This is a genomic window from Legionella qingyii (genome assembly GCF_003990155.1).
GTDB classification, from domain to species: Bacteria; Pseudomonadota; Gammaproteobacteria; order Legionellales; family Legionellaceae; genus Legionella; species Legionella qingyii.
This window is the reverse complement of sequence record NZ_RZGX01000002.1, coordinates 57,672-115,342: the sequence shown is the minus strand read 5'-3', so window position 1 is coordinate 115,342 and position 57,671 is coordinate 57,672. Positions and strand designations below refer to the sequence as shown.

Here is a 57,671-nt window from a genome sequence, read left to right as displayed (position 1 = left end):
GTCATTTTTCACCAGAGTCTCAAAAAGCGTTTGATCAACAATTTGGATTAGTAGCTTATTCATCTTAACTCATGTGATATCAAAATGGTCATCGGTGAATTAGTGACGGACACGAGTTTTTTAGATCGGGACTTACGAAAACCCCCAATCTTTTCGTTAAAAAATGTTTTTAATTGGGTCATTTAGTATACCGAAACTCCCTCATTAAAAACATTTTTTGCCTTAACCTTGGGGGCGTAAGTCCTGTAGATTGAGTGAGTTCGGCTTCGTTGTGATGTATTGTAAATGGGGCATCGGTCAAAGTAGTTACTCATTTGCTTTTTTTCTTCTGAGAAATTAAGCAGGCCAAATGAAAAGTGTCATCTTTTCAAAGTGAATAATAAAGTGTATTATACAAAAAACATCCAAATTGGAAAATAATTTCCATTGAAATTTAAAATTTGCAACGTAGCTTTATTAATTATGAGGTAAATGGATATGTTTGGTAAAATTAGCCTAGCAAAAAAAAATACTTTTGAACAAGATATAGCCGCAAAGCAAAGTAAAAAGCTGCAAGAAAATTTAGAAAAGCTTGCTGTTCCAGCTGATGAACAAGAAAAAATCATGAAAATGCGGAATAATTCATCTGATGAATACCGTAAGGAGCGCTGTTTTTGGTTCCTTGAAAATCATACAATTCCTAAGAGTAAAACCAAGTATAATCAGCATCACTTTGAAACATTCGAGAAATGTCAGCGTGAGCTTAGCGAAGCGCTTGGCGAGAAGACGGAAGAACAAAAGCCAGAGAGTGTGAGGTTTGGATTTAGATAGATCACTTGCTGTGGATAGTATTTACGATAGGAGCTGTTATCGAAATTCTGCGGGATCGGGCAACCAAAATACACCGTTTGATGCATTAACCACAACATCCACCGCAGGACTTCCTGCGGCCATAGCGATGAGTTGATCGGTCCATTTTGCATACGTGTCTGCGGATTGGAATTCGAATTTTTGCTCTGAATTCATCAGGGTTAATGCAATCATTATACCAATCATTTCATAGATGATTGGTTTTTGATACTCGTACATGCATTTTTGCGCAATGGTAACTCGGTCATTTTTTCCATCCATCAGTATTGGTTGAGCTATGTGTTTTAATACATTTTCTTCCATAGTTAGCCCTGTAAACGCTGCAACACGTTTAACCAGTTCTTCTTTAGGATAGATTAGTGACATAACCACGTCACGATTCATACCTGGTTCGTGGAACACTGGTTGATGCTTAAGGATATGAGGAAACTCTTCTATATAAGGCACACACTGGGTCACTTCAAAGTAATCGTCGATTGATTTAAGCATTTTCCTGAAATCGAAGCAAACCTCAGTATTTAGCTCTGCTTTCAAATCATTTAAATAACAGATAATTGCCAAACCACCCATGATACGAGCGCGGGCTTCAGGCGAGTTGGTATCAGCCTTGCTGATGGGATATGCAATGCTGAGCCAACGATTGGGTGCTGAAGCCAATTCCTCTATTGGGGCTCGGAGATTACGTCCATAGTTTTTTATAGTGTAATCTATAACGCGATCACATAACTCTTGGCGTGGCCTTAAAGTCATTATTTCCGTTGGCTTAGATGCGCTTCGCTCCTTGATTTCATCTTCGTTCATCTTCGTTACTCATTTCTAATTAAATGTGTACGTGGTTCGGCTAGGCTTTTTTGTATTAAAAGGCCTCCTATTCATCATCTGAACTACTACCAGGACGAGGCGTTGTAATGCATGGTGTATAACATCGATCTAGAGCATTCATGAACGCTTTTTTCCCATCAAAGCCTCTATCAGACTCGACTAACCAGGGTTGATCCCCTTGCGTATTGGTAATTTTTATACGCTGTAACATACCAGGTAGTGCTCTTATCTCGTGTGTTGCAATCGCTAGTCCTTCCCCGTGATTTTTATGAATACAGTGAGGTGATTGATGATGTAAAGAAATAATATCTTCAGGGAAGAGCGGAACTGCACCACCAAATATACGAGCCCTATTCATATTGGCAAAGAGATTTGCTGGTCCCTGAGCATAGGCTATGGTATGAGCTAAAGCCTGTGAATATTCTCCGTCATAATATGAGTGCTTTACCAAGTCTAGTTCGTCGCTTCGCATGGCATCAATATTATTTTTATATTCTTTTTTAATTTGGTGTATTATTTGGGCACGTTCAACGCTTGTCAGACCCTCTTTTTTTAGAGACTCAGCAAGGTCGATAAGACGCATACAATGTGTCCCCAATTTCTCAGCAATATCTACAATCGAATCCAAATGTTGATCTTTTATTATTTGTCCATTTAAGCCTGCTACAGTTTGACCTGTGATTAAACCAAGGCCATACATTGCAGAACCGATGCCGGACTCAAGTATCTTACGACATTCCTTTTCAGGTAAATGAGTGACTTTAGATAGCTCTTTTGGATCGATGCTTACTAGTTTTTCAAGAGCGGCTCTCGCTTCGGGATATCGTTTGGCGAGATGTCTATGTATGTTTAATCGGTGTGTCATATCAATGTAAAACGCTTGACAGGCTTCAACTCCCTCTTGAGCATGTTGATACCGCTCTTGTAACATTGAGGTATATTCTATCACCGTTTTTCCCTGCATCTTGGCTCGTTCTTCGAGCTGTTCTTTAGGCAAGTTTAAAGCGGCTTCGGTTAGCTCCATATCCGAGAAATATTTGCGACCTTTGTCCGTGATACATTCTAAGTGATGTTCTAAAGCAATACCGCACGCATCAACCAATCTTTTGTGTTTTTGGGGATACATGAACAAAGTCAAGAGACCTCCTGTAAATCCCTGTACAACTAACTCTTGCGATCGACTCGGTGTATAAGCCTCTTTTGCTGGATGAGGAATCTGTCCAGTTGGTAATTGTTCGGCATAAGCTAATAACTCTTGCACTGTGCCAAATTGCATCTCAACATCTGTCATTAAGTGTTCTTTGTCTGCTCGATGGAGTTTTTCTGCCTCTTGGAATCGTTGTTGATCTCTAGAATCTAGGGTGTATAGTACGACTCCTGTACCAGCTCCGGTACCAAGGATAACTGCTGCAGTTTTTTTCGGCTTAAATGCATTTTTTAGACCAGAACTCGCTTGTCGGTGTATTTGCCTGACATAAAGTAATTTTGACAACATAACTTTCCCCGCAAAACCTATACTTGTTGGCTATTATAACATCACGTTGATTAATGAATTATTAAGCGAAATGCCTGATTCGTTCGAATTCAAGTTAAAAATTGGGGTACTTAGCACTCATAAAAGTGTTTGTTTTTTATTGAAACCAAACCACGTTAATGGATAGGGCGATGCCCTTATTGTTATAAAAAAATGCTTAGTGAATTAATTTGCTATAATTTGTATTAATAAGTTTCGAATTATGAGGAGTAGACATGTGGAAAAAATCCAATCTGGTAAAAGGGGGAAGTATATTTAAAACGCGTCAAACAACTACGAATATTGAACGGTTTTTTAAACTTGACTCTAATATGTGGAAGACTTCAAGCAGCAAGCAACTCGTTTACTTACCCATTTCTTATGGTGGGAATTTGTTAACAGCAGAAAATGCTTTATGGAAATTAAGAACACTTGAAACAGGTAAATGTTGGGCAAGAACAATGGCTCTTAGTGAGTTTGACCGTGGCTTCCCACTTTTTTTGGGGGTATCAACTAAAATACCTTGCGGATTGAATGGTTCATCTCAATTAGTTAAATTTCTGGACGATGGACGCGTAGATGAGCAAAAAACAGAACGTGCTTTTCTTGGTCATCATAAGCAGAGTAGTGAACATTTTGAAGGCTCCGCATTGTCTTTTTCCCATCAATGGACTATCTACCATTTCTTTTCACTTGCCTCTGGAAAAACAAGTATTGTTTTGGCTGATTCCACAGCGATTCCTGATGATTATGTTTATATTCAGGGAGCTAGTGAAACACCACCAGGGTATGACGGATCAGGCAGCCCGGAGACATATGCTTTTGAGCATGAGGTAACCGTGCAAGATGTGCCATTAATCGCTATGCCAGGAAGATTGCATAGGCAAGGATTGAAATTGGTATTTTCTGCTAATCCTTATTTTATTGATCTGCAAAATAAATCGCTCCCGGAAGAAGTAAGAGCACTGGCACAACAGGCGATTCAAAGTTTCCTAATAGCCAGCGCAATACAACGAACAGGGAAGCCTGTTCCTGGTCAACCCTATATTACAATGGAAGAGGCGGCTCAAATACAGAAAAGAGCTATCGATATTTATATTGAATCGCTGGTTGAAATAATGGACATGACTTCAGAACAAATGGATGCATATCATCTATTTCTTCGTGAAATGAGAGGGCATGGAGAAATAGTGCATTATACTCATATTGAAGTTGAGGAAGAGGAAAAAGAATATGGTATGGAACAAGATAGCACGGTAAAAATAGAAGAGATTACTGATGAGGAAGCAAAGAAAATAGAGGAAAAAGAAGGTAAAGTTGTCGAAGAGGAAGAGAGCAGGCAAAAATTTCAAACCTAACCGTAAATAATGGAATACTCTTAAAATTCATCACCTATTGAATGTGGTGTTGGAAATAAATTTGCTAAAGTGAACTAATTTTATTAAGATGATTTCGCTTTTTAATATTATTTTTTAGCCGTTTTTAATTTCAAAAAGAGTATTTATTTATGATGATGAAATCCATGTTTAGACCATTTGCAGCTAGAAGTTCTTCTTTTTTTCAATCCTCATCTTTATCTAATCGAGCATACAGTACGCCTGCATATCGAGTTAAATTAATGGAAAAAGATGGTGATAGAATAGGTGTAATCACTTCAAAAGAAAATAATCCTGAAAAACTGTCAAAATTAAAAGAAGAGTTAGCAGCGAAAGACTATGAAGTGTACGCGGTGACCCCAGAGGAAATTATGGTGGTACAAAGTAAAGCTAAATTCTTAAAAGACATCAATGATGCTGCAAGAGAAATTGAAGAGAATACCTCTAATTTTAAACCTTAGTTTTTTACACTTGGGATGCGTGAAAACTCACGTATTCCCATATAAGTGACCATTTAAGATGTTGGCGCTTTCATAAAATGAGCCTCTTTGGGCTTCCACAAATATGTATCTGAATGCACACGATGAAACGCTAAGCAGCGGCTAACAGTTCCCAAATAATACAAGTCAAAAATACAAGGGGTGGTTTTAAATGAATCGATATACAGGTGAATGCTTATGTGGTACGTGCCGATATATTATTACGGGGCAACAGCCAACAGTAATGTATTTATGTCATTGTAGTCGATGTCGAAAAGAAACTGGTACGATGCATGGTGCGAATGTTTTCTTTGATAAGGCTCAATTATCGTGGGAAAAGGGAGAGAATAATCTCAGCTATTTCAAGTTACACAACACGCGAAAGGAACGCATATTTTGTAAGACGTGTGGCAGCCCACTTCCTCGACAAGACGAGAGAGGGTACGTGGTTTTACCCGCTGGTTCTTTAGATGATGATTCGCTCTTAGAACCAACAGCTCATATTTTCTATGCAAGTCGTGCGTCATGGGAGGATAAGGTAGCGGATTTGCAACGATTTGATGAGTTACCAAAGTCAGATTGAAGCGGACAACGTTGTGGCCTGGATTGGTCGCCACGAGTCCTACTGAGCGTAGCGATGGACCTCTGGAAGCAGATTGGTGCTCTAACGCGGAGATCTTCGCTACCTTTAGGAACAAACAACTACCTCATTTGTACCAGCTCATAATAATAAGGAGATATAGGTTTTCCGCTTCCTTGACTATAGGACCATAGCTTCTTAGGAGGCTCTAAAACGACTGCTTTAGTATTAATCGTCGCTAATTTAAAATCTTTAGGGTTCGTAGCAATTAAAATTAACGTCTTGCCAGACCACGTTATCGAGTTTGACCAATATCGATACATCAGACTATCCAGGTCAAAAATATGTCTACCTACAATGGGATAAATGTTTTGTATTACTCCATGTTCCAAAAGCTTTGCTTGATAAAATGCAAGCTCGCTTCCTATGTTATAGGCATCTAACGGAACTAGAATTGGTTCAGTATTTCTTGTATAGCTCACATTTTTTGCTAAATCATGGAATTGTTCGGTAAGATTTTCCCATGAAATCATTTTTTGGAAGAATAATTGTGATACTTTTTGAGAGGGACCAAAAGTTATCATGACGATGACACAAACATAGCAAAGTAATAAAAAAACTGCGCCTATATGCCATAATTTGTAAAACTTTTTACTTTTAGAAATGAGTATTGCAAGCCAAGGAATAATCGATATAAGTCCTGGGCCTATCCAATCTAACTTAATGGCATGATTAAGACTATATACTCCAAAAAAGAGCAAGGGAAAGAGCGTAAATATTTGCAGAAACCGTATTGTTTTGAGTTCAATGTTCGTCATGGTTGTCGATTTTTTATCCCATAAACGATAAAAACCCATCACCCCCGCGGGCATTAAAAATAAGAATACCAATCCAATAAAATGATGGAAGGAAAAATGATTCACTGATTTAAACCGACGCACGCTTTGAAATGCAAATGAAGCCCATTCGTGCATAAAATTCCAATAAATTACTGGAGTAAACAGAAGTGCGGCGATTAATACACAAAGATAGGGTTCTTTGCGAGTAAACCAATATCGTGTTGAAGGCACTATGATTAGATAAAGAAGTACAGCCGGGCCAAGTAATACAATGGTGTATTTGGATAGCATCCCCAGACCCAGCCACATACCTGCTTTGTACCAGGATTTAGATTCATCGAAAAAAAACACGCGATAGAAATAATAGAGTGCAGCGGCCCAACAAAGCAGAACGGGTTGATCCGGTGTCGTTAGAGTCGATTGTATAAAATAAAACGGCAGAAGAGATAATAAGAATACAGCATTCAGGCCGGAGCCTCGATGAATTAATTCTGTTAATTTGTAAATGAAAAATGCAGCCCCTCCCCAACACAGCAACGCTGGAATCCGGATGCTGAACTCATTGGTACCAAATATTAGGGTAGAGATTTTAATTAACAATGCGACCATGGGAGGATGGTCCAGATAGCCAAAATCCAGATGTTGCGAATAATTCCAATAATAAGCTTCTTCAACGAAAACATCATGTGAACCAACGCTTAAAATACGTAGTGCTAAAGAAACAAAAATAATTGAAAGAGTGAGCAATATATTAATATTTTGGCTCAATCCATGACGAGAAAGAGCAATATTTTCGGATTTAAGTATAGAAGTCATTATCCATGTACAGAAAACTTAAACAGGCCACATTCTATCCTTTTTAAGGAGGGGAGCAAAGTAATAATTGTTTACTCACTTTATAGATAATTGCATTGAGTGATTTTGCTAGCATTCTGTGAAAATTTTAGACTAACGTTGGTTCTAAATGATCTTTAAAGTGTACTTGTTTTCAATTAACGTGGTAAGCGGTTGGTTTATTTCACTGTTAAATCAGCGGCACCCGCTGTCGAGTGCCTCACTTTACTATTATGGAAATGAGAAACCATTATCAATAGCTGGTTCAACCGATCTCAGGTTTTCGAGCAATTGCGCGAGATCGTCGGTTCTTACTTTATCAAGCTGGTCTATGGCTTCCCAATCCAATAAAACATCCCCTGGCCACGCATTCAGAGCCCCAGCTCCGTTGGCATCCTCCGAATCGCGAGTTATTGCAAAAGTAACTCCAAGACCACTAGAATCAGAAATAACCAATGGAAACCAAGACTCCTTGTTACCTGTTGTATGATTGTGGAATGTTAACTCCCGCGGTAATGTACGTTCATTAAACTCTGGCTTCGGGGCAAATGCACGGTCTTTTCGGCAATATTCATTAGCCACATGAACTGGAATATCGCGCTGGGCGATACCTACTTTCATCCAGGCTGACTCTATGGCTGTCCAATTGTTTGTTTCGAACCAACCATCATACCCATCAAGATAATTTTTTAATGCATTTTTGAGTGGCGTAAAATCAAAATGCTTTGACCCCTTATGCTCGACCCCATTTTTTATGTATGTCAAACCATTCATCTCTATCGCCTCACAGCGTTTGAGCATTTCCGCTTTTGTCTCTGGATCCATATATTGTTCCAGCATCCGGCACATGTGGGTGTCCTTTGCCCAGTAGGCATATTCGTATGCGCTGATGTCTTTGAATGTTCTACCCGAATAGTCCGTTACTGTACCAGTTTTCAACAGCAATTCAGGATGCATATCGAGTATCTTTTTTACTTTATCTTGTTTTCCAGTCGCTACATATAACAACAGTTGAGGTAATAAATCCTTCAACCTATCTGGCTGGAATAAAGCATGCAGTCTTTTGTGGGTTGCTACAAATGCGCTGGTATGCGTATCTTCTTTGGGTTCCTTTTTTTTGAGATAGGAGCCAATTTCTTTAATAATATCAAGGGGAATGGTATCAAAATAAGGAAATTGACTCATCATCTCGAGCATCTCATTGGGTAAACCTGCAATCTTTGATAAGTCGTCCATCAATTCAAGTTGCTCATTAGAATGCAAGGTATAAAAATTTAAAAACTGATTCTTAATTTGATTGGGTATATTCGCGAAAGCAGTATTGTTTTCGATAATCTGTCGTACAGCCTTTTCATAGAGTGATTTAAAATGGTTATGAGGTTCTGCTGATTTTATTTGGGACTCTGCCATGTTCAAATATATCTCAAGTGATTTAGTGAGCGCCGGTTGTAGCATATAATGCGCTATTTGAACAGTAATTGATTTTAAAGAGTAATTGATTAACACGATGGGTCGCAAAAATGCCAGTATGCTTCCACCTCGAGCAAAGATCGATTGAACAGCAAAAAAACTGAAGGTAAAATGCACCAATTAAGCTAAAATAAGGACCTATTATGTTTTTTAAGCAATCAAAAAATCCTAGTGTTACACCTCAAGAATTAAACAGAGTCATTCAAAATTTAAATGCACAACGCGAGTTGGTAGAACGTCAATTGCAAGATGGTTCTATATCACAAAAGATGGGACAGGAAGAGATGCAACGCCTATCAAGTCTTGTTGGAGCTTATAATGATAATCTGATGTCAGCACTAGACGCGCAACAAGCCACGTCAACTCCAGGGGTTTGAGGTTTTTGTAGCGGTTTTTGATTCATAATTTCCAATTTCCGCTCCGTGTCTCCCCGTAGTTCACTCTCCTTAGCGAATTTGAAAAAAGATTTTACTATCAGGAACTCTGATTCGTTATCGTTTGATTTATGCCTTTTATTTAATTAATATGCCCATCTACTGACATAAATTTTAATTTGGTTCATGAAATTTTTTAATCGTTCTTTACCCTTAAGCGTGGTTCAAAAGATAGTTAGTAATTTATCTTCAGGTGAGAAAAAAAGATTAAGTGTGGTCAACAAAAGTTGGAGACACTTATTCTCCAATGAGGTTTATGAATTATGCATTGAAGCAAAGGATTCCACGGATGTTTCTGAGTTACTTCCCCATATCCAAGCGATTTTACCTGTAATACCTAAGTCCCCCATTACCATAAAACGATTAACTGGAGGATTTTCTCCGTGGGCGAATAGTTATCTAGTGCAAGTTGGTGACGAGCGGTTTGTTTTGCGGCATATAAGACATAAGGAAGGGCGAACTCGGGAAGTATTTGCATCCATTTTTTTCGCCCAGAAAAAAGTAGCGCCTGAAGTAGAATATTTTGATTTTTCTGCGGGTGTTGTCATCATGCGTTATGTAGAAAATAATCCATCGATTACAGGGCGGCTGGATGATGAACAACTAAAACTTATTGCGAAGAAATTTGCAGTGATTCATTCTGGACCACATTTACAGAGACGCTCGGAAATTGAAAAATCAACCCTAATCGCTGAACGTCGAGTCACGTTAAATAATTACATTAAAGCCTCGCCTGTTTTTTTCTTGCAGCAATATGCTCTGCTGCAACTTGATTATTTAACGGGTTTAGTGAGACAAACTCATTATTGTCATAACGATATGAATCCTAACAATCTGTTAGCGACCCCCGACGATTTCTTTTTTATTGATTGGGAATGCGCAGGGCTGCTTGATCCCTTTCTGGACTTAGCGATTGTGGTTGCTACTTTACGCTTAAAGCCAGCTGCAGCAAACTCTCTTTTGTCGCATTATTTGGGACGTCAACCATCCCCTGAAGAACACATGCATTATGCATACATGCAACAAATCGCTTTATTGCGATTTGCAATTAGTTTTGCAGCTAATATGAGCGACCCCATGAGCGTCAATCACGTCGATATTGGCTCAATTCCAGCCTTTAATGAATATCAACCCAGTGATGGAGCGATTGATAAGAGCAGTGATGCGGGTAAGTTCTATATTAGTGTGATGCTGATAAAGCAAGCGATGCAAACCGTTAATGATTATCAATTTAAGCAGCAACTCAATACCAAACTATTAGGGAGTGTAAATAAGCCTGCAAAGGATTTTAGTTTGGGAGCGCTCCAAATTCCTTATTTTATTATGGGAGAAATTTTAAAATTTCTTCGTAAGGATGAACTACTGGCTTTACGATTAGTATGCAGTAGTTGGCGATTATTTATAGATGGCCAGGTAGTACAACCTAAAGGATTGATTTCTGAAAGTGCGGTAGGTGAATTGAGTAATTCTAAAGCGATTGCAGCGCGTCTAACGTCGACATTAGAGTCATTTCTACCATGGAGAGCAGGATCTTTAAAACCACTAAACGGTGGTTTATCTCCCTTTTGTCAGAACTTCATAGTGGAAGCCTACAATCAGAACTATGTAATAAAAATATTAGAAGAAGACAGTGCTCAGGGGTGGGTAGAATTATATGCGGCTCAAGCTGCTTCGCGTACCGGTATAGGTCCTAAAATGGTTTATTTTAATGCGGAACAAAAAGTGGCTATTTTTGAATTTGTTGCCAATGATCCGCGATGGCCATTGAATAAATCCCTGGATAGATTAGCCTCACTGGGTTCAGTAGTTAGTGCATTGCATGGAATTAAAGTTCCAAAGTGTGAAAGTAAGGAAAGCGATAAATTTTTGCAATTAAAATCCAAGGTTATAGATCGTGTTGAAAGAGATCCCAGATTTGATGATTTTTCTGTGGTTTTGACTCTATTTAATGACTTGGATCACTTACTTAATCTAAATCCAAAAACCAGTCTGTGTCACTATGACATGAATCCCTGGAACATATTATTTCAAACAGAAGGAAATCAATTTTCATTAATTGATTGGGAGTTTGCACGAATAGGGATGCCTCTTTTTGATTTGGCAACTATCGCGAATTTTTTACGTTTGAATGCCATAGAAGAAACATTTTTGCATATTGCTTATGCGAAAGGACGAGTTACCGCACTGGATGAAGCCAGTTATCAAATAACTAAAGCATACGTTTATTTGCGATATGCTATTTGTTCACTTGGCTTGAATACAAGTTATGAATTAAAACTTGATCCAGATGTATTAAAATCTTTACCCCCCTTTAATCAATTTAATCCCGCTCAATTAAAAATTGATAAAAATACGAATGAAGGGCGCTATTACATCGCCCTAATGTTTGTAAAAGCAGCTATGAATTTGCTTAAGGACAAACAATTCATCACTCATTTAAAAACGTACCAGCAGGGGTTTAAAACGGACTATATTCCCTCCTTTTTTGCACATTCATCAGAAAGGTTAGATGAACCAAATGGAACAGGAATTATTGCCGATACCTCAAAAGAATTCACCTCTTGAGGATATTACCCCCGTACTCATCGGTTTAAGTTTAAGGCTCCCTCAGATAGAAACTGAGGAAGCCTTGTGGCAATTTTTAATTGCGGGCCAAAAAGCAAGGGATTCTATAACCTCATCAAGAATGTGGCGTAGTAAAGGTGAAACGACCTATGCCAATTTGTTTACTGATTGGAGCTTTTTTGAACCAGGCTTATTTAATCTGACTGCCAAAGACCTTGCTCATCTCGATCCACAACAAAAATTAGCATTGCATGGCGTACATACGTGTCTGGAAAATGCAGGTATGACGCGTTATGAGCTGCAGCAGGCAACAACAGGTGTTTATGCCGGAGTAATGACGGTAGATAACCTACATTCTTATGCAATGAGTGCATGCGATAGTGACAGCCGTTTTTTCCTAAATAATTGTGAAGCGAGTGTTGCCAATCGAGTTTCATACTGTTTTAACTTTACTGGCGAAAGTAAAAGTATTAATGCCGCTTGCGCCAGTTCATTGGTTGCCTTAAAAGACGCTTGTGACAGCATTAGACAAGGTCAAAATGATTTTGCTTTTGTGATAGGTGTTAATTATATTGATAGCGCTTTGCGGCATCAGAGTTTCAAAAAAGCGGGTATGCTCTCGCGAAGTGGTGGGTGTCATACTTTTTCTATGCAAGCGGATGGATATTTGCCTTTAGAGGGGATGGTTACTTTGCTTGTTACCTCAAAAGCAAAGGCTGACTCATTAAATCTCCCTGTTTTAGCTGCTGTTGTAGGAATTAGTTGCAATCATAATGGAACTACCAGCACAATGACCGCTCCTAGTGCTACCGCCCAATCTAAACTAATACGTTTGGCCCAAAAACAATGTGCCTATCTAGATGTTGCATATATTGAAGCCCATGGCACAGGAACTAACCTTGGTGATCCGATTGAGCTAGAAGCGTTAAGTCATAACTATCCTGGTTGTTTTATTGGTTCCATTAAAGCGAATCTAGGACATATGGAAGCTGGGGCCGGGTTATTAGGTGTTGCCAAGTGTTTGCTGATTTTAAAGAGTCGGCAAATTCCTCCCCATGTACTCTCAGATCCCGTAAATGTTTTATTGCCTGAAACATTAAATATCAATACAGAATCCATTGATTATAATCACTCACAAATTGCAGTGAGTTCTTTTGGATTTGGTGGAACGAACTCACATGCCATTTTGCAAAGAGTCCCTGAGCGTGTGCCAATTCAAACAAATGAACCCTTTAAATTACCTGTATTGCTAAGCGCAAAAACTAAAGAAGATTTGGAATCCTTAGTAGCACTCACGGAAGATTATGTTCTGCAGGAACAGATGTATCATGTGGCATTAAACTTAATTTATGCTCAGGAGCACCTTGTTCCTTTTCGCCAAGCAGGATGGTTCAATGAGCATGCAAAACACATTGATTGGATATCCATGAAGAATGACCTTTTAGTTCTTCCCGGGGATTGTTTACCAACGAGCTCAGTATCATTAAGGCCTTATGTGCAGCCTAATTTTTCGGCACAGTTAGCGGAATATTGGATTCATCTAATTCATGATTTTCTATCTGAAATACGCTGTATTGAAGCTTATGGCAGTGCAATTTCTTTGGCAATTAAAGCCAACCAAAAAATGCAAACTCATTTAATATTAAACGGCAAACAATATTCGGCACTAACTGATTTAGATGATTATCTGTCGACGCTTCTCCATAGTTTGGTAATCGCACCGTCCCAAGTGAATCAACTCATTGTTGAAAGTGTGGCTCTTTACCAGCATCAATATACGTTTAAAGCATTTTTGCAAACGCTGCTTCCTGCAGAGTTAATCGTTTTATTTGAACAAAATGACCTACAGCAAATAAAGGATAGGTTTGCTCTTCGCGGCGATGAAGAAATAACATCGATGGATGAGGATAAGAATAAGAAGTTATACCAATATCAATTGATGGTGATTCTTTTATGGGCAAGAGTATGTGTTATTAATAAATGGCAATTAAGTACGGTTAAAAAAGAATTGCTTCGCCGTTATTCTCCTTCTTTTGTTGAACTTATTGCATTGCTTGAACAACAACTGCTTCTACCCGATGAGATTAAACTACTGCTCCAGCGTGATTCTGCGTATCTTGAGCTCTTTAAGAACAGATTAAGTGCGCGAATAAGCACAGTTTCTGAAGTGAATGTGTTTACTTTATTAAGTGCTTATTATAAACCGCTGTTAGTATTTACTCAGGATTCACAAAACAGCAGTACCAACCAATGTATCTTTCATTTTAAAGCAGGACAGAGCATTTGTATCGATCTGGATCATGTGAGTGATAAGGATGTTGTGACCTTAAGTGATGAATTTGTCTTGCAATTATGGCTTAAGGGTTTTGCTATTGATTTTGCGCGTTATTTAGGAGCAATGCCTTTTGAACGCAAATCTTATTTTAAAAAATCAAAGAGGGATTCTTTAGAGAATGAGCGGCGATTTTATACGTTGCAAACTACGTTGAAATGCATGAACCCCCAAGAGTTCTCTAATCTTAAAACCATTCATTGGACTGAGTGTTCCATACATGATATTTTGGCGCATGATCTCCGGATTACGATCAATTATCCAGAACAAGATCCTATCCAGTGGGTATTGGAAATCATTCGTCAAATCTCAGTTAAATGCAGTAATCAGCTTAAAAAACAACGTATAATTTACTTGGAATTGGATGAGAGTTATTCCTCGCAACAAGTCCAGTTAATCACTCACTTTGTAAAAGCAGTGAATTTAGAAATCAACCCACTGCACATTAATATAGTTGATTTTAAAGGAAGATTTTATCAATACAAGCAAGTCGCTTTGCAATTTTCCAAGGTGGCACATAAAGGTTTTGAATATCATGGAACCTATGTTTTAGTTGGCGGTGCAGGTGGGGTTGGTTTAAAACTCGGAGCCTATCTCCAAGAAAAATATGCGGCAAAAGTTCATGTAGTGGGTCGCAAGCCCTATAATCAATTGCTTGAACACGTACAGGCAAAACTACAGCTAAGCAATATGATATATCATTGCTGTGATCCTGATGAACATAATGCTCTATTAACCTATTTAAAACAAATCGCTGCTGCAGAGAAAATTTCAGGTATTTTTCATTTGGCTGTTGCCCGTCATGATGAGTGGTGGGTTAAGCAAAGCGAGCATTCATTATCGACTACGTTAAAGCAAGTGAGCCAACGCAACAGTTGGCTAGTCGCTGAGGAATTATCACAATTCGCTAAAAATCTGTATGTTTTTACATCCATTCAGGCCTATTCCCCCAATTTAGGCGCTACGATGTACAGTTTTGAAGCTGCGTTAAAAAAATATTTATTAGCACAACAAAAAAGTCTTCCATGTTTTGTCACCGCATTGGGTGTAATAGACGGCATTGGATTGGCAGCATCTGCTGATTATTCGCAGTATATGGCGAGCAATGATTTGGCTCCTTTATCATTTGCTGAGTTGATGGAACTTTTTGAGCTGCAAATTGACACCCACACTCCATTTGCTTTAATTACTGGCCGTAGGAAACAAAACGAGTTTATAACCACTGCCACGGTTAATAAAAATAAAATTCTGGAAGAGTTTGTGGCACTAAGTCTTTTGTTGCGGATCAATCAATCCTTCCCCATGCATGGTCTTAACGTGGCGATGTTTTTTGCACCGTTCCAAAAACATTTTCAATTATTGGTTCGTGAGTTATTTAATATTTGGCAAAAGCTGCAGTTTGTTCACGTAGAAGAAGATTTTATTTTTATTACCCAAGAGGTAAAACATCTTGAAGCCCTAAAAAGCAGTTATGAAGATGAATTAAAAGAGGGGAATTATTCATCTCGGCTTAAATTATTTACCTCAGTATGCGAACATTACCCTGAATTATTATCCGGTAATCTATTACCACATCAGGTTATTTTTCCTCATGGTAATACTGAGTTAGTACAAGGCTTTTACGAACATCATACGGTTGCTGATCATGCCAATCAGATGTTGGCCAGTAAACTAAGAAATTACTGTTTATCATCTCAAAAAACAATAAAGATTCTTGAGGTGGGGGCTGGAAGTGGTGCCTCAACGCGAGCAATTTTAGGAGCGCTGCACGATCAATCATTTACTTACTATTTCACTGATATTTCTCCAGCATTAGTGAATAAAGCAAGACGTTATTTTTCTGAGTATGAACATTCCATGGAATTTCGAATATTTGATATGGAACACATGGATTCTCAGCATGAATTTTATCAAGCTTTTGATGTGGTGATCGCAACCAATGCCATTCATGCCACGAGAGATATATTAAATTCACTGAATAGCTTGTGCGAATGCTTGGTTGATAGCGGACATTTATTATTGAATGAGTTAGTGGAAAAGACTAATTATACCACTGCTATTTTTGGCTTATTTGATGGATGGTGGAACGCGAGCGACCAACATCTACGCCAAATGAACTCACCTTTATTGAGCCCAGAACAATGGATTGCCGTATTGCAGAAGATGAATTTAACCGATATTGAGTATCAATGTTCTTGTTTAAATTTCTCTTCTGCAGAACAAATTGTTATTGACGCTAAAATAAATCGTCAAGATCAGATAAAAAGACAGCCCGCATTGATGATGCCCTTATCTAAAGTATCCATAGAGCCTGTGGACAAAGAGCGAGATGTTGGAAATGGCGGTGAAAAACAACAAGCGCCATTTCATTCCACAAAAAATCAACAATGGATAGTCGAGCAATTGGCACAAACACTCTATTTGGATAGCGAAACGATTCAATTAGAAGATCGATTGTCGGATCTTGGTTTTGATTCATTAAGCTTGAGTGATTTATATCAAAAATTAAAGCCTGAATACCCTGAATTCGGTATTGCTGAATTGTTTGCAGTAGATACGGTGGCAGCACTGGTGAAACGATTTACCGGCAATGAATGTACTGAAACTCCTGATGAAGTCCATTTAGATTTAAACCATTATAACCGGGAAACAGATATTGCTATTGTGGGGCTGAGTTATCAGCTGCCACACACAGGTTCCGATGATTTTATTTCTATGCTGCAACAGGGTAAAACAGCATTTGGACCTATTCCCAAATCACGATGGGCGCATGACTCATTTTTTGATGCGCAAAAAGGAAAGCAAGGAAAATCTTATGCGGGTAGCGGTAGTTTTTTAAATGATATCGATTGTTTTGATGAAGCCTTTTTTAAACTCTCTCCACGCGAAGCTGCTTTTATCGATCCACAAGAACGTTTGCTGCTGCAAAATGCCTATTTTGCGCTTGAGGATGCGAATGCTTTTCCCATTGCATTGGACAATAAAATCTCGGTATTTGTCGGGATAAGTGGTGCTTATTATTCTTGGCTCAATGAAGATTGGACGACCCAAAAACACGCTAATTCTTCGTGCGCTTATTGGTCTGCAGCAAACCGAATTTCATATAGTTTTAATTTGCATGGTCCAAGCATGGCGGTCGACACTGCCTGTTCGTCTTCGTTATCAGCGCTTCATTTGGCTTGTCAAAGTGTGTTAACTGATGAATCAACTATGGCTATAGTGGGTGGAGTTAATTTAATTGTGCATCCACGCCAAATGGTAGAACTCTCAGATTTGCATATGCTGTCGGCTCAAAACATTAATGCTACGTTTTCGCAAAATGCTGATGGATTTGTGTATGCTGAAGGGGTTGTTGCTTTATGCATTAAAAAATTAGGTGTGGCTGTTGCGGAAGGTAATAAAATTTATGGGATCATCAAAGGAAGTGCGCTCAATTCAGGTGGCAAAATGCACGGGTATACAGTGCCAAATCCTGAAGCCCAAAAACAGGTTATCCTTTCTGCTTTGCAAAAAGCAGGAATTAATTCCTGGCAAATCAATTATATTGAGGCACATGGTACCGGCACAGTGTTAGGTGACCCCATAGAAATTAAAGCATTGAGTGAAGTCTATCAAAATAAGGCGTTTCTGGGTTCGGTTAAAAGTAATATTGGTCATAGTGAAGCATGTGCTGGTTTGGCGGGATTGGTACGAATATTATTGCAATATCAACATGAGGAAGTTTTTGCGGGAGTGAATGCTTGGCCGCTGAATGAGCATTGTCATTTTGAAAAGACCCAGTTTATTATCCCGGAAAAAGATACTGCGTGGGGACAGAGTAGGGGTTCACGTTACAGTGCACTTAGTTCTTTTGGAGCGGGTGGCTCAAATGCACACATCATTTTACAAGATTATCCTCTTATTCCCGAACTGTGTACAAAACACCATTCTTTTAAAAAACACATACATTGGATTGTGCCTCGTAGTTCTTTTCCAGCAATTCAAGAATATCCCTTGGTTCTGAAGGCAAACGCCTATTATTTTGAACAGCATCGATTGCATCAACGTCCAATATTGCCTGGGGTGGCACATATTTACTTTTGTTATCAAGCCTACATACGTAATAGAGAGAAAGCGTCGCTTATCAGCATCCGTGACATAAAATGGCTTAATCCCATTTATGCAGATTATGAGGGGGATGCTCTTTCATTCATGATTCGTTTTAAATCGGAAGATACTTATACCCTTTGTGAATTAGCAGGTGAATTATTACATTCAAGCAGTACTTATCATGCTTTAGATGAAATTACTGTATTCAAGGAATATGCTTCATTTGCTGTTGAGTGCAATCACGATGTGTCGGCGGTGGCAATGTATGCCCAATTTCGTCAAAACAATTGGTATCATGGTGAAGTATTTCAATGCGTGCAAACAATTAAAATTAATCAGGATAAAAATAAAGCGATTGCTACATTAACGCGTGCAGAGTCTCATGAAATACCTACTTTAGATCCGCGCTTATTTGATAGTGTTTTGCAATGTGTTTCAGTGTTACAAGAGGGATTGCCAGAAGAGCAGGTATATATCCCTCAGAAAATTGAGGCGCTCAATCTATTTCAAGAATGGACCACTAAAATTTATGTTGTTGTGGAAGACAAATCCGTTCGCCCATTTTCTCCGCGTTATGACATTTCTATTTTTGATGAACGGTATCATTTGGTAAGCCATATTACTGGTTTTTGCATGATTCCTATTCATAAACAACAAATTATTCCGCAAAAACCAATTCATTATTTTAAGCCATCCTGGCAGCGCATTGATTGTGATAAGGCAACTGGAAGAACTTTTGAATGGTTGCAAGCCACAGATAGCCCAAACACCGATTCGGCATGTTCTATATTGCGTGTGAATCAATTACACAATACACAGCAATTCATGAACTTGTTACAGAATCTACAGCATGCTTTGCAAACAAGAAAAAAATTACAGTTGATTTTATGTTTTGATGATTCGGGAGAAACTGCTGTTTATGCGCAGGCCGTCCATGCTTATTTACGTACAGCACAATGTGAGTTTCCTGAGTTGCATTACAGTGTTGTTCTATTGCCTTGGGAGTTGAGTCCCCAACTCTTACCACGGGTTGCCCACAGCCAATTGCCTACGTGGGTTAAAGTAAACCGGGAAGGTGTTTTTCATACTCAATATTATCATACGGTCATCCCGAAGAAGAATGAGGCTCGTTTTTTATTCAAACAACATGGGGTATATGTTATTGCGGGGGGGCTTGGTGCGATTCCCCAAATTATTGCCCAATACCTGGTGACTCAATATCAAGCCCGCGTTTTACTTCTGGGGCGACGTCATCCATCTAAAGAAAACATTCACTGGTTACAACAAAACAACATCAATTATAAACAAGTTGATCTCAGTGATTATGAAGCACTGCATGCCTGTATGACTCACTTTGTTTTAGAGCATGGCGGAGTATTAAATGGTTGTATTCAGGCCGCGGGTGTGCAGCAAGATAGTTTAATTATCAATCAATCAGCTGAGGCAATTGAAACGGCATTAGCTGCAAAAGTAACAGGTACCTTGAATTTAGATAAAGCGACGAGGGCGTATCGTCTGGATCATTTTCTTTTGTTGTCTTCCTACTCTTCAATACTCGCTAATATTGGACAGTCTATTTATGCAGCTGCTAATGGATTTTTAGATGGTTTTGCCGTCTTACGTGAATCGTTGCGTATCAAAGGAGAATGTTTTGGATTTACGTACAGTATTAATTTGCCTTTTTGGGAGCAAGGAGGCATGCAGGTTAGTGATTCAGTATTAGCACGTATGCAAAAAGAGTGGGGAATGCAAGCGATTAGCAATTCCACCGGGTGCCGTATTTTAGAAACATTACCCGCATTATCCTGGCCGCAAATTATTGCGCATCAAGGACAGCAAGAAATCATTCTACAGCGATTAAATGATTCGAAATCGACGAAAAAATACAGGTCTGAAGTGAGTATGGAATTTAAACTCTTTGTGGTCAACACGATTAAAAAAATATTGGAACTTGAGGGGAATTTTGAGCTAACAGCCTCTTTTGGTGATCTTGGTTTTAACTCAATTTTATTTACTGAGCTAGCCAATGAGTTGAATGATACATATGATTTGGCAATTACACCGGCCACATTTTTTGGTTATAAAACCGTTGCCGAATTCATTAGTAATTATGAGCAAGCCAAGCCTTCTACGGAGGCGATGGTCCAATCTGAAGAGGTAAAGCCATTAATCCAGCATCATTCGGTTGACGAGGATCTGCCGGTCATTATTGGTTACAGCGCATTATTGCCAGGTTGTAAGAGTTTAAATGATTTTTGGCAGTTGTTAGTGAATCAACACCATGTGTTTAGTCAAACCCCTGCGAATCGCTTGCATTATATGCAACAACATCCTGGCGCGTTTATTGATGCTGTTGATGCATTCGATGCCGCTTTTTTTAATCTATCACCGTTTGAAGCCATAGTGATGGATCCCCAGCAACGACTGTTATTGCAGGAAGTATGGCATGCTTTGGAAATGGGAGGAATCAATCCATTAAACTTGAAAGGCTCGGCAACGGGTGTCTATGTGGGGGCGTCAACTTTTGATTATGCGAAGTTATTAACGCGATACCAAGTGAGTAATCCCTATATACCAGTTGCAACAGTACACAGTTTATTGGCGAATCGAATATCTCATTATTTTGATTTAAGTGGGCCTAGTGAAGCAGTGGATACCGCATGTTCCAGCAGTTTATATGCTTTGGATCGCGCTGTGAAAGCCATCAATCAAGGGGAGATTGAACAAGCAATTGTATGTGGGGTTAATTTGTTACTTGATGATGAGTTTTTTAATGCGTTCACTCAATCAGGAATGTTGTCCGCTACGAAAATCTGCAAGCCATTTGACAAACATGCCGATGGATACATTAGAGGGGAAGGTATCATTGTAATTATTCTCCAGAAACAAGCGCAAGCACGGGCACAAAATAATACGATTTATGCGAAGATTCTTGGCAGCGGAGTAAATCATACGGGTAAAGCAAATACGCTCACATCACCCAGTTCAAAAGCACAGCAGAAATTGTATGAACATGTTTATAGCTCCATTGATATCGCGCGCATTAGTTATATTGAAGCCCATGGTACAGGAACTCCTTTAGGCGATCCTATTGAGTTGGAAGGCTTGAAAAATTTTGTTGCCGATAAAAATGTATCGATTGAAGTAGGTTCAGTTAAGGGCAATATCGGTCATCTGGAGCCAGCCTCAGGATTGGCTGGATTGATAAAAATTTTGCTGATGTTTCAGCATCAAATGATACCAGGACAAGCGAATATATCTGAAATCAATCCCTACCTTGCCTTGCAGCAATCAGGACTTTCAATCAGTCAGAAAACTCATGCATGGCAACAAAAGCAAATTAACGCCGCATTAGTTCCTCGTTGTGCAGCTGTAAGCTCTTTTGGTTTTGGCGGAGTTAATGCGCATGTTGTTTTAGAACAAGGTACTATGATTCAACAACATCCTGCAGAATCTTTTGTGCCATTGATTCCTCTTTCTGCTGCAAATGAAGCAAGCTTGCGTATCTTGGTGAAGAGTTACATTGACTGGTTGTGCGAAACATCTCATTTTGATCCACAAAGTTTCTGTTTTACCTTGCAAAAAAGAAGGGTTCATCAACGCTATCGGGTGATTTTCCAATGGCATAATCAGCAACAATTAATCCAGCAGATGCAAAGTTGGATCGACTCATCTGCAATGCCTCGGATTAGCGATGATTATCAATCCATGGTACACGCGTATCTGGCGGGTGATGCTGTATTTAGTACTGCAGCACACCCGAATGAAATGATGCCAGTCCATGAGACTCCGGCGTATCCATTTCTCCGTAAAAAAATCTGGTTTAAAACTCAAGAAAACCAATGGGTGTATGTGAAAAAAGAGTTGCATGCGGAAATGACGCATCAACCATTATATAACCAAAATATTGTAATCATTCATGCGGGATGTTTTACCGAAACACTAAAACTGATTAGCTCACAACTCGAAAAAAATAATAAAGTTTTAAGTTATGACTTGAGTTACTTTAATCCCGATGAGTTTCAGTTATTTTTAGAGGCACATGCGGATATCGATCGCTTTATTATTTATCCTCAGTACCCTGATTTTAATCTAGAGATTAATTTTTTTAACCAAGATCCGCTTAGCCTGCTTAAACCTTTATTTGATTTATTGAAAACTACATTAAGCTCCTGCTTATTTACAAAGAAAATTAATATTGAATGGTATTCTTATGTTGCTAAAGCCAATCATCCTCAGGTGGCAATGGTTTGTGGTTTATTGGGTTCCTTAGCTAAAGAAATGCCCCATTGGCACTTGAAACATTTTATTATTGATACACCTTTGGAGCGATCGATGCTGGAAATGGTTTATCCAGGGCCACATCAAACAATTCAATATCGAAATAAACAGTACTGGTTCGCTTCTCTGGAGTTAGCTCCTGATTGTGAAGAAAACGATTTTCTCATAACCCATGGGACTTATTTGATTCTTGGGGGGATGGGCGGTATTGGTCGTCGTTTGGCGCAGTTTTTAATTGACTCGTATCACGCTAAAGTCATTCTTGTAGGGCGTAGTCCTCTAAGTGAAGAAGGACGGCAATTTTTACATACTTATGGTGAGCAGATTGAGTTTATTCAAACGGATGTGACACGTGAAGCAGAATGTGCTTTGCTGATTAAATACCTTCACGTGAAACATCCTGTCATTCATGCAGTATTTAATTTGGTCATGCAATTACAAGACAGCACCGTTGATTCAATGACTTGGCAACAATTTAGTCATGTGATTCATGCTAAATTATTTAGTGCTTATTTTATTTATCAATTGCATCAACAGATACAAATAAACGCTGCAGTAATTTTTTCTTCCATGCAAAGCAGTGCCTGTCTTGCCGGACAAGCCAATTATGCAGCAGCCAGCAATGCCTTGGATGCATATTGCTTGCGCCTGGAACAGGAAACCGCGTTACCAATTAAAATTATCAATTGGAGTATTTGGCAAGAAGTCGGGGCTGTCACGGATTCCTTTTACCTTGAACGAGCGCGCGATTTAGGATTTATTCCTTTAACGACACAACAAGCATTGGAGGCGATGCTACTTGGTTTAAATAGCCAATATACCCAGTTCGCGATTCAAAATAAGAGTGTGCCGCAAAGTCCGCCGACACCATTTATTCTACCCATTAAAGCAGGATTAGATGGTGTGAACCAATTCGTTTATTGCTTGGCATCTGATTTGCGGAAAAAGCATGCTTTGGTGAACAATGTAGTACCCAAATACACTCAGCTGGCCACTTATTTAAACGAGTTACCTCAAATTTCATCTACCAATGAATCATTGCATCATTTGCTTGAACGCTGTTGCCAACAACATACTGCTTATGAAGCATATTATCGTTTGGCGTATTTGTGTTATTTGGACTATGAGCTCATATTAGGGGGAATCAAGACCCCAACAGAAATTGTTTTTTCAGAAGATGGGCTTAAATTATTGTGCGCTCTTTATGCCCAAAGCCCTGAGTCAAAAATGTGTAATCAATACATCGCGCGATATATCGACGAATATCTCAAGAGCAGCAATAAGCGAGTAAAAATACTGGAGTTGGGTGCTGGGGTAGGGGCAACAACAGAAACGTTGCTCGATGTCTTGAATGGCTATGAGCAGATAGATTATTACTATACGGATGTCTCTTCATTTTTCTTGAATCAAGGTAAAAAATTACAAGAACAAGCGCATTTTAATTTGTACTGCGACCATTTAGATTTGAATCATTTGGAAGAGTTGGCTGATGGATCTTTTGATGTGGTGCTTGCTTCGAACGTAATCCATTTGGCCGATGATTTAGAGTTTACCCTTAAAGAATTGCAACGCCTTCTTAAGCTGCAAGGGATATTCTTACTCAATGAGGCAGTTCAGGAACAAGCGTATTTGAACTTTATTTTTGGTTTATTTGACGGCTGGTGGCAAGCGAGTGGCGTTGAGCGATTAAATGCTTCTCCTTTATTAAGCCAGGATCTCTGGCTGCAAAAGTTAACCGCAGCAGGTTTTGTTGTCTCAGAACAGCATTTGCGTGATCAAGAAAAAGCACAAAAGGTATTTTGTTGTCATAGGAAGTACTCTGGTTCCCTCTCATCCGCCCTGCGGGCATCATCTCTGCATGAGCGGGGAGAGGGGATGATCGCGCAGCAAATTGCTGAATTTATTTGCGCAGCACTTCATTTACCCAAGGGACACATTCTTGAATCGGATCGTCCTTTGGCAGAAATAGGTCTTGATTCGATTACCGGCGTTAGTTTGATAACCAACATTAATAAAGCATTTAATTTGTCATTACGCACAGCTGTTATTTTTGATTATCCCACTTTGCAGCGTTTAGTAGCTTTTGTTCATTCTCAGCTAAAGAGGAAAGAGCCCATTGTTACGGAAAGGCCGCCTGTAGATTTATTTGCGGGAGAGTTAATTGATGATTAGGCAACGGCGTAAATATACTTACACTCCTCAAAGTAATCAGTACTGGCTAGCGCATCAGATTGATGGTCATTATGTGTTCCCGCTCGATAATTTGCTCATGATGATTTACTCAGCCTTGAGGCCTTTAGCTACAGCACAAATCGTGCAATTAACTGGGGTTGAATTAAAAAAATTATTAATTGCTGAAAAAGAACACGCGATCAATTTGTATCTGGAAATCGATCCAATAAATCATTACTGCTTCATTGAGCAATTGCATGATGATGGAACCAAAGAATTGGTATTACAGACTACTTATCAATTCGAGTCGCCCAATAAAATGACCAGAATATGGAAGAATGCTGATAATTTAGTAAAGAATGATTTTTATCAGAACGATTCATTACACTACTTAGGCGATTGTTATCGGGTTATTGAACAATATAATGATGTTCATGAATCATTTTCTGCAGCATTAAGTCCAAAGGCCAGTTATCCTGCGGTTTTAGGCAGTATGCTGCATTCTTTGATTTACCTTAACGATCCTTATTTTGCGCAAAACCCTCGACCCGGACTGCCCAAGACAATAAAACGCGTTTTATTTCATGTGTCGAATCAACCCAGTGCTTTTTTATTTGCTAAAGATCAAGAGGCTACGATTTTTGATGCACAGGGAAATTGGCAAATCATTATGGAAGGAGTTGAACTGACGCGATCCACTACAACAAAAAATAAATCGCTTAAAGAGCCTTTGGATATTGCTGTAATCGGTATGGCGGGTCAATTTCCGCAAGCTGAAACAGTAGAAGAATTATGGAATTCTTTATGTGATGGATTTAATGCAATTACCTCCTTGGAAAAGCGGGGAGAACACTATTTACGTGAACCCAATCATGCTGGATGGTTGGATGATGTTTTTGCTTTTGATCCTGACTATTTTCACATACCAAAAATTGAAGCCCAAGCGATGGACCCGCAACAGCGATTATTTTTGCAAACGGCCGCTGCTGCTTTAATGGATGCGGGTTATTCACCAATGGAACTTCCTGATAAATTCTGCGGAGTTTTTGTGGGGGCAAGCCAAAATAGTTATTTGACACACAGTCAACAGAAACCGATAGCCCAAAGTTTTTGGGGAAATGCTCCCGCAGTCATTGCCGGACGAGTTTCTTATACCTTTAATCTGACCGGACCAGCAATTACGTTAGATACTGCTTGCTCTTCTTCTTTAGTTGCCATACATCAAGCCTGCCAGGCGATTATAAATGGCGAATGCACGAGTGCTCTTGCTGGCGGGGTATTCATTATGAGCAGTGATGATTTTCTCCAGCAAGCACATCATGCCAAAATGCTTTCTCCAGATTATGCATGTCAAACATTTAGTGATAAAGCGAATGGGTTTATCCCTGGTGAAGCAGTAGCTTGTGTTTATTTGAAGCCTTTAAAACAAGCGCTTAAAGACAAGGATCCCATTTATGCAGTAATCAAAGCCAGTGGTGTGAATCAAGACGGACAATCAAATGGAATTACCGCTCCAAATGGTTTAGCTCAAACAGAATTGATGCAACAGATCTATTCTTCATATGGTTTGTCCACTGATGATCTCGCTTATATTGAAACCCATGGAACAGGTACAGAACTTGGGGATCCTATTGAAGTACATGCGTTGCAGCGATTATTTGCAACACATGAAACGAAGTCTGAAAAATCCTGTGGTTTAGGAAGCATCAAGTCCAATATTGGTCATACAGTCCATGCGGCCGGAGTGTGTGGTTTTATCAAAAGTGTTTTATGCAGTTATTTCCAAAAAATTCCAGCAACACTTCATTGTGAACGTGAAAATCCGCAGATTGATTTTGCCAGTACCCCCTTTTATCCGGTTAAAGAATTAAGTCCATGGCCTAAAAATAAATCGCTTGCGGCTGTAAGTTCATTTGGGTTTTCTGGTACCAATGCACATCTGGTCATTCAACAATTTGCAACTCAGAATCGGCCTAAGTTTCCAGTATACCCATTTAAAAAAATTCATTGTTATTGGCAGAAAGCCCAAGAATATATGTTATCTGCTGAGCAGACATATTTCAGTCAGCATCAGGTAAATCATCAGGCCATTTTACCAGGAGTTGCGAGTCTTGCTTTAACTCAGTATTTCCTTAATGAATTACCGTTGTATTGTGTGAATGTGCGATGGCTTAAAGCGTTGCCTGCGCTTAATCCATGGCTGAAGATTAATATGAGTAAGACTCATAACTCCATTGAATTGCTTTATGATGGAGATTCGTTTTTTAGAGCAGAATTTGCAGAGCGGGAAAGGGAATTAGTTTCTTTTAATCTGCATGAATTTAAATGTATTCCTAACGCAATTGACTGTACTGAATTTTATCGCTGTTTTGAACAAGCAGGAATTCAATATGGTCCTGATCTAAAAAACATTACGCAACTTTTTGCCTCTGAGGAGCGAGTTTTTGCACCTATTCGATTTAATGGGGATTTTAGCGAGTTTTTATTTAATCCCTATCTCCTTGATGCGGCGTTACAAACCGTTGGCTATTTCACCTTGTATCAACAACAACCGCTTTCTTTACCGGTGAGTGCTAAAAAAGTGGTGCTTCTCAAGAAACTGGTAAATCATGCTTTAGTGTGTACGCAAAAAGTAGGACCTCTCAGTTTCCATATTCAAATTTTTGATGAAGATGGGGCATTGTGTGTCGTGATTGAAGAATTAACGGCGCATTATCTTGTAACATCGTATCCCCATGCTACGTCGTGCGGCTTGTCCTCGGGATCCAGAACTTTTGAGGCATCATTGGATGGTGCAGATAAATTGCGGGACGTAGGCATAAATGAGCAGATGCAATATACATCCGCAGATCTAGCGCCTGCAGCCAGTGGTCTATCTACTGATGTATATAGTGCGGGAGTCGATATGGAAAAAGAATCGACGCAAGAGTTAGTCTATTCGATTTTTTCCCATCGGTTGAATATGACGCCTGATGAACTAAAGAAAATTGGTCAATTCAGTAAGCTTGGATTAGATTCTTTATTGGCTATGGATATTATTTTTGATCTGGAGGTTCATTTTGGCAGTCAACCTAAAACGCTTTTATTTGAACATACTACGTTTGCTGAGTTAATAGAACATTTCAGCAACCCTATCCCTCAACGAGTCGAAAAAACACAGTCAGAGCGTTTGTTGCACACGATGTCTTCGACAACGGATATGGCAATTATTGGGATGGCCGTTAATTTCCCCCAAGCCTCGGATTTCTCTTCATTCATCGAGGTCCTTGAGAAAGAGAAAAATTGCATTCAGGCAATTGCTGATCGGAGTTATGGTTTTGGTGCATTGCTCGAAAATGCCAATGATTTTGATGCTTTATTTTTTAATATTGCACCCAACGATGCATTGATTATGTGTCCGCAAGAGCGGATTATGTTGCAAAATGCCTGGCATTGTTTCGAAGATGCAGGAATTCGTCTTGGCGATCAATCTCATTCGGTTGCTGTGTTCATTGGTGCAATGAATAATTTTTATCAATTAACGGGTTTTGAAAAAAGCTTAAAAGAACAAAAAACGGTTTTAGCGAATTCAACTGCCGCGAGTATTGCAAATCGAATTTCCAGTGTGCTTAATTTTACCGGGCCGAGTCTTACGCTTGACAGTATGTGTTCTTCTTCATTAACCGCATTACATTTGGCAATGCAAGCCATTAATGCCAATGATGCCTCTATGGCTTTGGTGGGAGGGGTCAATCTCATTAGTCATGATTATAAATATCAAGAACTCTTACATCGAAATATGCTATCGCTTCAGGGACATTGTGCCAGTTTTGGGGAACAAGCCGATGGCTATGTTCCCAGTGAAGGGGTAGTGAGCGTTTTAATCAAACCCTTACATGCAGCAATTAGTGATGGAGACCGTATCCATGCCGTGATTAAGGGTAGTAGCATTGCTCATAATGGTACCAGTTCAGGTTACACGGTTCCTAATGCAAATGCCCAAGCAGAAGTAATTAAAAAAGCAATCGCAAACGCAGGATTAAAGCCTGAAGACATCAGTTATGTGGAGTGCCATGGTACTGGGACCCAATTAGGGGATCCGATTGAAATAAAAGGTTTAAATAAAGTATTTTCCGAACGTAATACGCCCTGCTTTATTGGTTCATTAAAATCAAATTATGGACATATGGAGGCTGCGGCAGGGCTTGCGGGTATTGTCAAAGTAATTGCACAAATGCAACAAAAAAAGCTTTATGCAAGTCTGCACGCGAGTTCATTGAATCCTAATATTCAACTGCCCGAATCATTAATTGTATGTCAAGCTCAAACGAGTTGGTCTGTTCATCCACAAGACCATTGTTATTATGCTGGCGTGTCCAGCTTTGGTGCAGGTGGTAGTAATGCACATGTGATTTTACAAAGTTTTGAACATACCATTAAACCTAAAGTTAGCCCATTGCCGCGAACGGCATTTCAAAACAGACGCTATGCTCATGATGTTGAGAAAAGCACGGTTTCAGACCGATTCTATGAGTATGTGTGGCAGCAACGGGAAATATCCCCTGATAATAAACCTCTTGTGTCGCCTGAATCTCATAAATGGATGGTGGTAAGCACTAAAAGCAATGAGGCAGTGATAAAAAAGCTTCTATCTCAAAATGCAATGCACATCATTTGTACATCACAAAACGGATGCTACTTAGCCCAAGAGGGAAGCGCAATAACGCCAAAACAAATCATTGAGTTATTGAATGATGATTTTGTACTGCTTGATTGTTGCAATGATGAGTTAGACCTCATTGACCATTTGAGTTTTTTGCAACACGTTGCTCTTGCCGCCAAAAAAGGAACGATACTTCAGATTTATGATAGGCCATCACCTAATTTGGATGTGATTGCTTATTTTCTACGGTGCATGAATGGACAAACCATAGGCTTAAAAACGGCTACATTACAGGTGGAGCAACAGTTACTTACTTATGAGCTCATTCAACACGAGTTAAGTCAGTTAAACCTTGATTATCATAAGATTCGTTATGCGCAAGGAAAGCGATTAATTCAATTATTGCAAGAGCGTGAATATAAAAAATCAGTTTCAATTTCAATTGAATCGGAAAAGGTCTACTTAATTACTGGCGGTACCAGTGGTATTGGTGCGGAGGTTGCAAAGTGGCTGGTTGCGAGTGGCGCACGTCAATTAATTTTAACTGGTATTACCCCATTACCCCAAGAAACTTTATGGGAGCATTATCTGCACTCACCCTGTAAGGCAGGAAAAACTGTTCAATTGATACATCAATTAAAAAAACAAGGCTGTGCGGTTTATTACTATATTGGTGATTTAGCTCAAGAGGAATTATTTGCTTCCTTTTTAAAGATTGTTATGAATGAAACAGATCGTTTTGGTTGGATTTTCCATTGTGCAGGTGTCACGCCAAAGCAAACCAAGTCACTCACTGAACTTACCAAAAATGAGTTCACACAAATGTTTCATCCAAAAAAAGCAGGGCTTGACGCGTTATGGTCCATAGTAAATTCTTATGGATTCGAACGATTGGTTCTTTTTTCTTCGGTATCTTCTGTTCTGCCAGAGCTTGCGATGGGTGTTGTTGATTATGCTTTGAGTAATCATTATTTGAACGCATTTGCCGAAGTTCACCCTGGAACAGTATTGAGTATTGCTTGGCCTGCATGGAGTGAGTTTAGTAAAAATGCGGAGCGAAGCAGCAGTTATCAACGAAGCCAACTCGGAAGTTATGAAACCAACGAAGCCCTGGCTTTACTGACAACGTTATTAGCCCGGGTAACGACTTCTTCGGTCATCATGCCAAGTAAAAATGAACTGTCGCTAAATACCCCTTTGCCAGAGCAGCGAGTATCCATTCAAAGCAATGTATTAGAGACATTAAAGCGGATTCTTATGGATGTGGTCGGTGTCACTGAAGATGAGATTAAGCTGGATAGGAGTTTTGCCGAATATGGAGTTGATTCGGTTCTATTGATGGCTTTATTAAAGAGGATCGAAACGGTAATGGGTTTGATGCTCGCTGCTGAAGTAATTTTTGAACACAATACGCTTGCTCGATTAGCGGCTCATGTCCAGCAAATCAATGGCTTTATACCAGAGACATTGAGCAAACCGGTTATGGCATCTAAGCAACCAAACAATCCCAAAAAAATTGCAGTTATTGGTATTGGATGCCAGTTCCCTGGTGCCAATAATGTGCAGCAATTTTGGGATAATTTGCTGCACGCTAAAATTTCGATTACTCCCATTCCTAAAGAGCGTGTTGACCGAATTGAATATGCTGCTTTTCATGGCGGATTTATTCATGAACATGCATTTGGAACTGCGCTTGATTTTGGATTTTCTGACAAGCATCAACGGCAAATTAATCCAATGGTTACGCGTGCTTTGGCATTAAGTCAGCAGGCAATTTTTGATGCCGGTTTTACAAAGGAAACAATTAAAGGGATGAATGCGGGGGTATTCGTAGGCGCTCGTGCAGATTTTAGTGGGCCGCAAGAGATTAACCATTTTACCATTATTGGTCAGGGACAGAATTTTATTGCGGCCCATATCAATCATTTTTTTGATTTACGCGGCACGGCAGAAGTCGTTGATACGGCCTGCTCTTCCTCTTTGGTTGCTTTGCATCATGCAGTTTCTGCGCTGAGGGCAGGGGATATTGAACTGGCCTTGGTCGGTGGTATTGATGGGTTAGCAAATACCCGGCCTTTTGCCTTGATGGATGCTGCTAAAGCATTATCACCTGATTTCAGGTGTCGCCCTTTTGATGTTCGTGCTAATGGCATTGTCCTTAGTGAAGGCGGTGGTTTCGTAGTTTTAAAACCTTTGGAGCAAGCAATTGCAGATGGAAATAAGATCTATTGTGTTATTGAAGGCATAGCGGTCAATAATGATGGAAATACTATGGGGTATACGACCCCGAATCCTAAAGCCCAGCAAAAAGTGATTCAAAAAGCATTAGCCGATGCCGGTTTGACAGCACAACATTTGGACTATGTCGAAATGCATGCTACTGGCACAGAATTGGGTGATCCCATGGAGTTACAGGCATTAACTCATGTTATAGGACATTCATCCAATAAAAAATGTGTTGTAGGTGGTGTGAAAGCAAATATAGGTCATACTTTAAGCGCTGCAGGGATGGCTGGATTTATAAAGTCGGCTTTATGCAGTTACCATCGTTGTTTGTTGCCGCAGCCCGAAAAAATAACACCAAATCCCCGTTATGATTTTGCCAACTCTCCTTTGTGTTTGCTTGATGAACCAAAACTCTTAGATAGGACTCGTACTCATTATTTTGGCGTGAGTGCTTTTGGTTTTGGGGGAACAAATGCTCATGTCATTCTTTCAAGCGGGATGCCAGAGCCACAATCAATAAAGCTTGCCGTTTTGCCGCGGGAAGAAATGTATTCCGAAATAATGGATGAATTTTTTGATGTTGAACGAATTTAAAATTAAATTAAATGCGGATAATTATCTGGTTGCAGATCACCGCATTGATGGGGTCCGTGTACTACCAGGCATTGCTTACTTGGATATCATTGCTCGCTGTTTTCAGTCCGAGTTTTTTGAGCTCACCCAAGTGACTTATCCTCATGCTGCCAAAGTGCAAGCAGGTGAAACGATTGTTTTGATTGTTGCTTATGATTCCCAACGTCATACCATAGAAATCTACCATCAGGAACACGGTCAGAATATTGTCCATTTCAAATCAATCGCAGAATTCAAAAGACCAAAATTACCCATATTGATTCACCTGCCAAAAGCAAACGAACAAATCCATTCAATGAGCACCATATATAGCCTGGCGCGTGCTTCATTTATTGAGCATGGTGAATTTATGCAGGTGAGTGGAAGCACATACATCAATGCGCCACAAATCGCCATGGAATTGACTTTAGGTAGTAAAGCACAACCTTATTTATCGTCTTTTTATTTACATCCTGCTTTATTGGATGGCGCTACTTTTGCCATAGCTGCATTGCATTTTGATGAAGTAGTTCATGCCGGTCCCGACATGGGATATTTACCGTTGGGAATTGATAAAGTGAGCGTTTTTGCGCGTGTAACGACTGCAACATTGGTAGTAAAAGCCGAAATAATGCCAACGCCTCATGAGTCGTTAATCAAATGTCGAATTCAATTATTTACACCTGCAGGCGATTTAGTAGTCGTTCTTGAAGGATTAACAAATAAGCGATTTCAGCGCCAGCAATTTGGGCAGCAAGAAGTGACGCAGTCTGTGACTGTGTTACCAACCGTTCATGGTGATACCCAGAAAAAAATTGAAGTATTGATTAGGAATCATTTACAGGATGCCCCTGAATTTTTAGAGCCGCATGTTTCTTTTTTTGATTTAGGTTTTGATTCCAGTAGCTTAATCGCTTTGGTTGATGTATTAGAACAACAATTTGATTTAGAACTTTATCCGACTTTATTGTTTGAACAAAATACGTTGGAAAAATTAACTGAATATATTAATTCGTATGATTCTTTGCCTCGTGAAAGCGACAGTGTTGGTCCGACTGAACAATTACCAAAGCAATTAGAAAATGCTGATTATGCACTTTATGTTCCAACAAAAACTAAAATAAATCGAAGCCTCAATGATAAGCGAATATTGGTTATTAATGACCGCTTAAACGATGACCAGGCACTGGAGTTTTATCAAGAACATTCTAAAGAGGATTGGATTATTTATGATGGCCGTTATCATCAAACGGATCTGGATTTGCATACTGTTTTGAATCGTTTGGTACAAACATTTGCCCGGCTTTTATCTGGGATACAAGGAAAGTTGCCTTCATTGGTTGTGGGGTTGTCACCTAAGCAAGCAATTTTAATTCATTCGGTTTCTGCTTTTTTTTCATGTCTTGCTAAAGAATATCCTCAACATCAATTCTCGATTTTTGTAAGTGATGAATGCGTCAAAGAGAATACTAAGGATTTGTCGAGTATGGAGGGATGTGTTTACCTCCATCAAGATACGCTTTATGCCGCAAGTTACATCAAACTCCAATTGAATCATGCGCTGCCTTGTTCAAGTTTTAAAACAGGCGGCAGCTATTTGATTGTTGGCGGCCATGGAGGATTAGGCCGTTTGCTCACGCGTTATTTAAGCACGCAATATCAAGCCAAGATCCATGTCGTTGGACGAACTAAAAAGATCGTATCGGATGAGAATGTCACTTACTATCAATTGGATGTATGCGATGTTGATGCAGTAAATCATTTTTTCGCGACACATGATTTTCCTATTGATGGTTTGTTTTATTTAGCTGGTGAAAAACATGATCGGTTGCTGATGAATATTAGCCCCGATGATATTGAAAAAACGGTGCGTTCCAAATTAGATGGCTTGCGGGTCATTCATCATGCGTTACAGCATAAGTCAATTGATTTTTATTGCCTTTATTCTTCTTTATCTGCAGAGATAGGCAATCTTGGACAAAGCATCTATGCTGCAGCCAATGCAGCTTTAAATGCTTATGCCTGCGAACAAGAACAATTACGCCTTGCAGGAAAACATCCTTCTCGCTTTATTAGTATCAGTTGGCCTTATTGGTCCGAAGGCGGGATGGAAATCAACGCGCTTCAATTGCAAAAATTGCAAGAGGAATATGGAACTGTTCCTTTAAAAGCGTCCCATGCTTTTCCATTGTTGGAGCGTGCATTTGCGGCAAATGTACCCCATGTTGTGATTGCTAATCCCGCGTTGCTCAAACATCGTTTATTAAAATCACAAGAATGCCCGCTTGATAAGTTTCAGACCCAGCCTGAAGTGCCTGATATCAATGAACAAGACATTGCAATTATCGGAATTTCATTTCAATTACCTGATGCAGCCAACTTGGAGGAACTTTGGAGTAATTTAGCCGCTGGTAAAAGTTCCATTAAAACGGTACAGCGAAATTGGCATTATACCCCCTATCCCTGGGGTGGATATTTGGACGATATTGCCAGTTTTGATCCTTTATTTTTTAATATCTCGCCTCGTGATGCGGCGTTAATTGATCCACAAGAGCGATTGTTTTTAGCGAATGCCTGGCATTGTTTGGAAGATGCGGGTTATGCTCAGCTTCAAGAGAAAAATATTGGTGTGATTGCAGCATCCATGTTTCATCTTTATCAAAACTATGGTGTGGAGCAATACCAACAGGATGCTGACGTTAAATGTCCCCAATCATCAGGAGCCAGTATCGCAAATCGTGTTTCCTATGCGTTGAATTTGACAGGTCCTAGTTTCTCTCTGGATTCCATGTGCTCCTCCTCACTTACTGCGATTGATTTAGCCTGTCGTTATTTAGCAAATGATGAGGTCGATGCCATGTTGGTTGGGGGCGTGAATCTTTGTTCACATCCTTATAAATTAGCATCGTTGGTACAAAATAAATTCTTATCGCCTACGGGCAAAAGTGCCCCATTTCAGGAACAAGCGGATGGTTATGTTCCGGGGGAGGGCGTTGTAGTCCTTCTGTTGAAGAATGCAAAAAAGGCACTCGCTGATGGGGATTCAATCTATGCACTGATTAAAGGTTTGGCTTTAAATCATGGGGGAATGGGGAGTGGATTTACTGTACCTAATGCTTCTGCACAAGCAAAAGTGATGCAACACGCTTTAGCCAAAGCGAGGATTATGCCCGAGCAAATTGATTACATTGAGGCACATGGAACAGGAACGTCTTTAGGTGATCCTATTGAACTAGCTGCATTAAAGCAGGTGTTTGGTTCGCGTTCGGTACAGAAACCATTGTATGTGGGTTCGATAAAAAGTAATTTTGGGCATTTGGAAGCCGCTGCCGGAATGGCCGGTATTGTGAAATTGGTTGCGCAATTTCAAGCTCAGGCATTAGCACCTTCGATCAATGCATTGCCACTAAACCCGGGATTAAATATTGATGATGTACCAATTGAAATAATTACACATTATCTGCCACAACAAACACTTCATTTTGCTGGCCTGAGTAGTTTTGGTGCGGGTGGTAGTAATGCACATTTAATTTTACAAAATGGGTCACATAAACTATACCCGCGCCCCAAAACCCAATATAAAAATCAAAATTATTGGTTGTCTCATTCAGAAACAGTGACTCATCTTTGTTATCGAATGGACATCGTTCCTTGTACTTTGGAGCCCATTGCACATTTTGAAGAACTATATCAGCTGGATAGTGGAGTTCAGCCGATGTATTTCAAACGAGCTAACGCGGAAACACGATTAAAAAAAGCGGTGATTGTTTTTGGGGAAGCAAGTCATCCATCAGAACAGCTTATTGCCCTGTTAACCCAATGTATTGCGGTGAATCCTGAGGTTCAATTTATATTAATCCATCAGAGTCGTAGTCATTGGATGGAGTCGCATGCGTTGATGATGTCGTTGCCGAATCAATTAAAACATTATCAGAAGAATATTTTGATTTCTCATTTATCCAGTTTGCCTGCTTCTGAGGTAGTGAGCATAGTAAGTAACGAAGCGCAACAGCGTGATCATCGCTTGGTGGCTTATGATACGACGCGTCAAACGATTGCTTTAAATTTAGTAACAACAGCGGTTCAACCGCGACGAATCAATCCTGAACTGCGCGTTGTCGTATTGGGTGGTTTAGGCTCTATCGGATATCAATTTTGCCACACTTTAATTGCGGCTGGAATTTATCGATTTAATGTTATTGGACGCAGTGCTCTTGATTCGCAACGACAACAGATGCTTGCTGATTTAGGAGGTGAAATTCATTACATCCAACATGATTTTTCGAATCCATATCATTCATCTTTTTCTTATGATGTTATCATTAATTGTTTGGGCGTGATGCCTGGACAAAGCAAAAATGAAGCGGCACAACGAAAAAAATTACATTATCACTTAAGTCAATTTATTCAACAAAATCATCCGCAAAAATTAATCAGTATTTCTTCTTTATCTGCATTAGCTGGATTTAGTACGCAGGATGACTATGCAGTTTATAATGCATCTTTGATTGCATTTACTGCGTATTGTCAAGAACATGTGTGTGTCTACTTGCCTTTTGTGATGACGGAAACATCGCAATCCCCGGATCAATTAAATTGGTTAACGTGGAGTAAAAACACTCAGGGTTTAGAGCCGTTAAAGACTGGTGACTTAAAGGTTATTTGCCGCCAGCTACTCACTCTACCTGCAGGGGAGTACATTCCATTTCAGGGCAATCCCCAGCAATTTCATAAGTATTTAACCCAAGAATGCTTCAATGTTCCGCTTCAGAAATTACCTGAACGCATAAGCCTTAATGAAGGTTATTCCTTATATGAATTAATCGAATCGATCATCGGGGTTTCTGCGCAGCAGGTTAAAGATGAGAATACATTTTATCAATTGGGATTTAATTCCTTGACACTGAGTGAATTAGCCGAAGCAATCACGACACATTATCAGGTGCAAATTGCTCCCAATCAGTTTTTTGAATTCCATACCGTAAAGAAACTACAAGAATATTTGCTGGAAAATAAAAGAAATACTCCTGATTTTCCTCTAAAGCGATTGGATTCGACCTTATCCAATGTGGTTATTTGTGGCTATTATTGTTCTTTCCCTCAATGTCCTACTCCAGAAGATTATTGGCAGGCTTTATTGGCAAGAAAAGATTGCACCCAAATGCCTTTAAAAATGCGTTTTGAGAATCAGGATGATGAATCACTTAAAATGGGTTTCATTGACCATTATGCGGATTTTGATTTTGCTTTCTTTGAGATGGGTTTGGAACAAGCAAAATATATGGATCCCCAGCAGCGCAAGTTATTAGAGCTTTCCTGGCATGTGTTCGAAGATGCAGGAGTTGCACCATCCTCATTAAAAGGAAAAAACATCGGTGTATTTGTTGCCATTCAATTTGATGATTATGCTCGTTTATTGGATCGCAATCAGATAAACAGCCTTTATCAAATTACGGGGTGTGCGAAAACTTTTGCTGCAAACCGCATTTCACATTTCTTTGATTTTCATGGCCCCAGTGAAACCATTGATACAGCGTGTTCGAGCAGTGTTACCGCTTTGAACCGTGCTGTTCAAGCAATTAAGCACGGTGAATGTGAGTCTGCATTGGTCCTGGGTGTGAGTTTGCTTTGTGATGTAAAAACACTCGAGTTAACGACTCAGTTAAATGTTCTTTCGCCAACGAATTGTTGTCGTCCTTTTGATGCTCAAGCGGATGGGTATGTTAAAGGTGAAGGCTTGGCCGGTTTGTTTTTGGTCGGGGATGCTTTGGCTGTAGCGCAAAAGTTGCGTATAGAGGCGACTATCAAAGCGATTCATGTCAATCATGGGGGCCAATCACAATCACTAACCGCGCCAAATCCGGTGGCGCAAAAACAATTATTATCGCAAGTGTATCAGCATGAAATATCGGTTGAGGAAATTGATTATTTTGAGGCGCATGCGACTGCGACTCGTTTGGGAGATCCTATTGAGTTCTCGGTCTTGCATGAGTTATTTGCACAACGTACAAAACCGCTTTATATCGGTTCGGTAAAAAGTAATATAGGCCATACGGAGCCTGTTGCAGGACTTGCGGGGGTAATTAAAGGATTGTTGATGTTAAAGCATCAAATTATTCCACCGCAGGCGAATTTTCAGGAAGTTAATCCATTCATTCGGCTTGCAGAAAGCCCATTTCATATTGCTAAACAAGCCAAACCTGCTTTGTTGACAACGATCGCGATTAATAGTTTTGGTTTTGGTGGCAGTAATGGCCATTGTATTTTGACCCACCAGGGGATTTCGACGCAACAATTACCTAATTTGCCCTATGTACCGATTAAATTATCCGCCAAGACAAATGAGGCACTGGTAAGAATTTCAGCGCAACTGCTGGATTATTTAAGTTCTGCAGGTGAGCACTTTTGTATGACCCAATTAAGTTACTCCTTAAACGTAGGACGCGCTGATTTTGCGTGCCGCAAGCTATTGATTGTGGAAGACCTTGACGATTTGCGAGAGCAATTAAAACAGGGGGTTAAATCATCTAGTTCGTTGCAAAAAAATTTCTCAAGTGTTGATACGCTCCTTGAGTTGCGACATAGTCCCGATCAATTGAAGGATTATTTAAGTCAACTTGCTCTTGCATATCAAGAAGGGCAATTCATTGATTGGCAACATGTTTATAAGGAAATTGGAGCAATTCCGCTTGCATTGCCTGTTTATCCTTTTGCAACTCATTATTGTTGGTTTGCAGAGCATGCGAAATTAAAACCTGTAAGTAACGAGATTGAGTGTTATGAACCAATCTGGCGGAAAAAAACAGTCGAGTCTCTTGAGTTGAACCGTTATCAGCAGCTGGCTATTTTTTTGACGCGAGCACAAGAACAATCAGTAAAATACGCACTGCAACAAACTTCATATAAAGGGATGATTTGCTTTATCTTTGTTGACGAGCAGGATTCAGTAGACCACGGTGTTCAATGGCTGCAAGAACACTCTTGTGAGTTGATTTATTATTTTGCCGGGATGTGGGATGAACCGATAAACTCGACTTCCCTGATCAGCTCTCAGCGCTTCGGAATGGCTGGTTTTTTACATTTAATTAAAAAACTGAAAGAACTGGATTATCACGAAAAATCATTAACACTTTATGTATTCAGTAATAATGCTTATGGATTAAAACAATCGACGATTAATCCCTATGCAGCAAGCCTGCATGGTTTAGCCCAATCGTTAAAAAAAGAGCATCCATATTGGTTGATTGAATGCATTGATCTTGTGGACAATACGATTAGTGCTCATGCTCTTACTGTGTCAAATCAAGGTCAGGCTTATCCTTTGGTTTTAGCGCATGATGGGGTATGGCATCGGCAGCTTAAAGCAGTAAATCGTTCTTTAAATCATTCAGTACCTACTGATGAAGTCATCGTGCTTATTGGTGGTGATGGTCAAGTAGGGAAATATTTAGTGCCCAAGTTTATTGAGCGTAATCCCCGGGCACTCATTATTGCCAGTCGTTCTTCGATATCACGAACTGAAGGAATAATCCATTGGCGAACGGTGGATTGCACTGTCGCTGATGAAGTGGAGTCTTTGCTTGCAGAGGTGATTCAACGCTATGGAGCAATCGATTGTCTTTACCATTTAGGTGCTTGTTATGCCGAATCTCCGGTGAGTTCATTAAGCTATGAAGACTATTTGTCACAGATGTATGTTAAGGTATTAGGTACTTATCATTTAATTAATGCATGCCATCGTAGTGAAGTGAAGCATGTTGTCATTACCTCTTCAGTACAGGTTTATACACAAAATAAAAACAGAGGTGCTTACTCTGCAACCTGTTATTATGCGGATGCCTTAATTCAAGCCTTGCATTCTGAGAAAACAAAACTGGTTCATTGGGGGTTTTGGCAACAAGAAAATGAGGCCGCAAATCAACTGATGCTCTCCTCGGGTATTGCTCCAATTACCGCGGAACAAGGTTATTACTCCTTGCAATTGGCAGCCTGTTCGCCTCAATCTAATCTGAGTTTTTTTAATGTTTCACAATCAGTAAAAACAATGATGCCAATTTGTACCGATCCGCTAACTCAAGAAACCGAAGATTTGCTTCTTTTTAATCAAGGATTATCTGATTTAGAGTATTTTTGTTTTCACTTAATGAAACATTACTTGCTGACTCAAGGGGTTGTTTGGAGTCAGAGTAATTTAGCGGCAGGAGTGCATAAAGATTATGAAAATTATTATTTAGCATTAATCAATATGTTAAAAAATTTTGAACGAAGTCATCTTCCTCAGAATCCATATCAAATTAAGTCCCATGCTGAATTACTACACGATCAAGTGCAATTAATGAGAAAGTACCCCCAAATCAAATCTTTTGTACAATTACTTAGGGTTTGTGCAATGCATTTTACTGAGGTAGTTACCGGACAAAAAACCATCCAGCAGGTGATGTTTCCTTTTGGACGAGATGATTTAGTACGTGCTATTTATCAAAAAAATCTCTTGGCCCATTATTACAATCAAACCATTGCATCATTAGTTAAGGACATTAGTAGCGCACGTCCTAATCGAGTTGATATTCTTGAATTAGGAGGAGGGACTGGTGCTACCACCGAAGCAATACTAACCCAATGCTCCGATAAGGTTCGTTACATGTTTAGTGACATTAATCCTCAATTTGTTGCCCGGGCTAAAGAATACTCCACTCAGTATGCTGAGGTGGATACCTGTATTTTAGATATTAACAAGCCAGTGATGAGTAAACAATTTGATCTCATTATTGCAAGCAATGTATTGCATACAGCAGATGATATGCGTCAATGCCTGATGAATATTATTCCATTGCTCCGTGATGATGGCGTATTGATTATTAATGAAGCAACTGCAAATAGTTTATTTCTGGCATTTACTTTTGGCTTATTTAAGCAATGGCATACCAATAAAGATGAATACCGCATTCCAGCAAGCGCGTTACTTAATGCAGAAACGTGGCAAAAACTACTACAAGAGCTCGGTTTTGCGGTAGATGTGTTTGCGATGCCCAAAGAGGTGGAGCAATCGATTTTTGTTGCACGATTAAAAAATCGGCCTGGTCATCATACCTTGTTACAAAAATCGGTAGATTCACAAAATGACAGGGAGTTGATGCCAGCAAAAACTGCAAATTCAGATGAGTTATTGACACTATTAGCAAGACATGTACATTGTGCGGCAACTACTTTGGATTTAAATCAATCTCTGGCTCAATATGGCTTTGATTCATTGGCAGCAATCCATTTGGCAGAACAAATTAAATGTGAGCTAAAGATCAACATTTCACCAACGGTATTGCTTGAAAATGTTTCTTTATCGCAACTCATTAATTCTATTGCAAAGAAGAAGGAAGAACTTTTATGTTAAGTAATGAAGAATACACTGAGGTGAGAAAATCATTGAATTTTAAGCGACGACTTACCAAGAGTCTTAGCTTTCTAATTGCTGATATCGTGTTGCTTTGTGCTGCAGTTATTTTTCTGGGAAAAAACAGCCTGCTGTTCTATTGTCTTGGTGAAATTTGTTTGGCGATTTTATTTCTGCATAATTTTATTTTACTTCATGAGTGCGGTCATAATACCTTATCGAGTAAATCCTGGCTGAATGTGGCTCTTGGCCATTACATGAGTATTTTTTGTTGCATGCCGTTTTATCCATGGAAAATCATTCATGAAGAGCACCATAAATGGACTGGGCATATTGATAAAGATCCAGTATTTGAATTACTGAAACAGGCAAAAATAAGTAAGAAACTACCCTGGATTTTTCATGTTGGTTGGAGAACCTTTATTCCATTAAATGTGTTTTTTTTACATCTGGTTTATTGGACCTATCCTCTTAAACTGCTAAAACAAAAAAAACTATCTCGCGTTATGTTTCGACAATGTTTGTTTTCTGTGCTTTTTTTGTTTTTTGCTTACGTATTTTTAAAATGGTGTTTTCCAAGCTTTTTAACGTTTAAAAATCTAGCTCCTGCGATTTTAATTTATGGAATCCTCTGGGAAACCTTGTCTACTCCGCAGCATTTAGGTTTAGAACCCACACAACATCGACCTACATTAAAAGAACATGCGCAAACGACGCGCAGCACCTGGTTTCCTCGATGGCTACAACATTATTTATTTTTAAATTTTGGCTATCACGTGGAACATCATTTTTTCCCAGCTCTGCCTTGGCATGAATTGGAAAAAGCACATTTTAAAATTAAACCCTTGTTAAAAAATGAATATCAAATGGTAATAGGTGGGGTCTGGAATATTCAAATGCGTAGCCAAAACATGGAGAAAGCGATTGGGGTTCATGATGATTAAGATGTTGGATAAGACTCATTTTGAACTAGAAGCATTTGCGGCCACAATGTGTTTGGATAAACAAATCATTGTTAGTGATTTGCAAGCAGGGCAAGGTGCTCTAGGGCACCATGTTGATTATTTCGATTCAGCAACTTCTTATGTCACACTTCAGGCAGAAAGGGATGCGCGTTTTATGTTATGGGAAAGTCATGCTTTGCTCGAACCGTGTCAGGATAATTTTATTTTAAATGTTCATTTCAAACTGTCTGCTAATGAGCTTGCACTATTCGGGGGGACGAAGGACCTGGAAGCTTGGTGTGTGCGAAATCGTATGGTGTTACATAAACTTAGAGACGAAGCACACTTAACGTATTATTTTACTTTGTTTGATGCACATAAAATCACGGGTGAGCTGCTTGTGTCTCCAGTGCTTTATTTTGCTAAAAATCCAGTTTTTACCCTTCAAGCGGAGGAGGAGATAGTGTCTCAGTTCGTTAAGGCAAAACCTATTGTTTTAGAAGTCAAAAAAAATCAGATTGTTTGTTTTGATAAGTACCATTATCAAATGGCGTATCACCCTGATTTTAATTTTATACGAGTTCATGATGTACATCGAAGTCATTAAAACCCAGCGATTCAAATTTATAAATTATTGTCCTGTTATTGTCGATACTGAGAGTAAAATCTGTATTTTTATCGATCCATCATGGGAAAAAAGAAGGTTTCAGGACTTTGTAACGCAAAACGATTTAAGGGTTATCGCTATTTTGCTGACCCATCATCATCTGGATCACTCGCATTTGGCGAATTATTTTGCCAAATATTATGAATGTCCTGTTTATATGAGTAGTTCTGAAATCGAGTATTATGGATTCCAGTGTCATAACCTCAAAGCGATTTATCCTTTTCAAAATCTTCTTACTTTGGAACATCTTCCCAGCATCATTATTCATCAAACGCCAGGCCATACTTTTGGTGGTCTTTGCTATCAAATAGATAATGCTTTATTTACAGGTGATACTTTGTTTAACGAGGGTTGTGGGTTTTGCCATAGCAAAGGTGGGGATGCTGGGATGATGTTTGATTCCCTTAATTATCTAAAAAAAATGATTCCTGATGAAGTGCTGGTATACCCCGGTCATCGTTATCATCATGATCTGGGGCAAAGTTTTGCTGAAGTGAAAAAAATGAATATTTATCTAAATATTGAAGAGCGCAATGATTTTATTCAGTTTCGAACTAGAAAAACAAAAGGTTTATTAAATTTTAGGTGAGTTATGAGTGTATTATTATTTCCAGGCCAAGGTTCACAATACAAAGGAATGGGAAAGGAGTTATTTAAATTGTTTCCTGATCTGGTTGCTGAGGCGAATCAGCTCCTCGGTTATGACATTGAGCGCGCTGTATTTGGTGAGGAAATGAACCAAACGCAATACACTCAGCCGCTTATTTATTGTGTTTCAATTATGGATTGGCTTGAGAGAAAGGCTCATTTAAAGGTGGATATGGTATTGGGACATAGTTTAGGTGAGTATGCGGCACTGTATGCGGCTGGCGTTTTTGATTTTGCTACTGGCTTGAACATCGTTAAACGACGCGCAGAATTGATGAGTGAAGCGAAAGAGGGGGCTATGGCAGCAATTTTGGGAATAAATGCGGCTAAAATTGAGGCGATTATCGAAGAAAACCGGCTGCCCTTGGTGATTGCTAATTATAATTCTCCAATGCAAACAGTAATTTCAGGGACAAAGGAATCGATTGCTGCCAGTTCGCAGTTATTCACTGAAGGGCGTTTTATTCCTTTAAAGGTTAGCGGAGCATTTCATTCACCCTTGATGCATACGGCGGCTGAAACCTTTTATTCCTATCTCAAGCAATTTCAGTTGCATCAACCGCGATATCCTATCCTATTAAATGCAACTGCACGGGCCCATGTTGATTGTTTGACAGCGATGCCCAAGCTACTCAGCCAACAGTTAGTGAGCCCTGTATTTTGGCATCAAAGCATAGAATATTGTTTGGCTTTAGGCTATTTGGACTTTGTTGAGCTTGGGCCAGGCCAGGTGTTAACTTCATTGTTGGATGCGATTCTTGACGATCCAGTAATAACACGTACCGTCAACTGATTCCATGGGCTCCGTAATTTGATGCTGTTTACGATACTCATCCACAGCTCTTTGACATTCAGTAAAGCCACCATAATCATCAATAATGCAAATACCATTTTGCGATAGCTTTGGGTATAAGGCATTAAGTACGTCCAATGTTGATTGATAAAAATCAGCGTCAATCCGCAAAAGGGCAATATGTTCGATTTGCTGTTGCATTTGCGGCAAGGTATCTTGAAACCAGCCGGGCATTAATTTTATGGAGTCATCATTTAGATCATATCGTTTGAATGCTTCTAGAAGATCATGATGAGAGGTTGAAATTAAGGACTCTTTTTTAATGTAGGTTAATGAATTGGCGAGAGCAAAAATTTTACTTAAAGTTGCTTCGTCGTACATTTCATAAGGAAAAGCTTCCATCACAGAATTTGCTAAACGCTGTCGCGCCTTTTGAGGCAATAGCTTCCTGATTTTTAATAAAATTTTGAGGCGAATTAATTTGGAATAGGAAGTCACTAGCGTGCTTGATTCGGGAAATAAATCAGCCCCCCAAACCTTTCTGGGTATTGAATCGGGATTACCATAAACATTCAGACAGGCTTTTAAATACAATAAAGCACCGCCACGCCAGCAGCCAGCTTCAACAATATCACCAACAACATGGTTATTCGTTATATGTTTAATTGATTGCTCTATATTATCCAATCGTTTAGGACCAATGAGCGTTCTAACTTGGCCATTTGTCATAAATGATTTAAAGGCTTTGGCGGAAGCAATATTAAAATGCCAGTGGTCTGGCTGAGAAGTGTCTAAAGAACCAGTAAGTGATTTTTTAATTACAGTGAGGTATTTTTCAGCGATTTTATAATTCATTGTGTATTTTAAAATAAATAAGCCAACAGATTAAAGTACGGATTAAGAATGAAGCGATTCATTTAATATTCCACCAAGTGCATGGAATTTATTATACAGATTAACTCATTGTTTTGTATCAATTAATATACATATGGTTCGAAAAAAATTGATTTGGGGCTATTGAATTACTCAAGAGAATAAGTAAAAAAATGCTGTGCGTTTTCCTAACAATTCAATTTAATTTAGATTTCAAAATTCACTTTTTAATCTTCATGAGCCTATTATCATCAAGCATTATGATGCTCAATGAGTGTTAGATTGCAGTATATAAACAGGTTAGGAGCAACTTGAATCCGAAATCACCAGTGAATTTTAGTTTTTTGGGGGAGCGAAATACCTGATGTAGCCTTAATTTTAAAAAAATGTTTAATCTAGAAAGTTCAATACTTTATAAGTTTTTATTTTTAGGGCTTTCTGAAAAGTCGGGGACAACAATGTTTTCGTCATTGCAGGCTGCTTCCATCCTGGCGTTTAGTTCCTTTTTCCAATCTGTTGGATTATCGCCATGGATGCCAAAAACTTTTCTCAACCCTTCATCTTTACATATTTCATTAGCTAAATTTATAGCTGAGGTGGTTGATGTAGAATAAGAATAGAGAATATTGGTTCTTGTTTTACATACAGTTTTTAGTAAGAAATTAATTGCCTCTTCCAATTTTTGTTCATCACCTTTCATATAATGAACGCTTATTTTCATTAAATTCTGTTTAATATAACTCTCTTTACTCCCTTTATATTTCTCTTTTTCCTTATTTACCAAGTCCTGTTGAACAGGAACAGGATTGAGTTCCGGATTTTTCTGCAACATCGTGCGCATTTTATCTTCTGATAGACTTGCATAGGGATTTTCTGGAGGATTACTTGTCAATACTTTTTGTTCAACCGCGGACAGACTCGCTACAGGTGCATGGACAAATTGATCCTTTTGTTTCGCATAAGCCTCCATCATTTTTTCCCATCCTCGCTGATATCGTTCTTCAAATTGAGGATCCAAACTCATTTGTTGTTGGTAAAACTGATGAAAATTAGGTGGACTGGCAACTTCATCTTTACTCGGCGGTGATACCTGATAACCAGGTATCAGATTCAGTGCATACTGTGCAGGTCCAAGGACCTCATGCAAACTATGAAGTCCTCCGCTTACCATATAGGCAGACACAGCGGATAAGTAATTTTGCTTTGCTTCAACGGTTGTAAAATTCCCATAGTTTTCCATAATGCCCATAAATAAACTGGTCATACCTGATGGTCCTGCTGCATAGACCGCATCATTCTCAATCAAGTCTCGAGTAAATGGAGAGTCTAGATTTGCCTCTTGATATTTTACGTCAGGTGTCCAACTGGAACGATCGACGTCCAAACCTTCCTGATTCTGCCCTAGCCGCATTAGCCCCATTTGACTCGAAAATGTCGTTGGCAGACTTCCTTGCCGTCCTCTTGTTGGATCCGCAGTGAATAATTTGGAACCATACATTTGTTTATCAGAAATAAATTTCAATTTCTCATTATCAAATTCATTAAAAAATGCCTGGGGATTATCTCTATATTCTCCATCATTATATTCTTTAACTAATTCAAGCATTCTTCCTGTAGGTTCATTTTTATTCGGAGGTAGAATCGATTCAGGTAGTTGTCGCATCCACTTTTGAGCAAAAAGAAATTGGATGAACATGATTTGATTTAATTCATTAGGATCATTTCTTTGTAAAATTTGTCTCACTTGCTCAATTTTAATTGATTCTGGCTGCGAGCCAAAACCTGTCTGCTCTTTCCCACTTGTTAAATTTTCTGCAAACTCTTCCAGTATATCCTTATAGTTAAGCTGTTCCATTTGCTTAAAAACGTTTATTAAGGCTTGAGATACATGACCAACGGACTCCATCATCTTATCTGTCGGGCTCTTGAGTAAGGCGATTTGCATTTCTGATTCAAAACGTCTTGCCAATGGATTGTCATATTTTTCTTGGAGTGTTTGTTGATAGGCGCTATTTTGAATGGCTGAAGCAATATCGCGAAGCAGGGTTTGTTGTCCCTCATCTTCAAGTTGTGATGCGAGAGAAGTTAAAATAGTTACAGCCTTCCCAGGATTCTGTTCATGGTTTTCAATTAGAATCTTCATCTCTTTAATTGCTTGTTGGAGCTTTTCATCGTTTGAGGTTTTTGCAAGTTCCATTAGGTTGTGCAAAGCATAAAAGTAGGCTTCGGTTTTTGATTTAAAGGGGGATTTTTCAACTTTGATGTCATGTGTAATAGCATGTAATGCATCTTTTGCCTGCTGGATATTGAGCCGTTGATCTGCATCATGATGAGTTAAACCTTGAATCAGCGCTTTAATTTTTTGACCTTTGGGTGATTGAAATACATCCCCATCAAAGTTCAGAAAATCAGGATGATCTTTTGCTTCTACGGGAACTTCATTAATATCCGTGCCAGTTATATAACAATACAAGCTTAGCCCCATGAGATAGGAATGTTCTTTCTCTGCAGAAAACAATTCTCCAGTTTGATCCCCATGTTCAAATTGTGGGGAACGAAATCCCGATGAATATTGCAAAAAGCCTTCTTTTTGTATTTTGCGGGGATTCACAAGTCCATTTTCAGAATTTAAGAACGATTTTGTATCAGCGATAAGAACTTGATCGAATTCAGTCACTAAAAAATTTGTGGGCTTTGCATCCGGGAAAAAACCATTGTTTGCTTGAAAATTTAAAAAAATATCAGCCATTTGGCTATAAATATTGACTGCATTTAAAACCTGAGTTTCTCTTAACTGAGTAAGAATTTGTCGTTTCTCATCAGCTGAAATTTCATCATATTCTGTGAACTCATCACATAATTTTTGTAGTTCTATCTGGTCAGATTCTTCAACGGTACCTGCAATATCTTTTTCAATAAGTGCAATTTTTGCTTGTACTTTCATGCCATGAGATAATACATCGCCTTTTGCACAAAACTCAGTAAGTTCAAGACTGTATATATAATCACCAGATCGCTTCTGGATCGCTTGCTGAGATGCATATACTTCTGCAAGACTGTCCCTTACTGCAGTTTGTTTAAGGCGCTCATAGGTTTTTCTGTAATTTCCTTTGTTGGGGGTAATTTTTAAAACTTGCCGCAGGCCAGTTTCATTATCAGTAAGTAAATAATTTTGGGCATTTCCACCACCTAAAAATTTTATTTGATATTTTTCTAATCCAGGAAGTATGGCGTCAAATTCTTGATGAAATGTATCCGCATCAAATTTTTTGGGAAATGAGAGAATCTTTACAATTTTTTGTGCTGTCTCATAACTTAAATTGTCGATGTTTTGTGCCAAATTTGCGTCTTGGGGAGGGTAAACTTTAGAACGTAATCGAGGATTATTTTCTACTATATTCGATAACCGGTTGTTTACCCTCGCAATGAGGTCATTTAATGTTGTTCTATCTGCGGTAGAAATGGTTTCTGAGGCAATCAATTCGCGAATCGATTGTTTTAAAATGGAAAGTTGATAATAATTTTCCTCCGTATTTTCATCAATAACTCTCAGATCGATTTCTTTCAATAAACGAGTAGTTTTTACAATGGTTGTTGATGTTTTTGTACCAAAAACTTGCGCTAAAAAATCTGGCTGGTTTTCCTTCTCAAATAATACTGCGGAAGGGATTCTTTCGTTCTTTTTACAATTTTCTATGTCCCATTGATTAATTTGCTTTGCACTAAAACCAGGACAACCTAAAAGTGCCAGCTCATCCCGAATTTCTTTGAATATCTCTTGATAGAATTTAGTATAAGGGAAGCTTGAAGAAACTATTACAACAGCTAACTCTCCTCCCACATTCGCATCGATTTTGAGTAATTGTTGGCGCACCTGTAATAATGCTTCAGCCTTCTGGGCATGGGGAGCTACGTTATATATATCAATTAAACGATTTAATTTTTCTATATCGCTATTAATATCATCTATAAAAGTCTCATCCTCATATTCTTTTTTAAACAACTGGACTTTCTTTATCATAGGGCACCTACTCAGTATTAATTAGGCGAGTGTATTCATTGCAGAACGAGTAAATTTGCTATCAAGATAATCTTGTAATGATTTACCCATTTTATCTGTTTGCTCTGATTTGGCACCGGCCTCAATTAGGACATGCGCTAATATCTCAACTATCTGAAGGTTTGGATCATCAGGCTCTGTCTCTTGTAACAAGTTCATTAGTCCTGTTCGCCCATATTTATCTTGTTGATTTACATTGATCCCTTCAACATTAGAAACGAGCCACGTAACTAACTCAGTATTTAACGACATCAATGCATAATGAAGAACATCTCTGCCATATTGATCCTGCAATGCTGGATTTGCACCTTTTTCAATGAGTCGCTTTACCTTCTCAGTATGTCCTTGTTCTGCTGCTAACATTAAAGGGGTCTTTAAATTAAGATCTTGATAATCGAGATAAGGAACTCTCGCAAAATGTTCGAGCATAGAGTCTTGGCTATACATCGCGGCGTAATGTATAGGCAAGCGGCCATTTTTATCAGGTATAGCTAATAATGCTTCTTCTTTAATCAGAACTTCTATACATCCGCTTTGGTTATTTAAAATTGCTGAATGGAGCGGTGTATGAGAAGATGAGTTTTTCATCTTCAGGAGGTTTGGATAGTCAAGCAAGTCTTCAAGGACGGTAGAAAATCCATTTTCTGCGGCCACATGGGCTAGTGTATTATCACTATCATCAGTTGCAATGATATTTCTTGAGTTATTAACCAAGAGGTCATAAAAAATGGCATACTTTCTTTCCATGAGAGAAGGCCTATCTTTAGCTGAGGTTGATGGTGGCATGGTCAGAGCTAAATGAGCTGGAGATTGTTGCAGTCGAGTCAGTGAGTTAGACTTCGCGCCGTGCTCAAGTAAAACTGTTGCTGCAAAATGATGGCCATAAAGTGCAGCAAGATGTAAGGGCGATAATTGGCCACTTGTAGCAAGATTAACTGCCTTCCTATCTTTTTCTAAAATCGTATTCAGGTAAAGATCATATCCTTTCTTACTGGCGTATTGTATTGCATTCATACCTCCTAAATGATCAAATTTCTCAGAACACTTGTCGACTGAAATGTCAGCGACTGTATCAAGAAAATGCGAAATTTCTTGCTTTAGAAGAGTTAATTTTTTATCAGCTGTAGTAGAGTTTTCATAAAGAGGTTGTTTACTAACATTCTGTAAATACCATAGCTCTAATTTGCTTATGTCCCGCGGATTAGGCTTTTTAGGATTTAAGGATAAAGATGTAAGTAATGCTTCCCATTTTGACACATTATTCTCCAAATTAATTTTAAATCAAATCGTTATTATTTAAAGTCATTATAAAATCGTTGGTGTTGATTTTATTTCCCTGGTGTAATCAACCGCTTTTTTATAAGTATAATACAATCCCAAGTACATTGTTTGTTTATTAAACAATGGCCATGCTTTTATTATTGTGGGCATTATTAAAAAAATAATCTAATCCATGTCAGATGGCAGATTAGAGAAGAAATCCTGTTGTTCTTGACGCAGTACTTTATTTAGGAACAACAAAAAAATAAAGGGGTTAATTTTTCTAAAAAGGTTGCTTCTTTGGGTTCTGGGTAATCTTGAATGGGTATAAGCTCAGGATATGTTTCAAACATCCAGCTAATTGTAGCATCCCACGCACGATTAATATTTCTTGATATTACTTTATCGTGTCGAAATAATTTAAAGAAATCGTTATAGTTTCCTGCATGCGGTCCATCGGCTTGATAAAGGCGTAGTAAGCCTAAGCGCTCATGAATAACAGCGAGTGTTTCATGAATACTATGTAACCCTCCGCCTACAATAAATGACATAATTGCGAAGATATAATGGTAATGCTCTTCCATGCTTTTAAATTGTCCCATAAATAACATACTGGCACTTAACAATGAGGTCATCCCAGAGGGACCGGCAACATAGGGAATGCCACGATGAATAAGAGATTGCGTATACTTTGATTCAAGATCTGCTTCCTGGCAAATACAGTCAGGGTTCCATGTAGTTTCAAATAATGGGAATTTTTTTCGATCTTCTGAGGCGACACAAATACCTAATCTTTGGGAAATATAAAATTTAAATTCACCTCTGCCCCTGTCGTGGTATAAAGGGTATGAGGAATAATTCCAGAAAAAAGAGCCAATATCTGCCTTTTTATTTTCTAAAATAAATTGTCTCAAACTTCCTTCATATCCAAATTTTTTGATGTGATTTTGAGATTCTAAGGGTAGTTCAAAATGACAATAAACATCTCGCATAAACATAAAATGAATTAACATGATTCTGGGAAAATTTCGTTGCTTTTTAAGCGTTTCAATAATTTCTTTTAGATCTGGAGTCTTTGAGTAGCGTCCGAAAGCCAAAGCAAGTTTGGGGTTCTGTGGTTCTATTGGATCTGGACCTAGATTTTCAAGAAAAGCGTCGAAGATTTGTTCATTATAGTTTGATTCTATAAATTGAATTATATTGTTACTTACTTTACCGATGCAATCCCATGTTGCTTTGCTGGGATTTTGCAACATTATTGTTGCGATGTTGGATTCAAAAATACGAGCTATTCGGCATTCAATGTCCTCAGTACTGATTTTTGTTTTCTTAAAGTAATTTTGAAAATTAGCATCTTTTGTTATTTCAATTACATGATTAATAAAAAATTTAAGTGGTTCTGAAATATTCGAGTGTTGCTTTAAATGGTGTTTTAAAGTGAAGGCCAGGGTTTTAAAAGATTGCTCATGATTATGAAATAAACATTTTAGCTCCGGGATTATTGAGCGGATAAATAGCTTATCTTGCGGTACTTCTGTTTCATAAAGGGAAAGCTTTGTTATTAGCAAGGCATGTACATTAAGTTGTTCTTTGCCGGGTAGTTGGCGCACTTCTTGAAAAAAATGTCGCATAAATTTCAAAATGTGAGTGGAATTCCAAAAATGATATCACATACTACTTCTGTAACAGATTCATCGATCAACAAAATACACCAAACTCAACTATACTAACTGCGAGATGTACTTTTAATGACCATAATTAGGAATGTAACTCTAGGAGTGACAAATGCTAGCAAAAAATATGCAAAAGATTTTAATGATCGTCATTATGAGTGGTTTTGTATCCAGCTCTTTTGCTGCGTGGGGATATCATAAAAGTTATACAGCATGTTATGGAGGGACTTGCCATCATACGAGCGTAAATAAAGGTTGTGTTAACGGTAATTGCGGTAAAGTTCGAACTGGCACGACCTGGCACAGATAATAGGAGCAAGTTCTATTTTACTTTGAATGAGCCGGGCTTATTTTATAAAACGTGCTGTTGGCATTATATCTTTAATCCATTTCGTTACCCGGCTCACCCGAGGAAACCAGGAATAGTCCCCATACGCTTCATCAATTTCGAGTTGAAATCCTAAACATTCAGCCAAATAGTTCAATGCTGTTGCATCAGATACGGTCTCTTTTGCCCATCGGTCCTGAGACATGCGAATCTGAGGTTCAAATGCATATTGCAATTGTTCATCACACATCCAGGCTTGTCCGAACCCGTGCATAATCTTCGGCAGTGGTACTTAAACTATTCGCTGCACATGGCGTTCTCCAAAGCTGCTCTGGTTCATATGTAATGGTTTGAACACATAGTTCCTAGTAAGTATTTCAAGATTTGCCTTATGCCCTCGTCTTGCGATTTCTTCGAGTATTTTGGGTTGGAATGACCCAATCCCGCTTGGCATGATCGGGTGTCAACGAATATGATTACTAAGAACGGTACTTAGGTTGCATTAATAATTTTTATAGCAAAGGCACTGGCAGGATATTCCGTTTTCTTGCGCAAATCTTCCAAACTGGTGAAGAAATTAAATGTCCAATTGCAATCTTGATAAGCCGTTGTATGGCGTCCTGATGTTGTGCCGGCATCTCGTTCAAGGAATCCTTTTTCAGATTCAGAATCTGCAATATTAACTAATGCATGAATAGGATTGGATGCATCCTTCTTGACCAGACAAACTCCTTGATTTAAACCGATATCTTCAAAAGAGCAATCGACGATTTTATATTTCTTTTTGCTCGTTAAGGCACGAACAAGTAATTGAATATCTGCAACTTGTGTACTCACCTTAATTGTAAAAACAGCTTTTCCCTTATTATAGGTAATCCTGATATTATTCTTGTTTAAAGTATTATCATATTCTTGAATGAGACTTAAAATCGCTTTTTTTTCATCTCGAACATTCATTTTTTTAGCACTACAGGATAATTGGATGAGGTACATTACATTCTGTTTTGATTTTGGTTCAGATTCTGATTTGAAGTTCGCAACTTGATCCTGCATGGCGACTACATGTTCTGTCGAAGCCAAACAAGAAACGGGCAGGGCAGGGGCCTTAGAGGTTCTTGAAATGAGATAGTGATCTTTATCTATCTTTTGTTTTTTTACCATGGCGGTATTTACTTCAACGTTGCTTCCATGAAACATATAGGACGAATAACCTGATTCACGGGATGTACTTGGAGGAGTGATGGAATGCCGCTCCATAAATTTATCGATTTTTCTTTGTTCTTCTTCATCTTCCACGCAAACAATTTTTTTGCCAACTTCTTTATAATAGTGCTTTTCACGCTCACTGGATGGAAATTGTCTTTTCATGGCCACTCTTGGTAAAAACGAATCAAAAAGAATAATAATAAAACATTATTATATTGGAATAAAATTAAGAAATAATTAAAAGAGGTGATTTTTTAAACAATATTATGTTCGTTTTTTGGACTGAACCCAGGCTACATTGATTCAAACTATTAGCCTGGGGGAATGCGAAGCCGTAACCAGGATTCATTGCAAGATTACGAGGCTGTTTTGCATTATAGTTCAAGACAGTTGATGTTTTGCTCTTGAGAGAGGAGATAATTGTGTTCAAATTTCTCTATGGCTTGCAGCGTTTCTGTTTCTAATACCTTAGCCGTTCTAATAATTTCCTGTTTTATATCTATTAATGATGTGATGTTTGTCTCTTTTCCAATGTTTAAAAGATGTGATGAGATGCGATTTAATTCACTTATTGGTGTGTGTAAGCTAATTCCCAAAATGTGTTTTTTAAGTTCACGATATTCATCATTTATTGCTCTAATCTCTTGTAATAAATGAACATATAGTTCAAAAAATTTAAGCTTCAACATACTGTGTTTGAGGAGCAACATATGGGCCTGATAAGTTTCTGGTGCGAAAAGATGCATTGCTTCTAATGTATTAGGTGTTACTGCAAATAAACCGTTATAAGTGCATCGGAATAAAAGTGCCATATTGCAGTTGAGTTCTTTAAAAACTGCCTGATATACCGCATCAATTGCGCCACAAAATGCGGGATCATCAGAATTTAAAGAGATCATTTCATCTTTAAATAAAGTTTGAAATTGAGTATGGGCTTGTAAATTGGGTATCGATTTTGGAAAAAATGCAACATCACTTAACGGACATAGTTCAAGTGTCATGCCGTCACATTTAAGTTTTTTTTCGAGTTCGGGATAATTGGCGACATTTCTTCCATGGGCAAATCGGTCAAGATATTTTTTTGCAATTTCCAGGGTATGTTCTTGTGCCTCTGGCTCGATATGGGCGGTGATAAAATACCAAGGATTACCCTCTCGCCGTCTATACTGATTGACTTCATCAAAAAAATTTAAAAAATTCTCTAGGGGGTACCCATCTTCCGCGCCTGCAAGGCCTATGGTTGTTACCATCGGATTGGGATATTGTCGAATATTATCCCATATGTTCTGAAATTCTTTTGGATCGATGTGTCGCTCTTGATAATAGCGTAATCTTAATGTGGTCACATCACCAAATTCTTTGAGCCCTCGCATGAGGCCACGATTATAGGCTAGGTTAAATTCAACAAAAGAGATATGTTCTTTACATTGAACCCAGGAGATCCCTGGCAAAGCGAAAATGACATGATGCTCATAACAATATTTATAAAATGCATAAGTGATATCTTCGATATCTTGTGGTGTTTTTAAAAGATTCGAAATACGTCGAAAGTCTTTGATAAATTGATCCAGATCATCCGAACCAGTAAATTTCCATTGCTGGTTTTTTTCATCGACCAAGTCATATGGAAAAGGGATATTATTACGCTCTGCTATAATTTTAGCTAATTCAATATCAATCAAAAAGCCAGCTTCAGCGTGAACATGTAAATCTGTTTTAGGCATTTTTTGAATAAGCAAAGTATTTATATCAACATCTTCATCACATAAAGCCTGTAAATAGTGTAAGTCTTCCGAACTAAGAGATGGGAGTGACATTGAAAAGTCAGAGCTGGCTTCCTTAAAAAATCGTTCTTGCATGTAACCCTCTTTATAATATGATTCGACCTGCTTCGCAGGATATGCTCCCACAGTAACTTATTATTTTCAAATAAAAAAATATGTTCATTATTGCTTCATGCAAGCAGGCTTATTGAGCGACTAGATGGCTATACCGATGTCTTATTTCATAATCAAGTGATTCGGTTTCCCATTACTAATGAGCAATGTTTCTCAATGGTGTTCTTGACAAGGTCATTATGAATCACAATAATCTCGATTGATTTTTTGATGCTCACTTTTGCTGCACGGATTGCCGCCCTAACTAGGAAAAAATATGAAAAATAAAATAGTTATGTTGGCTCTAACTTCCTTATCTCTTACGCATTCGCTCGATACCTATGCTGCTGATTACAGTTTGAATGGCTTGTCACTAAGTACTTCCGTAGGAATTCTTTCTGGAAAGGCTCACGAATATGTTTATTATCCCCAATCAAATACTAAGCTAAGCCAGCTCGATTGGCGCATAAAAAATGCTGCAATAATAAACGGGGAATTAAATTATGAATTCCTCGCCTGGCTTAGCATTAATGGAAGAGGTTGGACAACTGTTGCAAAAAGCAAGGCAGCCATGGATGATTATGATTGGTTCAATCCAAATCAAGAATCTTGGACTCATTGGTCACACCATGAAAATACACATCTTAATTATGCCAATGAGTTTGATTTGAGTTTAAGAGCTTGGCTGATGCAAAAGCAGAATTATCAACTCGGTTTGGCTGCGGGTTATCAATGGGATTCTTTTAGCTGGCGGGCGACTGGCGGCTGTTATCAATACAACAATGGTAGCGATATCGGTTGTTTTCCTAGCACTCAAGTTGGAATTGGCTATCAACAAAAATTTAGAGCCCCTTATATTGGTTTAGCTGGAAAATATTTCATCCATAATTTTGAGTTTAATGCCCTTTTAAAATTTAGTAATTGGGTTTCAGCACAAGATCATGATGAGCATTATGCCCGCAACATAACGTTCGAAGAATATGGAGATAACTTTAGATATTATGCTGCAACACTAAACTCCGGCTATTTTTTAACACCCAATGCGAAAGTTTTTGTTGAAGCATCCTACAATCATTATTCGAATGGGCGCGCCGATACTGAAATAATCGATAATGACACCGGCGAAAATGGCTATGAACGTGATGCCGCTGGTTTATCCAATAAAAACTATACCGTCGCACTCGGTCTGCAGTATCTGTTTTAGAATAAGCAAGCAAGGTGGATTGGGTTATTTTGACTCAATCTACGTTCCTGCATACCGTGGCTGCTCAAACTGTTCTTTGGCTTGCAACATTTAAGATCATCAAAAATGATAATTAAGACCGAAGCGAATAACTTGCGCTGGATTAGTCCATGTATATTTTATTTGGAATGGAGGATTGGGAATAATTGGATCTGCAATCTCGGATGTTGAGCCAAGATCATAATATAAATACTCTAATTTCATTGACCAATTTTGCTTGAGAACCCATTCAGCCCCTCCACCAACTGTCCACCCGGCTCGTGTTAAAGTTTTAGAAAAAGGATATTGTTCATCACCATATCCACCAGGAATAAAATTAACATTCGCTTGTTCTTTTACAGAACCGTAGGCCAATCCCCCGGTCCCATATAGTAATATCTGGGCAGTGGGTGAAAAACCGAGGCGTCCACGTAAGGTGCCAAACCATGTCGATTTATGTTGGGTTGATAGCGCATTATTAAATACTTCTAAATGCTCCACCGCATTTCCTACTGCATTTTCTGTGGATGAGCCTTTTAATGAGTTCCAGTTTATATCGGTTTCTAAACCAAGATACACTTGTGGGTAGGCACTTAATTGCAAGTTATACCCTACTT

Annotated in this window: 28 protein-coding genes (2 of these 28 cut by a window edge); 16 read left to right on the top strand and 12 right to left on the bottom strand. The window is 38.8% G+C overall.

Annotated features, from left to right (window positions below; genetic code table 11):
• On the top strand, nucleotides 1-68 hold the 3' portion of the coding sequence (locus ELY20_RS01745; protein WP_110141087.1) for a hypothetical protein. It extends 1,036 nt beyond the left edge of the window; only the last 68 of its 1,104 coding nucleotides appear in the window; its start codon lies off the left edge, out of view; it ends in the stop codon at nucleotides 66-68.
• A 409-nt stretch (nucleotides 69-477) separates the two neighbouring features.
• A complete protein-coding gene (locus ELY20_RS01740) occupies nucleotides 478-810 on the top strand; it encodes a hypothetical protein (RefSeq protein ID WP_126955294.1) in 333 nt (110 codons plus the stop codon).
• A gap of 36 nt (nucleotides 811-846) precedes the next feature.
• On the opposite strand, the gene ELY20_RS01735 is transcribed toward ELY20_RS01740, so the two are convergent.
• A complete protein-coding gene (locus tag ELY20_RS01735; protein ID WP_110141089.1) occupies nucleotides 847-1,650 on the bottom strand; it encodes a hypothetical protein in 804 nt (267 codons plus the stop codon).
• 67 nt (nucleotides 1,651-1,717) lie between these two features.
• Nucleotides 1,718-3,166 (bottom strand): hypothetical protein, encoded by a 1,449-nt coding sequence (locus ELY20_RS01730; protein WP_110141090.1) that lies wholly within the window; start codon nucleotides 3,164-3,166, stop codon nucleotides 1,718-1,720.
• A gap of 254 nt (nucleotides 3,167-3,420) precedes the next feature.
• Here ELY20_RS01730 and ELY20_RS01725 point away from each other — a divergent pair, with 254 nt between their 5' ends.
• From ELY20_RS01725 to ELY20_RS01715, 3 genes are all read left to right on the top strand, one after another.
• Entirely contained in the window at nucleotides 3,421-4,542 is a 1,122-nt protein-coding gene (locus ELY20_RS01725) for a hypothetical protein (protein ID WP_110141091.1), read from the top strand.
• A gap of 149 nt (nucleotides 4,543-4,691) precedes the next feature.
• On the top strand, nucleotides 4,692-5,021 hold the full coding sequence (locus ELY20_RS01720; protein WP_110141092.1) for a hypothetical protein: 330 nt from the start codon (nucleotides 4,692-4,694) through the stop codon (nucleotides 5,019-5,021).
• A 190-nt stretch (nucleotides 5,022-5,211) separates the two neighbouring features.
• Nucleotides 5,212-5,622, top strand: a complete 411-nt coding sequence (locus ELY20_RS01715) for a GFA family protein (protein ID WP_110141093.1) — start codon at nucleotides 5,212-5,214, stop codon at nucleotides 5,620-5,622.
• 119 nt (nucleotides 5,623-5,741) lie between these two features.
• On the opposite strand, the gene ELY20_RS01710 is transcribed toward ELY20_RS01715, so the two are convergent.
• On the bottom strand, nucleotides 5,742-7,274 hold the full coding sequence (locus tag ELY20_RS01710) for a glycosyltransferase family 39 protein (protein ID WP_110141094.1): 1,533 nt from the start codon (nucleotides 7,272-7,274) through the stop codon (nucleotides 5,742-5,744).
• Nucleotides 7,275-7,523: 249 nt separating this feature from the next.
• Nucleotides 7,524-8,702, bottom strand: coding sequence for a hypothetical protein (locus tag ELY20_RS01705; RefSeq protein ID WP_127059465.1), 1,179 nt, complete (start codon nucleotides 8,700-8,702; stop codon nucleotides 7,524-7,526).
• 203 nt (nucleotides 8,703-8,905) lie between these two features.
• Between ELY20_RS01705 and ELY20_RS01700 the strand changes: the two genes are divergently transcribed.
• From ELY20_RS01700 to fabD, 9 genes are all read left to right on the top strand, one after another.
• On the top strand, nucleotides 8,906-9,139 hold the full coding sequence (locus ELY20_RS01700) for a hypothetical protein (protein ID WP_110141096.1): 234 nt from the start codon (nucleotides 8,906-8,908) through the stop codon (nucleotides 9,137-9,139).
• Nucleotides 9,140-9,322: 183 nt separating this feature from the next.
• Complete coding sequence (locus tag ELY20_RS01695) at nucleotides 9,323-11,761, top strand: phosphotransferase (RefSeq protein WP_110141097.1); 2,439 nt, start codon at nucleotides 9,323-9,325, stop codon at nucleotides 11,759-11,761.
• On the top strand, nucleotides 11,706-24,635 hold the full coding sequence (locus tag ELY20_RS01690) for an SDR family NAD(P)-dependent oxidoreductase (protein WP_110141098.1): 12,930 nt from the start codon (nucleotides 11,706-11,708) through the stop codon (nucleotides 24,633-24,635). The genes ELY20_RS01695 and ELY20_RS01690 overlap by 56 nt, the downstream gene beginning before the upstream one ends.
• Nucleotides 24,628-32,097, top strand: coding sequence for an SDR family NAD(P)-dependent oxidoreductase (locus ELY20_RS01685; protein WP_110141099.1), 7,470 nt, complete (start codon nucleotides 24,628-24,630; stop codon nucleotides 32,095-32,097). The genes ELY20_RS01690 and ELY20_RS01685 overlap by 8 nt, the downstream gene beginning before the upstream one ends.
• Nucleotides 32,081-41,503 carry an SDR family NAD(P)-dependent oxidoreductase gene (locus ELY20_RS01680; protein ID WP_158618853.1) on the top strand — a complete coding sequence of 3,141 codons (9,423 nt, stop codon included), beginning with the start codon at nucleotides 32,081-32,083 and terminating at the stop codon, nucleotides 41,501-41,503. The genes ELY20_RS01685 and ELY20_RS01680 overlap by 17 nt, the downstream gene beginning before the upstream one ends.
• The gene (locus ELY20_RS01675) at nucleotides 41,497-42,447 is read left to right on the top strand and encodes a fatty acid desaturase family protein (RefSeq protein ID WP_110141101.1); all 951 of its coding nucleotides are present in this window, start codon (nucleotides 41,497-41,499) and stop codon (nucleotides 42,445-42,447) included. Before ELY20_RS01680 ends, ELY20_RS01675 begins: the two co-directional genes overlap by 7 nt.
• Nucleotides 42,437-43,054 (top strand): hypothetical protein, encoded by a 618-nt coding sequence (locus tag ELY20_RS01670; protein ID WP_126955288.1) that lies wholly within the window; start codon nucleotides 42,437-42,439, stop codon nucleotides 43,052-43,054. Before ELY20_RS01675 ends, ELY20_RS01670 begins: the two co-directional genes overlap by 11 nt.
• A complete protein-coding gene (locus tag ELY20_RS01665; protein WP_233590470.1) occupies nucleotides 43,032-43,703 on the top strand; it encodes an MBL fold metallo-hydrolase in 672 nt (223 codons plus the stop codon). Before ELY20_RS01670 ends, ELY20_RS01665 begins: the two co-directional genes overlap by 23 nt.
• Nucleotides 43,704-43,706: 3 nt before the next feature.
• Entirely contained in the window at nucleotides 43,707-44,555 is an 849-nt protein-coding gene (gene fabD / locus ELY20_RS01660; protein WP_110141104.1) for an ACP S-malonyltransferase, read from the top strand.
• Here the strand turns inward: fabD and ELY20_RS01655 are convergent.
• The 4 genes from ELY20_RS01655 to ELY20_RS01640 form a co-directional block, all read right to left on the bottom strand.
• On the bottom strand, nucleotides 44,502-45,410 hold the full coding sequence (locus ELY20_RS01655; protein ID WP_110141105.1) for a TylF/MycF/NovP-related O-methyltransferase: 909 nt from the start codon (nucleotides 45,408-45,410) through the stop codon (nucleotides 44,502-44,504). The two genes, fabD and ELY20_RS01655, sit on opposite strands and share 54 nt — an antisense overlap.
• A 430-nt stretch (nucleotides 45,411-45,840) precedes the next feature.
• On the bottom strand, nucleotides 45,841-49,449 hold the full coding sequence (locus ELY20_RS01650; protein WP_110141106.1) for a hypothetical protein: 3,609 nt from the start codon (nucleotides 49,447-49,449) through the stop codon (nucleotides 45,841-45,843).
• 21 nt (nucleotides 49,450-49,470) lie between these two features.
• Nucleotides 49,471-50,745: an ankyrin repeat domain-containing protein gene (locus tag ELY20_RS01645; RefSeq protein ID WP_110141107.1), complete on the bottom strand. Its 1,275-nt coding sequence runs from the start codon at nucleotides 50,743-50,745 to the stop codon at nucleotides 49,471-49,473.
• 251 nt (nucleotides 50,746-50,996) lie between these two features.
• Nucleotides 50,997-52,379, bottom strand: coding sequence for a hypothetical protein (locus ELY20_RS01640; RefSeq protein ID WP_110141108.1), 1,383 nt, complete (start codon nucleotides 52,377-52,379; stop codon nucleotides 50,997-50,999).
• A 154-nt stretch (nucleotides 52,380-52,533) separates the two neighbouring features.
• Here ELY20_RS01640 and ELY20_RS01635 point away from each other — a divergent pair, with 154 nt between their 5' ends.
• A complete protein-coding gene (locus ELY20_RS01635; RefSeq protein WP_110141109.1) occupies nucleotides 52,534-52,731 on the top strand; it encodes a hypothetical protein in 198 nt (65 codons plus the stop codon).
• Between the two features lie 37 nt (nucleotides 52,732-52,768).
• On the opposite strand, the gene ELY20_RS01630 is transcribed toward ELY20_RS01635, so the two are convergent.
• The 3 genes from ELY20_RS01630 to ELY20_RS01620 form a co-directional block, all read right to left on the bottom strand.
• A complete protein-coding gene (locus ELY20_RS01630) occupies nucleotides 52,769-53,023 on the bottom strand; it encodes a hypothetical protein (protein ID WP_126955284.1) in 255 nt (84 codons plus the stop codon).
• Between the two features lie 218 nt (nucleotides 53,024-53,241).
• Nucleotides 53,242-54,117 (bottom strand): hypothetical protein, encoded by an 876-nt coding sequence (locus tag ELY20_RS01625; protein ID WP_110141111.1) that lies wholly within the window; start codon nucleotides 54,115-54,117, stop codon nucleotides 53,242-53,244.
• Nucleotides 54,118-54,329: 212 nt separating this feature from the next.
• Nucleotides 54,330-55,814 (bottom strand): amidohydrolase family protein, encoded by a 1,485-nt coding sequence (locus tag ELY20_RS01620; protein WP_110141112.1) that lies wholly within the window; start codon nucleotides 55,812-55,814, stop codon nucleotides 54,330-54,332.
• 295 nt (nucleotides 55,815-56,109) lie between these two features.
• On the opposite strand from ELY20_RS01620, the gene ELY20_RS01615 reads away from it, so the two are divergent.
• Nucleotides 56,110-57,036 (top strand): omptin family outer membrane protease, encoded by a 927-nt coding sequence (locus ELY20_RS01615; protein WP_110141113.1) that lies wholly within the window; start codon nucleotides 56,110-56,112, stop codon nucleotides 57,034-57,036.
• Nucleotides 57,037-57,135: 99 nt separating this feature from the next.
• Here ELY20_RS01615 and ELY20_RS01610 read toward each other — a convergent pair whose 3' ends face one another.
• Nucleotides 57,136-57,671: the 3' portion of an outer membrane protein gene (locus ELY20_RS01610; protein WP_110141114.1), read on the bottom strand. It continues 295 nt past the right edge of the window; the window shows 536 of its 831 coding nt (coding positions 296-831); its start codon lies beyond the right edge, outside the window — the gene reads right to left on this strand; its stop codon occupies nucleotides 57,136-57,138.

Coding starts and splice junctions, on each gene's coding strand:
- ELY20_RS01695 (WP_110141097.1), top strand. CDS start 9,323: ATGAAATTTTTTAATCGTTCTTTACCCTTAAGCGTGGTTCAAAAGATA.
- ELY20_RS01620 (WP_110141112.1), bottom strand. CDS start 55,814: ATGCAAGAACGATTTTTTAAGGAAGCCAGCTCTGACTTTTCAATGTCA.
- ELY20_RS01730 (WP_110141090.1), bottom strand. CDS start 3,166: ATGTTGTCAAAATTACTTTATGTCAGGCAAATACACCGACAAGCGAGT.
- ELY20_RS01640 (WP_110141108.1), bottom strand. CDS start 52,379: ATGCGACATTTTTTTCAAGAAGTGCGCCAACTACCCGGCAAAGAACAA.
- ELY20_RS01650 (WP_110141106.1), bottom strand. CDS start 49,449: ATGATAAAGAAAGTCCAGTTGTTTAAAAAAGAATATGAGGATGAGACT.
- ELY20_RS01635 (WP_110141109.1), top strand. CDS start 52,534: ATGCTAGCAAAAAATATGCAAAAGATTTTAATGATCGTCATTATGAGT.
- ELY20_RS01675 (WP_110141101.1), top strand. CDS start 41,497: ATGTTAAGTAATGAAGAATACACTGAGGTGAGAAAATCATTGAATTTT.
- fabD (WP_110141104.1), top strand. CDS start 43,707: ATGAGTGTATTATTATTTCCAGGCCAAGGTTCACAATACAAAGGAATG.
- ELY20_RS01630 (WP_126955284.1), bottom strand. CDS start 53,023: ATGCACGGGTTCGGACAAGCCTGGATGTGTGATGAACAATTGCAATAT.
- ELY20_RS01725 (WP_110141091.1), top strand. CDS start 3,421: ATGTGGAAAAAATCCAATCTGGTAAAAGGGGGAAGTATATTTAAAACG.
- ELY20_RS01735 (WP_110141089.1), bottom strand. CDS start 1,650: ATGAACGAAGATGAAATCAAGGAGCGAAGCGCATCTAAGCCAACGGAA.
- ELY20_RS01740 (WP_126955294.1), top strand. CDS start 478: ATGTTTGGTAAAATTAGCCTAGCAAAAAAAAATACTTTTGAACAAGAT.
- ELY20_RS01700 (WP_110141096.1), top strand. CDS start 8,906: ATGTTTTTTAAGCAATCAAAAAATCCTAGTGTTACACCTCAAGAATTA.
- ELY20_RS01710 (WP_110141094.1), bottom strand. CDS start 7,274: ATGACTTCTATACTTAAATCCGAAAATATTGCTCTTTCTCGTCATGGA.
- ELY20_RS01625 (WP_110141111.1), bottom strand. CDS start 54,117: ATGAAAAGACAATTTCCATCCAGTGAGCGTGAAAAGCACTATTATAAA.
- ELY20_RS01690 (WP_110141098.1), top strand. CDS start 11,706: ATGAACCAAATGGAACAGGAATTATTGCCGATACCTCAAAAGAATTCA.
- ELY20_RS01720 (WP_110141092.1), top strand. CDS start 4,692: ATGATGATGAAATCCATGTTTAGACCATTTGCAGCTAGAAGTTCTTCT.
- ELY20_RS01665 (WP_233590470.1), top strand. CDS start 43,032: ATGATGTACATCGAAGTCATTAAAACCCAGCGATTCAAATTTATAAAT.
- ELY20_RS01685 (WP_110141099.1), top strand. CDS start 24,628: ATGATTAGGCAACGGCGTAAATATACTTACACTCCTCAAAGTAATCAG.
- ELY20_RS01715 (WP_110141093.1), top strand. CDS start 5,212: ATGAATCGATATACAGGTGAATGCTTATGTGGTACGTGCCGATATATT.
- ELY20_RS01670 (WP_126955288.1), top strand. CDS start 42,437: ATGATGATTAAGATGTTGGATAAGACTCATTTTGAACTAGAAGCATTT.
- ELY20_RS01655 (WP_110141105.1), bottom strand. CDS start 45,410: ATGAATTATAAAATCGCTGAAAAATACCTCACTGTAATTAAAAAATCA.
- ELY20_RS01615 (WP_110141113.1), top strand. CDS start 56,110: ATGAAAAATAAAATAGTTATGTTGGCTCTAACTTCCTTATCTCTTACG.
- ELY20_RS01705 (WP_127059465.1), bottom strand. CDS start 8,702: ATGGCAGAGTCCCAAATAAAATCAGCAGAACCTCATAACCATTTTAAA.
- ELY20_RS01680 (WP_158618853.1), top strand. CDS start 32,081: ATGTTGAACGAATTTAAAATTAAATTAAATGCGGATAATTATCTGGTT.